We start from the raw sequence: 57,405 nt of genomic DNA on the forward strand, positions 1-57,405 counted from the left end.
AGCAGCGCTTGGCGTGTGCGCTCCTTCTTGGCTGCGCGATTTTCCGGCTCAGCCTTGGTCACGATGTACGAGTGTAGATATCGGCACGGTGGACTCTTTCTGTGGATCGCGTAACTCACGTCACATTCATCTTGACATATACCTGTGTGCACCTGTCACACTATTATCAGTGAACATTTGTACACTGAAATTATGCAACCTGGAAGGAGTGGCTGACAATGGCATCAACCTCCAAGACTCTGGCCAGACGCGGGCTGGCCCTGATCGAAGCCATGGCTGCTCCGCATCAGATCGATCGTTACCTCGAACTCGTCAATCCCATGGCGACGGTGCGCGACATTCGCGCGCAGGTCGTATCGGTCGACCATCCGACCGCTGATTCAGTGACATTGACCCTGCGTCCGACGCGCCAGTGGCGCGGATTCTCTGCCGGACAGTTCGTCCAGGTAGGCGTCGTGATCGACGGGGTGCGTCATACCCGCTGCTACTCGCCGGCTGGTTCTGCGTCCAGCCGTGATGGCCTTATCGAACTCACAGTGAAAGCCCATCCCGGTGGGCTGGTGTCGCAGTATTTGAACGCGCATGCCGAACCGGGACTTGTAGTCAGCCTGTCCCAGGCCGACGGTGTTTTTACGCTCCCCATCGAACGGCCCTCTCACATTCTCCTGATCAGCGGTGGCAGTGGAATCACCCCGGTGATGTCGATGCTGCGTACCCTCGTCGACGCAGAACATCGCGGCGAGATCGTGTTCCTGCATTACGTGAACACCAAGAAGGATGTGTCTTATCTCCACGCGTTGAAGGCCATCGCTGAGCAGCATCGGAATGTGAAACTGGTACTCGTGTACACCGAATCCGGTGGGGGAGACCTGGACGGTTTCTTCGACAACACGCACCTGAGCGCGGTCGCGCCCTGGATTGCCGATCCGGAAACGGCAGATGCGCAGGCATATCTCTGTGGACCACCCGGACTGATGCACGGAGTGCGCGAGGTCTTTCGTGAACTCGACATCGAGCACCTGCTCCATACCGAGGAGTTTGCGCCCGCCGCAGCTGAACCCGGCGACGCAGGCGGCGAAGTGGCGTTCACGAAAAGTGGAGTGGCGGCCGAAAACTCAGGCAAAACCCTCCTCGAACAGGCGGAAGCCGCGGGGCTGAGTCCGGAATACGGCTGCCGGATGGGCATCTGCTTCTCGTGTACCTCCGTCAAGAAGCTCGGCCGAACACGCAACATTCGCACCGGTGAGACCGACGACGAACCCGACAAGAAGATCCAACTCTGTGTCAGCGCACCCGTCGGCGATGTCGCCGTGGATATCTGAGCGAAGACACCTATACTTTTTGGAGACTGTCATGTTTGGACTTTCCCTTTCTGCACTCCCTTTCCTGGGCAACGGACCTGATAAGGACCCCGACGCTCCGGTAGTACTCACCTACGACCAGGTCGAGGAAATCGGCCGTGAGTTGGATGCGATCCGGGATCGCACGGTCGCATCGCTCGGCGCCGAGGACCGCGAATACATTTATCGGATCATCAAGGCGCAGCGTGGTTTCGAGGTTGCCGGCCGAGGTCTGATGTACCTTGGCTTCCTGCCGCCGGTGTGGCTCGCAGCGGTGGGCGCGCTGAGTATCTCGAAGATCCTGGACAACATGGAGATCGGGCACAACGTCATGCACGGTCAGTACGACTGGATGCGTGAACCAGGCCTCAATTCCGAAGTGTTCGAATGGGATACGGTGTGTCCGTCGGACCAGTGGCGTCACTCGCACAACTACATGCATCACACCTACACAAATATTCTGGGCAAAGACCGGGATATCGGATACGGCATTCTGCGTATCGACCCAGCCCAAAAATGGAACCCCTATTACCTCGGTAATCCGGTATGGGCGTTTGCCTTGATGATGCTCTTCGAGTGGGGCGTCATGATGCATGATCTGGAGATCGAGAATGTCCTCGCCGGCAAGCGGAAATGGTACGACGTCAAACCGCTGATCAAGGGTTGGTGGAAGAAGGCAGGCAAGCAGGTCCTCAAGGACTACGTTATCTTCCCGGCTCTTACCGGACCGCTGTTCGCCACCACTCTGGCAGGAAATGTCACCGCAAATCTGGTCCGGAACGTATGGACCTACTCGATCATCTTCTGCGGCCATTTCCCCACCGGCGTACAGAGTTTCACGGAGGACGAGACGGCCGAGGAGACTCGGGGGCAGTGGTATGTCCGTCAGATGCTCGGCAGTGCCAACATCCAAGGCAGTCCGTTGTTCCACATCATGTCCGGCAACTTGTCCCACCAGATCGAACATCATCTGTTCCCGGACCTGCCGGCACATCGGTACCCGCAGATTGCGCCTGAGGTCGAGGCACTGTGCGCGCAGTACGGTTTGCCGTACAACACGGGTGGCTTCTGGAAGCAGATCGGATCGGTATGGGGCAAGATCTTCAAGTTTGCCTTGCCGCCTGGAATGATCAAGTCACAGAGTCTTACCGGTGTTATTGTCGAACGCCAGAGAACCGTAGCCTGAGAGGCGCACACGTGATGGTCGGGAAATTTGAACGTCGCAAAGACACCGTCCAGGAATTGACGGAATCGGCGGCTACGCACGTCGGATCCATCGCGATGATCATCGCCGGTGCAGTCCGCGACGTGACCCGGGAAATCGGGGACTGGGTATCCGACGGTATCGAAATGCGTGAGGCGGCAAAGAAAGCCGCCGCCGACGACACAACCGAACCACCGACTTAACTGAGCCGGCAACGCTGTCGCGTCAACGCTGATCCAGCAACACTGTTTCATCAACGCAAAGGACGCCCCCACACAGTGGAGGCGTCCTTTGCCGGTTGGACGGTACTTCTTAGATAACGCCCAGCGAGATCATGGCGTCGGCGACCTTGACGAAGCCGGCGATGTTCGCGCCGTGCACGTAGTCGCCAGGCTTGCCGTACTCGGCAGCCGTGTTGATGGTGCGGCTGTGGATGCCACGCATGATGCGGGCGAGACGCTCGTCGGTGTACTCGAAGCTCCAGGAATCGCGTGACGCGTTCTGCTGCATTTCGAGAGCCGAGGTGGCGACGCCACCGGCGTTTGCTGCCTTACCTGGAGCAAACGCGACGTTGGAGTCGCGGAAGAGTGCGATGCCACCGGGGGTGGTGGGCATGTTCGCGCCTTCGGCAACAGCCTGAACGCCGTTGGCGATCAAGGTCTTTGCGGCGTCTTCATCGAGCTCGTTCTGGGTTGCGCAGGGGAGTGCAACGTCGCACGGCACGTCCCAGATGGAACCGCCGGCGATGAACTGCGCGTGCGGAACGGCGTCGGCGTACTCGCTGATGCGGCCGCGGCGAACTTCCTTGATCTCCTTGAGGAGGTCGAGGTCGATGCCCTTCTTGTCCACGATGTACCCCGAGGAGTCGGAGCAGGCGATCGCGACGCCGCCGAGCTTGTGGATCTTCTGGATCGCGTAGATGGCGACGTTGCCGGATCCGGAGATCACGACGTTCTTGCCCTCGAGGTCTTCGCCCTTGGCCTTGAGCATTTCGGCGACGAAGTACGCAACGCCGTAGCCGGTGGCCTCGGTGCGGACCTGAGACCCGCCCCAGGTGATGCCCTTGCCGGTGAGAACGCCGGACTCGTAGGTGTTGGTCAGTCGCTTGTACTGGCCGAACAGGTAACCGATCTCGCGGCCACCGACGCCGATGTCGCCGGCCGGAACGTCGGTGTATTCACCGATGTGGCGCTGCAGTTCCGTCATGAAGGACTGACAGAAACGCATGACCTCTGCGTCGGTGCGGCCCTTGGGATCGAAGTCCGATCCACCCTTGCCGCCGCCGATGGGCAGGCCGGTGAGGGAGTTCTTGAAGATCTGCTCGAAGCCGAGGAACTTCACGATGCCCAGGTTGACACTGGGGTGGAACCGCAGGCCGCCCTTGTACGGGCCGAGTGCGCTGTTGTACTGGACGCGGAAGCCACGGTTGACGTGAACATTGCCGTTGTCGTCGGTCCACGGCACGCGGAAGATGATCTGGCGTTCCGGCTCGCACAGGCGCTCGATCAGCCCGGCGTCGGCGTAGCGCGGGTGGCGCTCGAGTACGACGTGGAGAGATTCGAAAACTTCGGCTGCAGCCTGGTGGAACTCCGGCTCACCTGCATTGCGAACCAACACCTGATCATAAATCTGCGCTACGCGGTCACGTACGGACACCGCTCACCTACCTGACATTGTGAGTACTTTTTTACATTTCCGTTACATAGTAGGCGCCTTTGTTGCCCAATCCGGCATCCGTTGGGCGAAGGTGAAATCCGCCACACCGGGTTTTTCCGGGAAATCAAGTGACCGTTTTATAACGATTTGCTCTTCTTTCACTCTGTTAACACTGCGCTGGTGGTTTGCTGGCGGAGCGAACAAATAGACAGAGGGGATGCGTGTGCGCTCGAAACGGTCTGTGTCAGCGTTGTTGTCCATAGGTGTAGTCACGATTGCGGCAACCATCGCGTCAGCCCCAGCGGCATCGGCGATAGGTGGACCGTGTGGGGCAGGCGGTACCGGTTCGCTTGGCTCGCTGACGGGTTCGATGACGGGTTCCCTCTCGGGCTCTGCCGGCACGGGATCGCTGGTCAATTCTTTGCCCTGGATCACGGGCGCACCGAACGGCGCATTGCCCGTATTGACCGGCCGGACCAAGGCAATCGAAATGGTGACCGGCCCTGGCAGCCCGAACGACACGATCAACCGGTTCAACGTCTCGGGTACAGACCTCGGAATCATGTGGGACAACGGGCTTTCCGGAGCTGACCACAACGTATTGATGGCATTCGGCGACACTGTCGGCGACTGCGAGGTCGACGGCGACGACTGGCGCAGCAATGTGCTCTTCCGCAGTAGTAACACCGATTTCCAGGACCGGCTTCGGATCGACAGTTCACCCAAGGACCTTCCGAATCACTCCAAGGAGATCATCCCCGGATTCGGCATTCCGTTCGAGTTCACCACGATCCCGACGGCCGGCATCTCCTACGGCGGTGTGCAATACATCCGGTTCATGTCGGTTCGTACGTGGGACGAGCCGGGCGCCTGGACAACCAACTACTCGGCGCTGGCCTACTCGACGGATAACGGCGAGAACTGGGACATCGATCCCGTGACGGTACGCGCCAACACTCCTGGCCTCGACATTCCGGGAATTCCGGCTGTGTCCTCGATCAACGAGAACTTTCAGCAGAGCGCGTTCGTCGACGGTGGCGACGGCTATATCTACGAGTACGGCACACCGTCGGGACGCTTCGGGAAGGCAGTTTTGGCACGTGTCCTCGGTGCAGAACTGCGAAACCCCCTTGCCTACACGTATTGGGACGGTTCGGGTTGGAGTCCGAACTCCGACGACGCGGTGCAGGTCATCAAGGCCCCGGTCAGTGAACTCGCGGTGCAGTGGAACGACTATCTCGACAAGTACGTCGCGATGTACACCAGCGCGGACGGCAGCCTCGTGATTCGGCAGGCCGATCATCCGGAGGGTCCGTGGAGTGGCACGCAGACCCTTCTGAGCGGATATACCCTGCCGAGCCTGTACGGCGGGTTCATGCACCCGTGGACCTCCCGAACCGGCAACACTCTCGAGTTTGTCGCTACAACGTGGGATCGCTACAACGTGATCTATATGCAGACAGACCTGACGGGCATGAAGATGTCGTCGTCGGATTCGCGCGACCGGCCGGACCCCGCGACAACCGGTGAGGCTCAGCTCCTGGAGATGAGAATGCCCGCAGAATAGAAATATGGAATAGAAATATGGCATAGCAATATGGCCTGCAACCGGAATTCGGTTGCAGGCCATATTCTTTGTCGTCAGAGGATGTAGAGCATTTCCTGATAGGTGGGAAGCGGCCAGTGGTCGTCCGCAACCATGGTTTCCAGGAGATCCGCAGCGGTGCGAACATCCGCCATGGCCGGCATCAAAGCCTCCTGCGCATGCGTGGCTGCCTCGAGCGGCGAGTCGTGGGGAATTTCCTTGATCGCCGCGCGCAAAGCGGCAAGTGCTGCCCGAAGAGCGGTCACCGGTTCGGAAACCTCGGTCAGCGGCGCTGAATCCGGTTCGAGGCCGGCAGCCTTCAATGCGACGAAGTTCTGGGCGATCTCGGTCTGATGGCGGACCGCTGCGGGGAGAATAAGCGTCGTGCCGATCTCAACCGCCAGGCGTGCCTCGACGCCGATGCTCAGCGCGTACTGCTCGAGGCCGACCTCGTAGCGGCTGTGCATCTCTCGATGGTTGAAGACGTTGTACTTGTCGAAGAGCTCCAAAGCGGATTCGGAGATGAGTTCGGGCAAAGCGTCCAACGTGGTCCGGAGGTTGGGCAGTCCGCGTGCCTCCGCTTCGATCTGCCAGTTTTCCGAGTAGCCGTCACCGTTGAAGACGACGGCACCGTGGTTGGTGATGATGTCGGTCAGCAGGTTCTGAACCGCGGTGTCGAAATCGGCACCGTCGGCAACTGCCGTTTCGAGTTCGGTTGCCATGTAGTCGAGAGCTTCGGCCATGATCGTGTTGATGGTCACCATCGGACCGTTGACGGTCTGCATGGAACCCGGAGCGCGGAACTCGAACCTGTTGCCGGTGAAGGCAAATGGGCTGGTCCGGTTGCGGTCGCCGGGATCAGTGGGGAGAACGGGGAGCGTGTCGGCACCGATCATCATGGTGCCCTTGTCCTTCGACGACGTCGCAGCACCCTTGGCGATCTGCTCGAACACGTCGGCCAGTTGGTCGCCGAGGAAGATCGAGATGATCGCGGGCGGAGCCTCGTTGGCGCCGAGGCGGTGATCGTTGGTAGCCGACGCCACGGAGGCGCGCAGGAGTCCCGCGTACTTGTGGACGGCGCGGATCACAGCTGCACAGAACACCAGGAACTGAGCATTGTCGTGCGGATTATCGCCGGGGACAAGCAAACTGCCGAGTTCCGAGTTACCCAACGAGAAGTTGACGTGCTTGCCCGAGCCGTTGACACCGTCGAACGGCTTCTCGTGGAACAGGCACTCCATGCCGTGCTTCTTGGCGACGGTCTTGAACGTGGTCATCAACAGCTGCTGATGGTCGGCGGCGATGTTGCCGCGCTCGAACATCGGCGCGATCTCGAACTGGCCGGGAGCAACCTCGTTGTGACGGGTCTTCGCCGGAATGCCGAGTTTGAACAGTTCGCGTTCGGTATCCATCATGAAACCGAGGACTCGCTCGGGGATGGCGCCGAAGTAGTGGTCGTCGAACTCCTGGCCCTTGGGTGGCTTGGTGCCGAAGAGCGTGCGGCCCGCATTGAGCAGGTCGGGGCGGGCGAGGAAGAAGTGCCGATCGATCAGGAAGTACTCCTGCTCGGGACCGCAGAAGGACACAATCTGCTCGGGTTCGGTGTGGCCGAACAGCTTCAGGATGCGTTCGGCGTGCACGCCCATCACCTGCTGCGAACGGAGCAGCGGAGTCTTGTGGTCGAGCGCTTCGCCGGTCATCGATACGAAAACCGTAGGGATGCAGAGGGTATTGCCGTTGGGATTCTCGAGAACGTACGCCGGGCTGGTCACGTCCCAGCCGGTGTATCCGCGAGCCTCGAACGTGTTGCGCAGGCCGCCGTTGGGGAAGCTCGACGCATCCGGCTCACCCTGGATGAGTGTCTTGCCCGCGAATTCGGCGAGCGCTGACCCGTCGCCGACCGGCTCGAAGAAGCTGTCGTGCTTCTCAGCCGTCAGTCCGGTCAGTGGGTAGAAGACGTGCGCGTAGTGGGTGGCGCCCTTCTCGAGTGCCCAGTCCTTCATGGCCGATGCAACGGCGTCTGCAACCGCCGGGTCGAGGGGCTTGCCCTGTTCGATCGTGGCGATCACGGACTTGTAGATCTGCTTGGGCAGGCGCTTCTGCATCACCACTTTGTTGAACACGTTGGCGCCGAACACCTCGCCGGGAGCTTCGTCACCTGAGAAACTCACGACGGGAGGTGTGTAGGCCTCGACGTCCTTGATCGCTTGCAGACGAACTGCATTTCCACTCATCTACGTACCCCTCGCGCGGCCCAGGGCAGCTTGTTGCGACCCGATTGCCGATCACTTTACGAACCTTCTGTATCGGGAATGTTTCACAGACATTGCGCCTGCCCTCGACTTGTCGGTGGGTTCGGGCAGGATTGCCGAATGTCAGCGATCAGGGTGTTGGTGGGCAGTGCGGTCGAACCGGAAAATCTCGCGGAGGTCATAGGTATCTATCGCGAACTTGTTCGCGAGACCCGCAAGGAGAGCGGCTGCATCAGCTACGAATTGCTGCAGCAAAGCGACAATCCCGGTGAGCTGATGTTGGTGGAGGAATGGGAATCCCAGGCGCACCTGGACGCTCACACGCACACCGATCATTTTGTGCGGTTGGTTGCGGCCCTGGACAGGTTGGAGAAGGCTGCGCCGGCGCGGATTTATTCAAAAGTGTTGTGACGCAGCTATTCCCATAGGTATCGATTGCTGCTAGAATCGATTGTACGTTCGAACTGGGGGGGTGTTGATGAGCGGCATTGTGGATGCATTGGTCGAAGGACATGCGTCCATTGCGCGCGCCCAGTTCCTCGAGGTTGATGCCGTCACGTCGCTGTATTTCGAGCGGTGCTCCGAGGATGAGAATGCCGGTCGCAATGCCGCGGTTCAGGGTGAATTCGTACATGTCGAAGTTGCGTTCGTTCTGAGTATCACCGAGTATGCGGCGACGCGGATGATCTCGTTGGGGTGCGATCTGCGCTTGCGGTTGCATCGGGTGTCTGCGGCATTTGCGTCGGGAGAGATTGATCTCGGTAAGGCGACAGCGCTTTCGGATGCGCTGGCCAATGTGTCCGATGATGCACTTGACCTCATTGAACAGTTACTTCTGGACGGCGCCGACAAATGCAGCAGCAGCAGGCTCAAGGCCCGAGCGCGCAGCCTGATCGCACGCCATGATCCGGAAGGTGTGCGCGCTCGGCGGCGGCGCGCGCAGGAAGACCGCGATGTGCGGATCAGTGCGGGTGTCGACGGTATGTCGACGCTCGACGGTGTGCTGCCGGCGGTTGGTGCGCACATCGTGGCGGCAAAGCTGCAGACGATGTCGCGGCAGGTATGTGCGCGCGATCCTCGAACCTTGGCGCAACGTCGCGCCGACGCCTTGGTAGCGCTGTCGGAGGGGCGGGCGGTTCTCGCCTGTGCATGTGGCACTGATTGTGGGCGGGATGTGGAGCCGGTATCAGCCCCGTCGCAGGCGACAATTCTAGTGGGCGTCAGTGTTTCCACGTTGCTCGGTTTTGATGATCTGCCGGCTTTTCTGCATGGATACGGTGCTATCGATGCGGAGTTGGCGCGGGAAATTGCGGCCGACGGTGTGTGGCGGCAAGTGCTGACGCTCTCGGAGAAGGATCGTCATATTCTCTGCCAAAACCTCACGGGAACACATGGTTTCAGTGCTGGCGGACCTGAACTCGGAGTGGGTAGGCGGTCGAGCGCACCATTGGTGTCGCCTGCCGCAGTTGCAGCGCGGAAGCGGTACCGGGAGGACCGGACGTATCGACCTTCGGCTGCGCTTGCGCGGACGGTCCGGACCCGCGACGGTACGTGCCGGTTCCCGAATTGTGGTGTGCGGGCCGAGAATTGCGATCTCGATCATACTGTGGCGTTCAATCACGAGAATCCTGACCGCGGTGGGCTCACCACCGAGCAGAACCTGGCGTCCGTGTGCCGCAAGCATCATCGGCTCAAGACCTGGGGGTACTGGACCGTGCGGCAGATCGGAGGCGGGGCACTCGAATGGGTCGCACCGACTGGTTCTCTTGTCGTGACGAAGCCGCGGGGTGCGTTTTGTGATCCCGATGTGCAGTCCGATGAAGTCGAGCGGTTCCGGCTTACCGAAAGTCATGTGGTTGAGCGATTGTTCCGATGCCATGGTCGTGGCGTCGAGGCAGATCTCGAGTTCATGCTCGATTCCACGGTGGCGGGATGGCGGCGACGGCGACCACTTGCTCGCGCTGCGATTCCATCCCACGTGGTGAACGAGCCACCACCGTTCTGACCAGAAAGTATGGTGCCCCCGGCAGGATTCGAACCTGCGACCAAGAGATTAGAAGGCTCTTGCTCTATCCCCTGAGCTACGGAGGCGCGGAGACGATATTACCTTCCCCGTGACGGCGCTCGATCACCCCCGTCTGGAATACGCTCGATAGGAGAAGACACCGAATGGGAGCTGCAGATGCGGGATGTTCTGTCCGAACTGATGAAGGTGTGGCGAGCCGACGGTACGGCAGGTGTCGGAACAGTGGTGCGGACGTTCCGGTCAGCTCCCCGGATGCCGGGCGCGTCGATGCTGGTGGCCCCGGACGGTTCGGTGACGGGCTCGGTGTCGGGTGGGTGCGTCGAAGGTGCCGTGTATGAAACAGCCACGGAGGTAATCGAATCCGGTGTACCGACCCTCGAAAGGTACGGCGTTGCCGACGACGACGCCTTTGCAGTGGGGCTGACATGCGGCGGCACGATCGAGGTCTTTGTCGAAGCTGTGTCGAGGCAGACGTTCGACAGCCTCGAGAGTGTGGCCACCGATGTCGAGGAGCATCGCCCGGTAGCGGTGGCAACCGTCATAACTCACTCGGATCCGTCGTGGGTGGGCCGACGCATGGTGATACGACCGGACACCACGGACGGTTCGATCGGATCGGCGCGCGCGGATTCCGCGGTGACCGACGACGCTCGTGGCCTGTTGGCGGCAGGACGTACGGAAGTGCTGACGTACGGACCGGACGGTGAGCGTCGAGGTGAGGGGATGCGGGTTTTTGTCGCGAGCTACGCTCCCCGCGCCCGGATGCTGGTATTCGGGGCCATCGATTTTGCGGCCGCGGTTGCCAAGCAAGGTTCATTTCTCGGGTACCGGGTGACGGTGTGCGACGCCCGCGAGGTTTTTGCGACTCCGTCGCGGTTTCCGACAGCCGACGAAGTGGTGATCGACTGGCCACATCGATACCTGGCAGCACAGGCGGAGGCCGGCGCAATCGACTCACGCACAGTCATCTGCGTGTTGACTCACGATCCGAAATTCGACGTGCCTCTGCTCGAGGTTGCGCTCCGACTACCGGAAGTCGGGTTTGTCGGCGCGATGGGTTCGCGTCGCACACATCAAGACAGGCTCGAACGATTGCGCTCGGCAGGTGTCACCGACCTCGAGTTGGCGAGGCTGGCGAGTCCGATCGGTCTGGACCTCGGCGCGCGAACGCCGGAGGAAACCGCAGTGTCGATCGCGGCGGAGATCATCGCGCTTCGGTGGGGTGGTGAGGGCAAGCCGCTGAGCGGGTTGGAGGGCCCCATTCACCGCAGTTCAGGGGAATCCGAGAGCCGCTGACCTGGGGAAATGCACTACCGCCTGTGGCACCCTTGACTCGCTGTGACGCTCGGCAGAAGCTGAGATGACAGTCGAATGTGGGGTGCATCACATGCAGGTTCCTGGGCCGTTCGAGTACGAGCGGGCAACCGGTATCGACCACGCCATCGGATTGCTGGAGCGACTGGGCGATCAGGCGCGCGTTGTTGCGGGCGGACACAGCCTGCTTCCGATGATGAAGCTGCGACTGGCAAACCCCGAGTATCTGATCGACATCAACGACTTGGCCGAGGAACTTGGTTACATCACGTTCGGGGACGGACACGTTCGGATCGGCGCGATGGCGCGTCATCGTCAGTTACTCGAATCCGACGACCTTGCCGGCGCCTTCCCGATCTTTCGAGACGCGGAAAAAGTGATCGCCGATCCGGTGGTGCGAAACCGCGGAACCATCGGCGGTTCGTTGTGTCAGGCCGACCCCGCGGAAGACCTCAGCACCGTGTGCTCGGTGTTGGACGCGACGTGCGTCGTACGTGGTCCTTCGGGAACCCGCGACATTCCGATGGCGGAATTTCATGTCGGCCCCTATGAGACGGCCCTCAGCACAAACGAGATTCTGGTCGAGGTTCGGATTGCGAGCAGGGCCAACAGTTCGAGCGCGTACGCAAAGGTGGAACGGCGCGTGGGGGATTGGGCGATCACGGCTGCGGGTGCCGCGGTATGGATGGAAGGCGATGCAATGAAGGGAGCGCGCCTCGGCCTTACTGCGGTCAATTCCGATCCACAGGCGCTGGCCGCGATTTCCGGATATCTGGAGGGCAAGGCGCCGTCCGAGGAGGTCTACCGGCGCGCCGGGGAGATGGCCGAGCAGGCCTGCGAGCCCGTCACCGATCAGCGCGGAAGTGCCGACTACAAACGCCACCTCGCAGGCGTACTGACCGTCCGCACTCTGCGAACTGCTGTGGCCAGGATTGGGGAAGACTGATATGCGGGTATCGATGACGGTCAACGGTGAGCCGGTGTCGGAAGACGTGGAACCGCGCATGTTGTTGGTGCATTTCCTGCGAGACCAACTGCAGCTCACAGGAACTCACTGGGGATGCGACACCAGCAATTGTGGGACCTGCGTGGTGACGGTGGACGGGGAACCGGTGAAGTCGTGCACCATGCTCGCGGTTATGGCCGACGGTCACGAGATCGGAACCGTCGAAGGTCTTGAACGAGATGGTGTGCTCGACCCCATTCAAGAGGGATTCATGCACTGCCACGGATTGCAGTGCGGTTTTTGCACTCCCGGGATGATGATCACCGCGCGAGCGCTCCTTGATCACGATCCTGACCCTGACGAACTAACAATCAGGGAAGCGATTTCCGGTCAGATCTGCCGCTGCACGGGATACACGACGATCGTGCGCTCGGTGCAATGGGCAGCGGCGCATCCGGTAGGAGGTGCGTCATGACCAGCGTGGACTCGGCGCCTGAGTTGGAGGTCAACGACGGAAAGCCGTGCGGGCATGGGCGAATGCTCCGCAAGGAAGATCCCCGCTTCATTCGAGGTCAGGGTCACTACGTCGACGACGTGCAACTGCCTGGCATGCTGCATCTCGCAATTTTGCGTGCGCCGGTGGCACATGCTCGGCTGGTGAGCATCGATACCACTGCGGCGCAGGAACATCCGAAGGTGAAGGCGGTGGTGACAGGAGCGGATCTGGCCGCGCAAGGTCTTGCATGGATGCCGACGCTGTCCAGCGACGTGCAGGCGGTACTGGTTACCGACAAAGTACGCTTTCAAGGGCAGGAGGTCGCATTTGTGGTGGCCGAGGATCGGTACTCGGCGCGGGACGCCTTGGAGCTGATCGAAGTCGAATACGACATCCTCGATCCGGTGATCGACGCGCGTACTGCATTGTCGCCGGACGCACCGGTGATCCGCACCGATCTCGACGGCAAGACGGACAATCACTGCTTCGACTGGGAGACCGGTGACAAAGCTGCCACCGACGCGGTGTTCGCTGCAGCCGACGTTGTGACAAAACAGGAAATCGTCTACCCGCGTGTACACCCGGCTCCGATGGAAACCTGTGGGGCAGTTGCCGATTACGATCGTGTCTCCGGGAAGCTGACCCTGTGGTCCACCAGTCAGGCGCCGCACGCGCATCGCACTCTCTACGCTCTGGTGGCAGGTTTACCCGAGCACAAGATCCGGGTGATTTCCCCGGATATCGGGGGCGGGTTCGGAAACAAGGTGCCGATCTATCCGGGGTATGTGTGCGCGATAGTCGCTTCACTCGTGACCGGGAAACCAGTCAAGTGGATGGAAGATCGCAGCGAAAACCTCACCAGCACAGGATTTGCCCGCGACTACATCATGCTCGGGGAGATCGCGGCAACCAAGGAAGGCAAGATCCAGGCCATCCGTACTCATGTGCTGGCCGACCACGGGGCATTCAACGGAACGGCGGCGCCCACCAAATACCCGGCCGGTTTCTTCGGCGTCTTCACCGGCAGCTACGACCTCGAGGCTGCATACTGCGCAATGACGGCGGTGTACACGAACAAGGCTCCGGGCGGAGTTGCCTACGCGTGCTCCTTCCGGATCACCGAGGCGGTCTACTTGGTGGAACGGTTGGTCGACTGCCTGGCGTTCGACCTGGACATGGACCCCGCGGAACTGCGATTGAAGAACCTGTTGACGCCAGACCAGTTTCCGTACACGAGTAAGACCGGCTGGAAATATGATTCGGGCGACTATGCGACAACCATGCGCAAAGCGATGGACATGATCGGCTACGACGCATTACGACGTGAGCAAGCCGAGAAGCACTCGCGCGGCGAATTGATGGGCATCGGCATGTCCTTCTTCACCGAGGCTGTCGGCGCGGGTCCACGCAAGAACATGGACATCCTCGGGCTGGGAATGGCCGACGGTTGCGAATTGCGAATACACCCCACCGGTAAAGCGGTAGTGAGGATTTCGGTTCAGACACAAGGGCAAGGACACGAAACGACGTTTGCTCAGATCGTGGCTGAAGAGCTCGGGATTCCGCCGGACGATATCGACGTCGTGCACGGCGATACCGACAACACTCCATTCGGGCTGGGCACCTACGGCAGTCGATCAACGCCGGTTTCCGGTGCCGCCGCTGCGCTGGTTGCACGCAAAGTGCGCGACAAGGCCAAGATCATCGCGTCGGGGATGCTCGAGGTGTCCGTCGCGGACCTGGAATGGGAGAAGGGGTCCTTTCATGTGAAAGGCGATCCGTCGGCAGCGGTCACCATCGCGGACATTGCGATGCGGGCACACGGTGCCGCCGATCTGCCCGAGGGGATCGAAGGCGGTCTCGAAGCTCAAATCTGTTACAACCCCGAGAATCTCACCTATCCCTATGGTGCCTACTTCTGTGTGGTCGACATCGACCCGGGTACCGCGCAGGTGACTGTTCGCAGATTCCTCGCGGTGGACGACTGCGGAACCCGGATCAATCCGATGATCATCGAGGGCCAGGTGCACGGCGGTATCGTCGACGGTATCGGCATGGCGTTGATGGAGATCATCAGCTTCGACGAGGACGGCAACTGCCTCGGCGGCTCCCTCATGGACTACCTCATCCCGACAGCGATGGAAGTACCCAACCTCGAAACCGGGTTCACCGTGACCCCGTCGCCCCACCATCCCATCGGTGCCAAGGGAATTGGGGAAAGCGCAACCGTCGGCTCGCCGCCGGCCATCGTGAATGCGGTGGTCGACGCGTTGAAGCCCTTCGGGATTCGGCACGCGGACATGCCGTTGACACCGTCGCGGGTGTGGGAAGCGATGAATGGTCGAGGTAGGCCACCTATCTGAGAAAGGCTGGATCTGAGAAAGGGTTGGGCAATGAACGGCACCACTCACGACGTGCGATTGCGCGCCGAGCAATTGATCGGTGAGCGGCGCCCCTTTGTGACCGCAACCGTCGTCCGGGCCCAGCAACCCACGTCGGCGCATCCCGGAGATACGGCAATAGTGTTCTCGGACGGAACAATCGAAGGATTTGTCGGCGGGCAATGTGCTCAGAATTCGGTACGCGAAGCAGCCAGAGGTGCTTTGGACAGCGGTGAAAGTGTGCTGCTGCGAGTACTTCCCGATGGAGCGCCGCCATTTCCGAAAACCAGCGGTGCCGACGTGGTGGTCAACCCGTGTCTGTCCGGTGGCGCGATGGAAATATTCTTGGAACCCACGCTGCCGGCACATGTGCTGTCTCTGTACGGCGATACCCCGATCGCGGATGCGGTGGTCGAGTTTGCCCGTGTGCTTGACCTCGACGTTGTGCGGAGTTCTGCGGCGGAAGCCGTGACTGAGGATGCAACAGCCGTGATTATCGCAAGCCTCGGCGGCGAAGAGGCGCTGACGATCCGCGCTGCGCTCGATGCCGGAGTGCAGTACATCGGCCTGGTCGCAAGCCGAGTGCGGGGCGCCGCGGTGCTCGAACAACTGGAGTTGGCGGATTCGGAGCGAGCGCGAGTTCACACCCCGGTCGGGATGTACATCGGCGCCAAAACGCCAGCAGAGATCGCACTTTCCATCGTTGTCGACGTGGTCCGCGCTATCCGTCTCGATGGTGTGAGTGTCGCGCGGAATGACCCGGTGGCGAAGACGGCCCTCGATCCGATCTGTGGAATGACAGTCACCATCAATGCTGACACACCACATCTCGAGGATGACGGCGTCGACGTGTGGTTCTGTTCACCGGGTTGTCGGCATAAGTACGAGAAGACATGAGCGGCGAATTCTCCGATGTCGCGGAGTTGATCCGCCGCTTCGACGCATATGACTATCTCTTGGATGTGGGCACGGCAACGGCGTTGTATCTTGCTCTGGAACTGGGGCGGCCACTGCTGCTGGAAGGTGAGCCGGGTGTGGGGAAGACCACTGCGGCAAAGGCTTTGGCGCTCTCGCTCGATGCGCCGTTGATCAGGTTGCAGTGCTACGAAGGGCTCAGCGCCAACGAAGCTCTCTACGACTGGAACTACCAACGTCAGCTGCTGGCGATCAAACTGTCCGAAGCGCGTGGGGATGCGCTCGACGAAGCCGATCTGTTTACCGAGGAGTTCCTGCAGGAACGCCCGATTCTGCGATGTGTGCGGCACCGCGGGCCGGCAGCTCCTGTGCTGCTCGTCGACGAAATCGACCGTGCGGACGACGAATTCGAGGCGTTGCTCCTCGAGTTTCTGGGTGAATCGGCCGTCACGGTTCCCGAACTGGGCACGTTCACAGCCATGCGCCCTCCGGTGGTGGTCTTGACGTCGAACCGCAGCCGCGATCTCCATGACGCGCTCCGGCGGCGTTGCCTCTACCACTGGATCGACTATCCCGAGCCGGAGCGTGCGGTTGCGATCGTACGACGCATGGTGCCGTCGGCGAATCTGGCATTGATCGAGCACGCCACCGCGTTTGTCGGACAGATTCGAGGTGCCGATCTCGACAAGGCGCCGGGCGTCGCCGAAACCATCGACTGGGTATCGGCTCTTGTGACTTTGGGGGTGGCTGATCTGGTTCGGGAGGACGTCGTTGTCAGCTTGGGTGCATTGGCAAAAACTCCGGACGATCGCGCGGTACTGCGCGGCGAGTTGATGAAAGGGCCACCATGAAGATCGCACACGAATTCACCGTCACCGCACCCGTCGAGGAGGCGTGGACAACCCTCACCGACCTCGAAGGAATCGCGCCGCTCCTGCCAGGCGCTCAGATGACCGGACGCGAGGGAGACGATTTCCTGGGCACCGTGACAGTCAAAGTGGGTCCGGTGCTCAGCGAATTTGCCGGCCGCGCAACATTCGTGGAGAGGGACGAAGAAACACACAGGGCTGTGATCAATGCCCGCGGCCGTGACAAGCGCGGATCCGGAAATGCGAGCGCCACCATCACCGCGCAGCTACATCCCGAAGGAGCGCAGACACGAGTGAGTGTGGACACCGATGTGAAGATCGTCGGAAAACTGGCGCAGTTCGGCAGTTCCATGATCACGCAGGTATCGGAGAAGTTGATGGGGGAGTTCGCGGAATCGTTGGAAGAGAAACTAGCCGGACCGGCACAAGCTGTGGAAACACCGAATGCCGAACCTCTCGACTTAGTCGAACTTGCCGGCGGGTCCGTCGCGAAACGTGTTCTGCCACTTCTTGTTGCGGTGGCTGCGGCGATCGTCGTGTTTGTGTTGCTGCGTCGCCGAAGCAGATGATTCCTGACGCGGGCGCGACTTTATTGCGCGGTGTGGATGTTGCTGCCTTCGCGACCGCCTTGGTCGACCTGTTGCGTCGGCACGGAGTTGGAGTGTCGGCCGTCGGGGCCGCCAACTTCAGTGAAGCCGTGCATGTCCACTCGCCACGCACCCGGACACAGTTGTACTGGACCGCGCGGATAACTCTGATCAACCGTCAGGAAGATCTCGAGGTTTTCGACGCGCAGTTCGAGCGAGTTTTTGTCGGTGCGACTCTGGGCGTGGACCCGATTGCGAGGCGGGTGGGCAGTGACCGCACGGTCGGCGACGCGACTCTTCCTGTTGCTGGTGTTTCTAGTGGGGGCGCGGACATCATCGACGTGCCGTGGATCGGGCGTGCGACGTCGAGTGGGCGAGAAGCCGTGCCGGACCAGGTTCGGCCGGGTCTACTACTCCCGAGCGCCCTTGCCGGGAAATCCGAGGAGCCTTTTGCTCAGTTGAGCCCGAGCGATCTTGCACTCCTCGGGCAGTGGATCGAACAAGCGGCGTCGGACTGGCCACGGCGCCGCCGGAGAAGACGCAGACTCGGCCGGCGCGGAACCGTCGACCTGCGCGCAAGTATGAGTATCGCGAGGCGCACCGGATTCGAATTTGTCCGCCTCGCCCGTGCCCGCCCACAGCAGCGGCCCCGCACGATTGTGGTGCTGTGCGACGTCAGTCGCTCGATGCACGGATACGCGGACATGTATTTACATCTGATGCGAGTCGCCGCCCGGCGCGGCGACGCCGAAGTTTTTGCATTCTCGACCACGTTGACCCGGCTCACTCCGATCCTGGCGCATCGCAGCGCCGACGCGGCCATCGCCGAAGCCAATAATCGAGTTGTCGATCGGTACGGCGGCACCCACATCGGAACATCTCTTGCGTCACTGCTCGCCTCACATCACGGACACACATTGAGAGGGGCGGTAGTCGTCATCGCCTCCGACGGTTGGGATAGTGACGATCCCGACATTCTCGTGCGCGCTCTGGCCCGAGTCCAGCGCCGCGCCCACCGGGTCGTGTGGCTCAATCCGCGTGCAGGTGCGACCGGGTTCGAACCCCTGACCGGTTCCATGGCAGCGGCCTTGCCCTACTGCGACACCGTGCTCCCGGCTGATCGATTGTCCGCTCTGCGGGCCTTGTTCACGACCATCTCCGACGCACAGTAGTAGGTGGATTGTCGTCGACGATCCCATAGGTCCTACCCTGGTAGCTATGGCTACACCCGACCTTGCGCAGACGCAGTCCCCTCCACAAACGAGCGTCCGCGCTTCTTCGACCGCAATCTTTGTGGTCTGTGGACTGATTGCCGGGATGGTCGCAGCTCTCGTCGTCGGGTTTTCCGCATCTCAGGCGTTGACCCTGCTCGGCATTCCCGACCCCGGCGCGATCACGACATATGGGCTGCCCGCAGTTCGCGCTGTTGCCGAGGTTGCCGCTGTCATCGCGATCGGCTCACTGCTGTTGGCGGCGTTTTTCGTGCCACCACAAAAGTCCGGTGTGCTCGACGTCGACGGCTATCGAGCGGTCCGGACAGCATCGCACGCCGCGATCGTGTGGGCGGCATGTTCGCTGGTGCTGATCCCGCTGACGCTCTCCGATACGTCGGGTCAGCCGTTCTCCGAAGCGATCAAACCGGCAAATCTGTGGTCCGGACTCGATCAGGTGGAAATCGCCGGTGCCTGGCGCTGGACGGCCGTCATAGCTGTGGTCCTGGCAATTCTGGCTCGGCTGACACTGCGCTGGTGGTGGACGCCGTTGCTGCTGGTGGTCGGCTTGCTCGGCCTTATGCCCCTCGCTCTCACCGGGCACTCGTCGTCGGGGGGCTCGCACGACATTGCTACCAACAGCCTGATCTTGCACCTCGTTGCGGCGTCGCTGTGGGCTGGTGGATTGTTTGCGCTCCTGGCTCACGCTCGCCGCGGCGGTGACCACACGGATGTCGCTGCTCAGCGCTTTTCGACGGTCGCCACCATTTGTTTTGTCGTCATGGGTTTCAGTGGTGTCATCAACGCGATTGTGCGTCTCCCACTCGACGACCTGTTCACGACGACGTACGGTCGCCTGATCGTCGCGAAGATCGTTGCGTTGATCGTCCTCGGATTCTTCGGGTGGTTGCAGCGCAGTCGCGCGTTGCCTGCGCTCGCCGAGAACCCGAACTCCCGCTCGGCGCTGATCCGTTTCGCCGGCGGCGAAGGCATCATCTTTGCTGCCACCATCGGGCTGGCAATCGGCCTAGGCCGCACACCGCCGCCTCCGCCGACGAGCATCCCGACCATTCCCGAGGTCGAACTCGGCTACAACCTGCCGGACCCGCCGTCGTTCATGGCATTCGTAACCGAGTGGCGTTTCGATTTGATGTTCGGCACAGCCGCGATCGTCGCTGCGGTTCTGTATTTTCTCGGCCTGCGCAAGCTGTCGAAGCGTGGCGATTCCTGGCCTGTCGGCCGCACCATCTCCTGGATGATCGGATGCGCGGTCCTGCTGATCGCGACCTCGTCGGGCGTGGGCAAATACGCGACCGCGGTGTTCAGCGTTCACATGGCCGGACACATGGCGCTGTCGATGCTGGCGCCCGTTCTGTTGGTTTTGGGCGCGCCCATCACGTTGGCGTTGCGCGCTCTCGAACCCGCGGGCAAGGACGGTGTACCCGGCATTCGTGAGTGGATACTCGTTGCCCTGCACAGTCCGTTCTCGCGATTCATCACTCACCCGATTGTTGCTGCGGTTCTCTTTGTCGGCGGCTTCTACGTGCTCTACCTCGGCGGTATCTACGGAGCCACGGTCGATTCCCACAGTGCGCACCTGCTGATGAACCTGCACTTCATTCTCAGCGGCTATCTCTTCTACTGGGTGGCGATCGGAGTCGACCCGTCGCCGCGCCAACTCCAACCCGTGACCAAACTGGCCATGGTCTTCGGCTCGCTCCCGTTCCACGCGTTCTTCGGTATCGCCTTGATGAGCACCACCACGATCATGGGCGGCGAGTTCTTCCGTTCACTTGGCTTGGGCTGGAACGACGATCTTCTGGGTGATCAGAAGTTGGGCGGCAGTATCGCCTGGGCTACGGGTGAGATCCCGCTGATGGTGGTCATGCTCGCCCTGCTGGTGCAGTGGTCACGCTCCGACCGGAAAACGGCCGTGCGAACGGACCGCGCAGCCGAGCGCGATCACGACGCAGACCTGGCCGCGCACAATGCGATGTTTGCCGAACTTGCCAGGCGCGACCGTGAGGGCTGGGGCCCGCGCTGATCCCTCAGGATTGCGCGACCACGGCTGCGACGAGGCCGTGAACCGAAGCGGCGAGGCGCTCGGTTTGTCGCGTTCGGATGTGGTGAAGGACGACGTCGGGGTTGAGAACGCTCAGTAGCACTCTGGACATCACCACGGCGTCGACATCAGGTGTGGCCACTTTGAGCAACTCGGTGATGTGACGATGCCAGAAGGCATTGATTTCTTCGGCTTGTGAATCGGTGGTGGCGTTGTCGTACGCAATCATCAGTTCGACGTTGTCGACGATCAGCCGGAACATCGCGTCGAAAAAAGCAAGCAATCTGTCGGACGCGGGTGCACCTGGTCCCAGTGGCGGGTCGCCTTCGTTGACCGCGTCGCGCAGAGTCTGAGCGCGCTCGAGAACCAGCGCTCGCATCAATCCCGCACGACTTCCGAATCGATGGAAGATCGTGCCCTTGCCGACCCCTGCCGCTGTGGCTATCTGGTCGATGGAGACGTGTTCGGCCCCGAACTGCGCGAGAAGTGACTCTGTCACGTCGAGAATCGCTCGACGATTTCGAGCTGCATCGCTGCGCTCCCGTTTCAATTCCTGACCCATGAGCACGCCTTTGATTGACAAGTTGACCGGCGGTCCATATGTTACAGGAACCCGTATGTTGACCGTCGGTCATGTTGTTGGGATTGGAAAGGGACGCACAGATGCCGCATTTTCCGAAGCCGCCCGAGGGAAGTTGGACTGAGCATTTCGGCTTGGATACCGGGCCGATTACGTTCGAGGATTCGATCAGCCCCGAGTATTTCGAAGTCGAGCGCGAAGCCGTCTTCGGCCACACCTGGCTCAACGTAGGTCGAGTCGAGCAGGCGCCTGTTCCCGGAAGTTACTTCATCCGGGTGATCGACGCAGTCCGCGCCTCAGTAGTCGTTACTCGCGGCGCCGACGAGTCCGTGACTGCCTGGTCGAGTGCCGGGAACGGCTTGGTTCCGCTGCAGGTCGATGTGTGGGAAGGGTTCGTATTCGTCAATTTCGATGATACAAACACGATTTCGCTGGATGACTACCTCGGAAAGTTCGCTGCCGGCATGACGGGCTATCCGTTCGGCCGGATGACTCAGGTCTACAAGTATCAGGCGCACGTGCGCAGCAACTGGAAGCTCTATATCGACGCATTCGCCGAGTTCTATCACGCGCCGATCCTTCATTCGAAGCAGTACGTGTCCGACGAGTCCAACAAGCTCAAGAGCTACGGTTTCGAGGCGCTCGCGTACGACATCGACGGACCACACGGAATGGTGTCTTCGTGGGGAGGCATGGCTCCGCCGAAGGATCCGATGATGGTGAAACCGACGGAGCGACTGTTGCGTAGTGGCAACTTCGGTCCATGGGACAAACCCGATTTCCCCGAACTTGCCACGCTGCCAACCGGACTCAATCCGACGAAGCATAAATCCTGGGGTCTCGACTCCTACGTCCTGTTCCCGAATTTCATGATCGTGGTGTGGGAACCCGGGTGGTACCTCACCTACCACTACTGGCCAACCGCCTACAACGAGCACACCTTTGAAGGCACGCTGTACATGCCGCCACCGAAGAACGCCACCGAGCGTATGCGGCAGGAAATGGCTGCGGTCACCTTCAAGGAGTTCGGTCTCCAGGACTGCAACACGCTCGAAGCTACGCAGACAATGCTCGAGTCGAGAGCTGTATCGCATTTTCTACTGTGCGATCAGGAAGTGCTGGTCCGTCACCTGCACACCGCCTCGCAGCGGTTTGTCGACGAGATTTTGCTACGTACGTAACTCGCCACGGAGTAAAAGGAATCAGGAGAAAAACAGATGCCCAACACTTTGCCCGTTGCCTTCGCGGATCTCGAACCCTTCGCGGAGTGGGCACTGCCCACCGAAGCTGAGCGCTATGCAAAGCGCTTGTCCAGCAACATGACCGAACTGCAGACGTTCTACGACGCAGCCTTGCCTCGATTGTTGGACGCGGGGAATTATCTCGACGAGTTCCCGCTCGATGCTTTGCCTGACGACGCCTATCGGCTACTGCAACTGTGTTATTCGCTGATCAACGTGTCGTTTCCCATCGAGGCCTGGTCGCAACCGAGGGTGCCGGATACCGGCGCATCAACCATGGATGCGATCTTCGAGCCGGTGCCCTGATGACAAAGACTGCTGTCATTACCGGAGGGGCTTCGGGAATAGGTCAGGCCATCGCTCGGCGTCTGGACTCCGACGGCTATCAGGTTGCCACCATCGATTGGACGCCGAGTGACTCCGAGAATGCCCACACCGCAGACGTCACCAGTCGCGAGCAGGTCGATGCGGCAATGGCCGCGATTCGCGAACGGCTCGGTCCGATCACTGTTCTCGTCAATGCGGCAGGCATCGTCGGAAACGGCCGCTTTGTCGACATCGACTTCGACGAATGGCAGAAGGTCATCGGAGTCAGCTTGAACGGGACCTATCACTGCACCCAGGCGGCGCTGCCCGACATGATCGCGGGAAAGTGGGGCCGGATCGTCAATATCTCTTCTTCCAGTGCGCATTCGGGTCAGCCATACATGGCGCACTACGTTGCGGCGAAGTCCGCGGTCAACGGGCTGACAAAATCTTTGGCCCTCGAATTCGGTCCATTGGGTATCACGGTGAACGCAGTGCCACCCGGATTCGTCGACACTCCGTTGCTGCGACGCGACGAGGAACTCAATCGACTCGGTGGAAGCGTCGATGACCATATCTTGACGACGCCGGTCCGTCGGGTCGGCAAGCCCGAAGACATCGCGGCGGCCTGTGCCTTCCTGATCTCGGACGACGCCAGCTACATCACCGGGCAGATCCTCGGGGTCAATGGCGGCCGTAACACCTAGCACCACACACCGACACTGCCCGGACCAACTGGTCCGGGCAGTGCTGTTTTTCCACAGGCACTGTGTTCATCCCCAGGTTCATTTTGATTGTGACGGCAATTCTGTTTTCGATTCAGAATCTTTCAGGTGGGATTCAGTGGGCAAAGAGATTCAAGGGGGATGGAACATGTACGAGACATCTGCAACGGTTGTCGGCACCGTCATCACCAATCCGGTGAAGCGGCAAACCACCAATGGTGAAGAGGTGCTGAGCTTTCGGATGGCCAGCAACGCACGACGTAAGGATGCGGTGACCGGGGAATGGACCGACGGCGCGACGCTCTACCTCACGGTCACGTGTTGGCGACGGCTGGTCACCGGCGTCGGAGCATCCATCATGAAGGGTGATCCGGTGATGGCGACGGGGGAGTTGCGCACCAACGAATACACCACGAAGGAGGGGATTGCTCGTTCCGATCTGGAGATGAGAGCAACTGCGGTGGGGCCCGACCTTGCCCGGTGTATCGCAAAGATCGAACGGCACAGCAAACCTGTGTCAGGGGACGAACCGACAGAGACAGAGACTGCGGCGGCTTAGGTTTAGGCGCGAGTTTTCGGGCAGTCGCGGGGGCGGCCGTGGTCGTGCCCCGCGTCTACTCGCTCGAGCAATTCGGTCAGAACAGCTCGTTCGGATTTGTCGAGGTCGTCGAAGATATCTGCGGATTCTCGGCGTTGAGCCTGTGCGACCTCGGCCGCGAGGGCGGCACCGGCATCGGTGAGCTCGAGGAGCACTGCTCGTCGGTCATGGGGGTCGGGAGTGCGCTTGACCCATCCCGCCGCTTCGAGGGAATCCACGACATCCGTGGCGGAGCGGGGAACGATGCGCAGCTTTTCCGCGAGAAAGCCCAATCGGACCGGTTCGCCTACTCGGGTGAGCACTCTCAGAGCACGACTCTGTGACGGGGAGAGGCCAAATGGCTCGAGGGCCGCGACCTGGCGTCGTCGAATGGTTCGCGCCACGGACAACACGACATCGGTGAGTTCGCGCTCTCGGGAATGCATGGCGTCAGTCTAGCGTTGTTGGTGTCAGCCTCATAGTGAGGTAACCTCATCAATATGAAATTAAGGTGAGAAAGCCTCCAGGAGGTAAACGTGAAACCAGATCACATCAGAGATTTCGAAAACTCCGCTGTCGAGACCACTCCGGCGGACCCCGTATCACCACGACGTGTCCTCGAGCTGTTCACGCCGTATCGGACACAGATCGCCATCGTCACGGCGGTCATCACGCTCAGCGCCATTGTGGCCTTGGGTAGCCCACTGCTCCTGCGCGAAATGCTCGACAAGGCAATCCCGGACAAGGACCTCGGACTGGTCAGCATCCTGGCAATCGGCATGATCGCGATTGCCGTGATCACCAGTTGTCTCGGTGTTGTGCAGACGTGGATGTCCAACAGCATCGGCCAGAAACTGATGCACCAACTGCGTGTCCGGGTGTACACGCACCTGCAGAATCAGTCGCTGGGGTTCTTCGCGAGAACCAGGACCGGTGAGGTGCAGTCACGTATCGCCAACGATATCGGCGGAATGCAATCGGTTGTCACCAACACAGCCACGTCGATTGCGCAGAACGCGACCACCGTTGCAGCGACGATAGTTGCGCTCTTCCTGCTCGACTGGCGACTGGCGATCTTCTCGCTGGCGATCCTGCCGGTGTTCATCCGGATCGCCCGCAAGATCGGTAACGAGCGCCGCAAGATCTCAGGCAAGCGGCAGAAGTTGCTCAGCGATCTGTCCGTTCAAGTTGAGGAATCACTCTCGGTCAGCGGCATTCTGCTGGGAAAGACAACCGGTGCGAAGTCCGCGTTGACCGACCGCTTCGCCGAACGCTCGGCCGAGGTCGCCGACGTCGAACTCCGAGCGATGATGGCCGGTAAGTGGCGCATGGCGTCGATGTCGATCACGTTTGCGGCCATGCCGGCACTGGTCTACTGGTTTGCGGGATTCACGCTCGACCACGGCAACACCATCACCGTCGGCACGCTGGTCGCGTTCACGACCTTGCAGACTCAGTTGTTCCGGCCCACCATGATGCTGCTCAACACGGGCGTCGAGGTGCAGAGTTCCATGGCATTGTTCAGTCGCGTGTTCGAGTACCTGGACCTGCCGATCGACATCGCTGATCCGGAAGAGTCGAAGGAGTTCGACGTATCGGCACTGTCGGGCGAACTGCGATTCGATCATGTCGACTTCTCATATCCGGGAACAGAGCGCAAGATTCTCGACAACATCGACCTCACAGTCCCGGCCGGCGGAACACTGGCGCTTGTCGGCTCCACCGGTTCTGGCAAGACCACCCTTGGTTACCTGGCCGCGCGGCTGTACGACCCGACGGCGGGATCGGTCAGGATCGACGACGTCGATCTGCGGGACCTCGATCTGGCGACGGTCTCGGATCTGGTCGGCGTTGTATCGCAGGAGACATATCTGTTCCACACGACGATTCGCGAGAATCTGCGGTTCGCAAAACCGGATGCAACCGATGACGAGATCGAGCAAGCTGCGCGGATCGCCCAGATTCACGAGTTCATCTCCGGCCTGGATGACGGTTACGACACCATGGTGGGTGAGCGCGGTTACCGCTTCTCCGGAGGTGAGAAGCAACGCATCGCCATCGCACGGACAGTCCTGCGGAATCCGCCGATTCTCGTTCTCGACGAAGCGACGAGTGCGTTGGACAACCGCACTGAGCGCGCGCTGCAGGACGCACTCGACGAACTGATGGTCGGACGCACCACTTTGGTTGTGGCGCACAGGCTTTCCACGGTCCGTGACGCGGATCTGATCGCTGTTCTGGATCAGGGTGTTGTCGTCGAGAAGGGCACACACGACCAACTGGTGCAACAAGGCGGACGGTACGCGCAGCTTCTCGCAGCTTCTTCCAGCGAAGCCTTGGAACTGCCGACCGAACTGCAGAGCGTGTGAACCCGTCGACGCAATGTGGGTAATGCGACAAACACCGATAGGCTGGCGGTCATGGCTGAGTTCATTTACACGATGAAGAAGGTGCGCAAGGCGCACGGTGACAAGGTCATCCTCGATGACGTCACGATGAGCTTTTACCCCGGCGCGAAGATCGGTGTCGTCGGACCCAATGGCGCTGGTAAGTCCAGCATCCTCAAGATCATGGCCGGGCTGGATCAGCCGGGCAACGGCGAGGCCTTCCTTGCCCCCGGCGCATCCGTCGGCATCCTCATGCAGGAGCCGCAGCTCGACGAGACCAAGACCGTTCGCGAGAACGTCGAAGAAGGCCTCGGCGAGACCATGGTTCAGCTCAAGCGATACAACGAGATCGCCGAGCTCATGGCTACGGACTACTCCGACGAGCTCATGGAAGAGATGGGTGAGCTTCAGGAGAAGCTCGACCATGCTGACGCCTGGGAGATCGACTCCCAGCTCGAGCAGGCCATGGACGCGCTTCGTTGCCCGCCGCCGGAAGATATGGTCACCCACCTCTCCGGAGGTGAGAAGCGTCGCGTCGCGCTGTGCAAGCTGCTGCTGAGCAAGCCCGACCTCCTGCTCCTCGATGAGCCCACCAACCACCTCGACGCCGAGTCGGTTCTGTGGTTGGAGCAGCACCTCGCTGCATACCCCGGCGCTATCCTCGCCGTCACCCACGATCGCTACTTCCTCGATCACGTGGCGCAGTGGATCTGTGAGGTCGACCGCGGTCGCCTCTACCCGTACGAGGGCAACTACTCCACCTACCTGGAGCAGAAGGCCGCACGCCTCGAGGTTGCCGGCAAGAAGGACCAAAAGCTGCAGAAGCGCCTCAAGGACGAACTCGCGTGGGTTCGTTCCGGTGCCAAGGCCCGTCAGGCCAAGAACAAGGCTCGTCTCGATCGCTACGAGGAAATGGCGAACGAGGCCGAGAAGACCCGCAAGCTCGACTTCGACGAGATCCAGATCCCGGCACCGCCGCGTCTCGGTGACGTCGTCGTCGAGGTCAAGAACCTCGACAAGGGCTTCGACGGCCGTGTCCTGATCAAGGACCTCTCGTTCACACTGCCGCGCAACGGCATCGTCGGCGTCATCGGCCCCAACGGTGTCGGTAAGACGACGCTGTTCAAGACCATCGTCGGCCTCGAAGAGCCAGACGCCGGTGAGGTCAAGATCGGTCAGACGGTCAAGCTGAGCTACGTCGACCAGAACCGATCCGGCATCGACCCGAAGAAGACGGTCTGGGAGACCGTGTCCGACGGGCTCGATTTCATCGTTGTCGGTCAGACCGAATTCCCGTCGCGTGCGTACATCAGCTCGTTCGGATTCAAGGGCCACGATCAGCAGAAGCCGGCCGGAGTTCTCTCCGGTGGTGAGCGCAACCGCCTCAACCTGGCGATGACGCTCAAGCAGGGCGGCAACCTGATCCTGCTCGATGAGCCCACCAACGACCTCGACGTCGAAACCCTCGGTTCGCTGGAGAACGCTCTCGAAGAGTTCCCCGGCTGCGCCGTCGTGATCTCGCACGATCGCTGGTTCCTGGACCGCACGTGTACTCACATCCTCGCGTGGGAAGGCGGCTTCGGCGACAACGAAGCTGCGTGGTACTGGTACGAAGGCAACTTCGAAGGCTACGAGGCGAACAAGGTCGAGCGTCTCGGCCCCGACGCCGCGCGTCCGCACCGCGTCACGCACCGCAAGCTCACGAGGGACTGATCGGTGTCGGACGTATTCACGTGTGAGGTTCAGGTTCGGTGGGGTGATTCCGACCGGTTGGGTCACGTCAACAACACGAGGTATGCCGAGTACATGCAGGAAGCTCGCATTCAGTTCCTGACGTCGAAGCTTGCCGCCCATGGTGGCCGTCCGGGATACGTCGTTGTCCGGAAGATGTCCATCGAGTTCCTCAAGCCGGTGACGGATCGTTCGGGTCCTTTGAATGTCGAGATCTTCACGACTCATGTCGGGACTTCCTCGTTCACGGTCCGGCACGTCGTCCGCGACAACACCGGTGCGGAGTGCGCATCCGGTGACGCATTGATGGTCGGATTCGACACTGTGTCCGAAAAGTCCAGACCCCTCGCTGACAGCGAGCGTTTGGTGCTGGAAGCAGCGCTTGTTCCGGCGTAGTTCACCCTAGGTAGCGGTCACCGCGGCTAGTCTCGAGCATGAGATTGGCCGCGGTGATCAGAACCCACAGGATGTGAGCCAGGAATGACCGACCGAGCACCACACAATTCCGAAAGCCTCGACGAAGCGACGTTACTCACGCGCCTTCGCGAGGCTTTTTTCACACATATCGACGAGGGTGACAGCGGCGATGTGATCAACGGCCGATCCAATCGCGTACTGAAAGCGCATCTCGAACTCGGGCGCACTCGGGTGCCGGGCACGGCGGTGTGGCGGGTCTATCGTCCCTGGGATCCGGCGAAGTTGGGTGCGGCGATCCAGATCGTCAACGACGACATGTCGCTGTTGGTCGAATCCATCACCGCGCTGCTCAATCGCCTAGGTGTGGGTATCAGTCAGTACGCCCATCCGATCCTTCGAGCGGATCGGGACAATTCGGGCAATTTGAAGTCTTTGGGAGACACCGGTATCCAGGAATCCTGGATGCACGTGCAGTTGGACGCGGCAGCGCAGGATTTCGAACTCGACGCCATCGAAGAACACCTGGGCAAGGTGTTGGCCGATGTCCGCGTCGTCGCCGACGACACCCCGTCCATGACTGCCCTGCAATTGAGTATCGCCGACGAACTCGAGGCGTCGGCAGCCTCGGCTACCGGCCGCGTCTCGTCGGAAGAATTCTCCGACACGGCAGGCCTCCTGCGGTGGATGGCTGCCGGCAACTATGCCGTGCTCGGCTATCGACGGTTCGTCGGCACTGCAGACGGCTCCCGCACGGTGGACGGCAGTGGACTCGGTGTGCTCCGATCCGACGCCGTCACCGACGGTCCGATGAGCCTGCCGCCGGTTGCCGATCTCCCGGATCGGCCGCTGCTCGTCCTGACCCAGGGGTCGTTCCCCGCCACCGTTCACCGCGCCGTGTATCCGTACTTCGTCGGGGTGTCGATACTCGACGACGACGGAAACATCGTGGGGGAGCACAGGTTCCTCGGCGTCTTCACCGTGGTGGCCCTCCACGAAAACGTTCTTGCCATTCCGCTGATCGAGCGCCGGGTGCGCGAGGTGATCAGCCGCGCCGGTGTCGACCTCGATTCGTATTCCGGCCAGGCAATGCTCGAGGTCATTCAGTCCTTCCCCCGCACGGAGTTGTTCTCCAGCGACACCGACACCTTGTTCGAGACTGTTCACGCGGTGCACAGCATCGGCCTGCGTCGTCAGGTGCGGCTGTTCGTTCGCGAAGACACGTTCGGTCGGTTTGTCTCCTGCCTGGTGTACCTGCCACGCGACCGCTACACAACGCGTGTCCGGTTGGCGATGCAGCACACGCTCTGGAGTGAATTCGGTCCAGGCACAGTGGATTACACAGCCAGGGTGAGTGAGAACGACCTTGCTTTGCTGCATGTGACGATCAGGCGTGAGCCTGGCAGCGCACCGATTCGACTCGATGTGTCCGAAGAAAACCGTGAACGCGTTCAGGCGCTGCTGACCGAAGTCAGTCGTAGTTGGGACGACCGCATCACCGATCTCGTCCGTGAGCGCTCCGACCTCGATCTGGAATTGGTGCAGCGGTACATCCGGGTTCTTCCCGACGGATACAAGGAGGACTTCGAGCCCTCTCGCGCGTTGTCCGATATCTCTCGGCTCGAAGCGTTGGCTCCCGGTTCGATCGACGTGTTGCTCTATCGTGGTGAGGATTCCGAACCAGGTCAGTGGCGGTTCACGCTGTTTGTCGGCGGCGACGCCATTTCGTTGAGCCAGGTTCTCCCGGTACTGCAGTCGCTCGGTGTCGAGGTGCTCGACGAACGGCCACACGTGGTCCAGCGACTCGACGGGGTGAAGTGCTGGATCTACGATTTCGGGTTGTCTGTACCGGCGGAATTGCGGGCATCCGTGCAGTCGGACCTCGACACCCAAGTACCACTCGAAACCAGCACGGTAGCGCTGACCGAGGTGCAGAAGCGGTTCACCGCGGCGTTCGGTGCCGTGTGGTTCGGGCGCGCCGAGGCTGACCGGTTCAACGAACTTGTACTGCGGGCGGGATTGACGTGGCGGCAGGCAGTCATCTTGCGGGCTTACGCAAAATACCTGCGGCAGGCCACTTTTCCGTACAGTCAGTTTCATATCGAGGGGATCGCACTGTCGCACCCGCGGACTGCGGCGGCACTGGTGGAACTTTTCGAAGCGAAGTTCGATCCGAACGTGACTGGTGGGAATCGTATCGAGGAGTTGGAGACGCAACTGCGGGCCTCGATCGACGAAGTTCTCAGCCTCGATGCCGACCGCATCCTGCGGGGAATGTTTTCGCTGGTGAAGGCAACCCTGCGCACCAACTTCTATGTCCTGGATACGGATGGGCGCTCGCGCGGGTATCTGTCGATCAAGCTTGATCCTTCTCGGATCAGTGAATTGCCCAAGCCCAGGCCGGCTTTCGAGATCTTTGTGTACTCGCCGGAGGTCGAGGGAGTGCACCTGCGGTTCGGCGCGGTGGCCCGTGGTGGTCTGCGGTGGTCGGACCGTCGGGAAGATTTCCGGACCGAAGTGCTTGGCCTCGTGAAGGCGCAGGCGGTCAAGAACGCGGTCATCGTCCCCGTTGGTGCCAAGGGCGGATTTGTCGTGAAGAACCCGCCGGTCCCGACCGGAGATCCGGCAACCGATCGCAGTGCCACACTCGAATCCGGCAAAGCCTGCTACCGGACTTTCATCTCGGGTCTGCTCGACATCACGGACAACGTTCATCCTGAGACCGGGGAAGTGGTGACGCCGGATCGGGTCGTGCGACTCGACGACGAGGATCGATACCTTGTCGTCGCCGCGGACAAGGGGACGGCATCATTCTCGGACCTGGCGAATTCCGTTGCTGCGCAGTACAACTTCTGGCTCGGCGACGCATTTGCCTCGGGTGGTTCGGTGGGATACGACCACAAGGGAATGGGGATCACCGCTCGCGGCGCGTGGGAAAGCGTCAAGCGGCACTTCCGGGAAATCGGTGTCGACACGCAGTCCGAGGACTTCACCGTAGTCGGAGTCGGGGACATGAGCGGCGACGTATTCGGCAACGGTATGTTGCTGAGCCGTCACATCCGACTGGTCGGGGCATTCGATCACCGGCACATCTTCCTCGACCCCAACCCGGATGCCGCGCGATCATTTGTCGAGCGTGGCAGACTCTTCGAACTTCCGCGATCGTTGTGGGCGGATTACGAAGCCAGCCTGATCAGCGACGGCGGCGGTGTGTGGGACCGTACCGTCAAGTCCGTCCCCATCGCCGAAAGTGTGCGCGTTGCCCTGGGGTTGGATGAGGGAGTCACCAAACTCTCGCCGCCCGAATTGATGCGCGCGATCCTGTCCGCACCGGTGGATCTGCTGTGGAACGGCGGCATCGGTACCTATATCAAGGCGTCGGCCGAAACCAACGCGCAGGTCGGCGACAAGAGCAACGATGCGGTCCGTGTCGACGGCGCTGACCTACGGGTCAAGGTGGTCGGCGAGGGCGGCAATCTCGGTGTGACGGCGCTGGGGCGAATCGAGTTCAGTGCCAACGGTGGACACATCAATACCGACGCGATCGACAACTCGGCGGGGGTGGACTGCTCCGACCACGAGGTCAATATCAAGATCCTGCTCGACACGTTGGTTCGGTCGGGTGCGTTACCCGCAGATGAGCGGAACCCGTTGTTGGCCTTGATGACCGACGATGTTGCGCGCCTCGTTCTGGCGGACAACATCGCCCAGAATGCTCTGCTGGGCATTTCGCGGGTCACCGCCCCTCAAATGCTTGCCGTCCACCGGCGGCAGATCAGCGATCTGAGCTCCTCGCGCGGACTCGATCGCGCACTGGAGGCACTACCGTCCAACAAGGAAATCGATCGGCGCCTGTCTATCGGATCCGGTTTGACGTCACCGGAATTGGCGACTCTCACCGCGCATGTGAAGCTCGCGCTCAAGGACGATCTGCTCGCCACGGAGTTGCCGGACAACGAGTACTTCGCGCAACAGATTCCCGGATATTTCCCGAGTGCGGTGCGCGATCGGTTTGCCGCACAGATCAAGGACCACCCACTGCGCCGACAGATCGTGGCGACCATGCTGGTCAACGAGGTCATCGACAACGGCGGAATCACCTACGCGTACCGGCTTGCGGAGGAAACCGGCGCCAGCAGTACGGATTCGATTCGGGCGTACGCAGCCGTCCGTGAGGTGTTTGCGCTCGACGACGTGTGGGGGCGGATTCGTTCGGTCGGACTCGCAGCTGATCTCGAGAACGATCTGATCGTGGAAACGTGCAGACTCCTCGACCGAGCCTCGCGGTGGTTTCTCGCCAATCGGCCACAGCCCATCGCGGTGGGGGCAGAAGTGTCTCGCTACTCCGCGGCCTACCGGTCGACGGCACCCCTTGTTCCCGATTTGCTGGCCGGCCATCAATTGACGGATCTGCTTTCCCGGGCCCAATCAGTCATCGACCGTGGGGCCCCCGAAGCTCTGGCGCTCGAAGTCTTCCGGCTCCTGGACGTGTACTGCCTCCTCGACATCGCGGATATCGCCGACATCGCCGAGCACGACATCGCGGAAGTCGCGCAGCTCTACTACGCGCTTGACGCGCATCTCGGAATCGACTGGCTGCTCACGGCCGTGTCCGGACTCGAGCGTGGGGATCGCTGGCATTCACTGGCCCGGCTGGCGTTGCGTGACGATCTGTACAGCTCGTTGCGGCAGCTCACGATGGAAGCGCTCGTCGGCGGTGAGCCGGGAGAATCGCCGCAGGAAAAGATCGACGAATGGGAAGCGACCAACGCGTCGAGGCTGAGCCGGGCGAGGGCCGCTCTCGGTGAGATCTTCGAGTCTGGGACGCTTGACCTCGCGACGCTCTCGGTAGCGGCGCGGCAGGTTCGCAGCATGGTGCGCAGCATGGGCACCCGATCGGAGGTAGGGCGTTGAGCGAAGGATTTCATGCCGACGTGGCGGTTCGATGGTCCGACATGGACGTCTTCCAACACGTCAACCATGCGCGCATGGTGACACTGCTCGAAGAAGCTCGGATTCCGTGGCTGTTCCACGACGGATGTCCGACGGTGTCATTGCGTGACGGTGCGGTTGTCGCGGATCTGCATGTGCGGTATCGGGGGCAGCTGCGGCACGACGATTCACCGCTCGACGTGTTGATGTGGGTGGAAAAGATTCGAGCCGTGGACTTTACGATCGGATACGAGGTGCGCCCCAAGTCGGCGGGACTCTCGGTCGCGCCGTCCATAGTCGCGTCGACGCAGATCGCGGCGTTCGATATCGATACGCAACGACTGCGGCGGCTCAGTGGTCCCGAGCGTGGGTACCTGGAGCGTTGGCAGCGTGCATGAGCGAATGCTGACCGTGCCCGATGAAGCCGAGCGCAAGAACTTGGCCGGCTTCATCGGGCACGCGTTGCGGTTGGACGAATCGGCCGTCATCAGGATGCGTCGACGCGGCCCGGATCACGTGAGTGTGTGGGCAGCAACAGGGTTCGACGCCCTGGCGACGCGCACTATCGTCGGTACCGTCAATCCCGACGACACCTCGGCGGCCGGGGATACCTTGTTGGCTGCACTGTCCCACGCGTCCGGTGAACTGATCGATCCGGGATTCTCGATGGACTCGGCGTGGCGTGGAGCGCTGCCGCCGGCCGAAGGATTCGAGCACCTCGACGATGTCCCGGCGCACGTCTTGATCGAATTGGCCCAGCGCGGAAATGCTTTGGCGCAGGAGCACGGCAGCAGTTCGGGACCGCCCGTCTCGTTGCTCGATCAAGAGGTGCTCGAGGTCAGTGGGCCGAGCATCACGGCCGGGATCTCGATGCGGGCGATATTTGCGCTGACCGCAATGGGATTCGTCGATGTGAACCGAATCAATGAGACGGAGTTGGTGCGGGTTCGGGCCAGTAGATCGTGGATTCGTCTCGACGCGCGCTTCGGTTCGATCTATCGCCACCGCGGCGGGTCGATTCCGCTGATGGTGGCTCGCTAGCTAGCTGTTACGCAGTGTCCCTGCCGTCAACAAGCCGAGGGCCGCGAGGACGGTGGCCATGCCGAGCATGGCCACTGTGGTGATGGCCTCGCCGAGAACCGCTGCGCCGAGAATAGCTGCGACTACCGGCTCGAGCAGCGTCAGCGTTGCGACGGTTGCCGGGTTGAGGTGTCGCAGTGCCGCCGCGAAGAGCAGGTAGGCCAACACGGTCGGAACCACAACGAGGTACACCACCGCGGTTGCCCCGGCGCCGGTATCGAGCCCACCTGGCCACTGCCAGATCAGGATCGGTAGTAGGAGGATCCCACCGATGCCGAACATCTGACCCATCGCGCCCTGCGTGGACACTCCCGCCGTGATCATGTGTGCGCCGGCAACGGTGTAGATCGCGTAGCCCAGTCCGGCGATGAGTGCCGGCACCGCGCCACCAAGTACTGCAGTACGCCGGTGAACGCCGGACCTGATCCCAGTGCGATCATCGTGCCTGCCGCAACTCCCGCCGCCTGCACTCCGGTGAAGAACCCCAATTGATATGCGGCGACACCGAATCCGCCCGTGAGCGCGGATCGGCTGGTCGAGCGAGTGAACCCGAGGCCGCCGCGCGCGTACGCAAACACCGCGAGGATCAGGCCAGCGAGAACCACCCGCGCGGAACCGACGGCCAGGGGATCGAGGTCGTATCCGAGGCTTTCCGAGGCCAAGGCCTGTGCGGTTCCGGTGGTTCCGAACAGCACGGCCGCGGCTACAACGGCCAGGACCGATCCCCGGTGAGTTGAGGTCCGACTCAGATCAGCCACGCAGCGGTGTTGACGGGCAACAGACCGTCGACCAGGGGAGCGCTGCTGAGGATAACGTCGCCGGCGGGCAGGGAAATAGGCACATCCGACGTGTTGAGGGCACAGATCAGACCGCCCCGTCGACGAAACGCCAGGCACCCGGGAGGGCTCCCGTACCAGTCGATATCGGCACCCGAGATCTCCGGTCGGGACGAACGCAATTCGAGGGCGCTGCGGTACAGCGAGAGCATCGAATCGACGTCCTCGAGTTGAGCCTCGACCGTCAGCGTCGACCACTCGGGTGGCATCGGCAACCACGTGCTCGAGGCTGTGGTGAATCCGAAGGGCGGAGCGGCTCCTTCCCACGGCAACGGCACTCGGCATCCGTCGCGACCACGCTCGGCGTGACCGGAGCGTTCCCACACCGGATCCTGCAGGGCGTCGTCGGGAAGATCGACGTTTGGCAGTCCGAGTTCGGCGCCGTTGTAGATGAAGGCGGCACCGGGCAGTGCAAGCTCGACCAAGGCCATCGCCCGTGCGCGCAGAGTTCCGATCTGGCCTCCGCCGTAGCGGGTGACCTCACGTTCGACATCGTGATTGGAGAGCGTCCACGTGGGAACACCGCCGACCTCGGCTACGGCGGCGAGGGAGTTCTCCACCGCTGCCCGCACGGATTCCGCCGCGAACTCGGTTTCTGCCAACCGGAAGTTGAATCCGAGGTGAAGCTCGTCCGGACGGATGTACTCACCGAAGCGCTCGTTGTCGCGAACCCAGATCTCTCCCACGGTCATCGCCTCGGGGAATTCGTTCATGACCTTGCGGATTCCGCGGTGGATCTGGTGGACCTCCGGATTGTTGAATCGCGGGTCGTCGTCGTCGTTGCGCATGAGCTCGTTGAGGTCCCAGTCATGGTCCGGCAAACCCTCCGGCTTGGCCATTCCGTGGGCGACATCGATCCGAAATCCGTCGATACCCCGGCTGAGCCAGAAGCGCAGAGTCTTGGCCAGATCCTCGAAAACCTCCGGGTTGTCCCAGTTCAGATCGGGCTGTTCCTTCGCGAAGATGTGGAGGTACCACTGCCCAGGGTTTCCGTCGGCATCGGTGATGCGGGTCCAGGCCGGGCCGCCGAAGATGCTTGGCCAGTTGTTGGGTGGTTCGGTGCCGTTCTCACCCTTGCCGTCGCGGAAGATGTAGCGGGATCGTTCCGGGCTACCTGGTGCGGAGTCCAGCGCAGCTTGGAACCATTCGTGCTGGTCGCTGGTGTGGTTGGGGACCAAGTCCATCGTGATCTTGATATCGCGCTCATGTGCCGCGCTGATCAGTGAATCCATCGCGGCAATGTCGCCGAACAGGGGATCGATGTCACGCGGGTCTGAGACGTCGTACCCGTGATCGGCCATCGGCGAGCGCATGACCGGACTCAACCAGAGGGCGTCGACGCCCAGCAGTTCCAGGTACCCGAGTTTGTCCTCGATTCCGCCGAGGTCACCGATGCCGTCGCCGTTGGAATCGGCAAAAGATCGCGGATAGATCTGGTAGAAAACTGCCTCGTTCCACCAAGGCGGAGTGGACGGGTTGGTAACGGTCGAATCCGCGGGGCTACTCACAAGTTCTCATAGTGCCAAACCTCGAGCACTCGCACGACTTGGACACGGCTGTTTGGTGGTTCTTTACCTCACCTTGGTGTACTTTCCAGGAGCGAAGACTCTGCCGTCGGCAATCTTTGCGCTACCGATTTCTCGAGGGGGGAAAATCATGAGTTTGTCGGCAATCGAAGCAGTGAGTCTGGACCAACTTCCGTTGAACGACGATCCGATCAACGCGGACTGGATCATTTCCGGGGATCCGGTCGCCCGCGCCGCGCAATGGTCTGCCAGCAAGGACGGCACCACGACAACGCACGTGTGGGACTGCACCAAAGGGCGGTTCCGGTGGTACTTCAGCGCCGACGAGATCGTTCAGATCCTCGAAGGATCGGTGACGGTCGAGTCCGCGGGGGTCGAGAAGCGCACTCTGTCTGTCGGTGACGCCGCGCTCTTCCGCGCCGGCAGTTGGTCGGAATGGCACGTCGAGGATTACGTCCGCAAACACGCGATTCTGAGCGTGCCACTGCACCCGAGCGTGTCGTTCGGTGTTCGGGCTGTGCGCAAGCTCGGACGAATGGTCAGACGCTAGCGGTTCAGATGGCGGAATTGACCATGGACGCTGCAGCCATCTCCATGTAATCGATCAACTGTTGGCGATGTGCGGCGTCCAAGGTCTTCTCGTCGATGGACGCGATCGCAACGTGCATGCAACGTAGCCACGCGTCCCGCTCGATCGGGCCGATCACGAACGGATTGTGCCGCATCCGCAAGCGAGGGTGTCCGCGCTCGTCGGAGTAGGTGTGCGGGCCGCCCCAGTACTGCTCGAGAAACATCCGCATGCGGCGCTCGGCTGGACCGAGATCCTCTTCCGGATACAGCGGGCGAACAACCTCGTCCTTCGCGACTTCCTCGTAAAACCGCGCGGTGAGCTTGTGAAACGTCTCGGCTCCGCCGACGGCGTCGTAGAAGGTCTGCTGTACGTCATTCATGGCGTGTTCCATTGTGCCTGATGGCGGGCGTGGTCGGTTTCCGGGTCGACCGGAGGTCCGTTCACCCGAAATTCACCGGCAATCCGAGCAATTTTGTGCGAAATGGGAGTGCGTAACCGGAATATCCGTGGTCAACTTGGGGGCAGTCTCCCGGAGGTCGTATGAAGAACCGACACGCTGCACGAAATCACCGACAACTTCAGCCCGCTGGCGGCCGTGGTGCCATCGCTCGCGCAGACGCGCGGCATGAGCACGCGTCAGGGGCTGTTCTGGAAGTTGTTCCTGACGGATTCGGTCAGACCACCGAGTTCGCCACGGATCACGTGGTCCCCGAGTGGATCAAACGCCGAGTGCTACTACTCAATGTCACCTACGAACCGCTGACGGCCCTGCCGGCACGACGGGCCGTGGTCTTGATGGCCTGCGGTAAAGCCGACACGGTTCACGAAGACGAATTCGGACCCGTAGTCCACTCTGCGGACTGGTCGGTGCAGGTGCCATCGGTCATTCGCCTACGAACTTATGTGCGCGTCCCGTACCGCGCCCGTATTCCCATGACCCGCGCGGCACTGATGCATCGTGACCATTTCCGATGTGCGTACTGCGGCGCAAAGGCCGAGACCATCGATCACGTGGTACCGCGCAGTCGCGGCGGCGGGCATTCATGGGAGAACTGTGTAGCGTGCTGCGCGCCGTGCAACCACCGCAAAGCCGACAAGATGCTCAGCGAACTGGGGTGGACACTGCGCGCGGAATTGGTTCCGCCCTCCGGTCCGCACTGGCGATTGCTGGCCGCAACCAAGGAACTGCACCCGTCGTGGGTGCCGTATCTCGGTGTCGGTGCCGCCTGACTCGAACTGCCCGGAACAAATTGCTCGATAATTTGTGGCCCTGACGCTGTCCTTCCTGGCGTTCTGGGCTACGTTATCTGGTGTGAGCATTCTCGAGGTAGTACTGATATACGTTGGGATCCCGGCCCTGATCACCGCCTTCTTCGCGGGTGCGTCCTTCCTCGGGAAGAAGACGCCGGGTCCGGTTCCGCCGGCGTTCCATCTGGGTGAGTCGTGGGATCACGCCCCCATCCTGTGGAGTGCTGTCGACGAAGTGACCGTTCGCGGCGGTCACCACGGCAGCGCACACGCGATCGAAGCCGGCTCGGCTGATCTGATTGGAGGAACCGCAAGTGGCAAGTGGTGATCATTCGACAGCGGTCGCAGTAGCGCCCGAAAACCTGCCCGTTGGCAGCGTCATCACGACCAGTGGCCGTATCTCCGGCGTGCATCGTGTGGGAGAGCCGTTCGTTGACGACCTTCCGTTCACGACCAAGGACCTGGTAGCCCTCGACGTCGCGCTGACCGAGGCCACCCGTTCCACCAAGGTGCGTTTCAATGCGTACGTCGGCGACCTGGGCGCAGACCCGGCCGCCGGTGCCGACGCACTGTTCCCGACCACACCTGAGGCGGAGCGTTCGGTTCTCATCGCCGTATCGCCCAACCAGCGTGTCGTCGAGGTCCGCAGTGGCCGCGTCGTTGCCGATCGGGTCACCGACCGCGTTGCGCAGCTCGGCGCAACCGCAGCGGTGAGCTCCATCAGTGAAGGAAACCTGATCGACGGACTGATCAGCGGAATCCGTGTCATGGCAGCAGCAATCTCTGCGCCGTAGTTCCTCTGCGTCGTAGTTCGCAGTCCTTGCAGTAAGGCCGGTGCCCGCCTCGATTTCCTCGAGGCGGGCACCGGCCTTGTGTATCAGCTTGCGTCGAACTTTCGGGCGGTGAGCGATCGAACTACACCGGCCTGGCCCTCTACGACAAGGCGACGCAGCGCGGGAGGAATGTCGCCCTCGAGGAAACGATCAGCCGCTGCGACGGACTCTTCACTGACCGACCACGACGGGTACAGACCGACGACGACGGTCTGCGCCACCTCACTCGAGCGGCGTTCCCACACGCCGGCGATGTCGTCGAAATAGCGCGAGACAAACGGTTCGAGGAGATCGTCCTGTCCTTCGCGGGCGAAACCACCGATGATGGACCGCGCCGTGATGTTGGGCACCGAATCGTCGCCGACCACCTTTGCCCACACCTGCTCCTTCACCGCAGCTTGCGGTCGACCGGCAGCTGCGGCAGCGGCCTGCCTGGCACCTGCAGCAGTCGGGTCGCGCAAGGCCTCGGCGTCGATGAACGGGGTCTCCAGCCCCTCGGCATCCACCTCGCCTGCCGCGGCGAGAGCTCCGACAATGCGCCACCGCAGATCGGTGTCGACAACCAGACCGTCGAGGCCGACGGTCGCGGGGTCGGCGTCGAGCAATTCGTTCAGGACCTCGGTGTGCCACGGGGAGAGTGCAACTCCGGTGAGTGCGTTGACAAATGCGAGTTGGTGATCGGAACCGGCCTCGGCTTCGCGGGCAAGTTCGAGAAGCCGGTTGGCGAAGTCCGCCCAGCCTTCGGCCGAGGCCCAGACCGGATCGGCGTAGCTTCCGATGGCGGTCTGTGCTTGGAGCAGGAGGCGTTGAACCACACCGACCTCGGTTTCGGCGCTGATGCCGCGCTGAACCAGAGCGACAAAATCGCGGGCCTTGAGTTCGGCCTGACGAGTCATCTCCCACGCTGCGGACCAGACCAGAGTGCGGGGGAGTGATTCGGCGATGTCGCCGACGCGGTCGATTGCCGTCGAGAGGGACTGCGGATCGAGTCGCACCGAGCAGTACGTCAGGTCGTCGTCGTTGAGCAGAATCAATTGACCGCGATGAACTCCGAGAAGCTCAGGAACGTCGGTGGTTTCGGCGGCGTCGAGATCGAGTTCGACGCGGCGGCTCCGCACGAGCTTGCCGTCGACGTCGTCGTAGATGCCGACCGCGATGCGATGAACACGTCGCTCACCGGCACCGGGAGCTGCGCCGTCCTGCAACACGGCAAAACGGGTGAACTTTCCGTCTGCGTCGACGTCGAAGTCGGGGCGAAGGATGTTGAGGCCGGTGGTCTTGAGCCACTGGGTTCCCCAGTCGGAAAGGTCGCGGCCGGAGGACTTTTCGAGAGCGCCGAGGAGGTCGTCGAAGGTGGCGTTGCCGAATGCGTGCTCACGGAAGTACTCCCGCAGTCCCGCGAGGAAGGGATCGAGGCCGACGTAGGCCACCAATTGCTTGAGAACGCTGGCGCCCTTGGCATACGTGATTCCGTCGAAGTTGACCTCGACTGCTGCCAGGTCCGGGATGTCGGCGGCGATGGGGTGGGTGGACGGCAACTGGTCCTGACGGTAAGCCCACGACTTCTCGACGTTGGCAAAGGTTGTCCAGGCGTTCTTGTACTCGGTGGCCTCGGTCTGGCAGAGCACAGACGCGAAAGTCGCAAAGGATTCGTTGAGCCACAGGTCGTCCCACCACGTCATGGTGACGAGGTCGCCGAACCACATGTGGGCCATTTCGTGAAGCACGGTTTCGGAACGACGCTCGTACGAGTAGCGAGTGACCTTGGACCGGAAGACGTAGTCCTCCAGGAACGTCACCGCTCCCGCGTTCTCCATCGCGCCTGCGTTGAACTCCGGGACGAACAACTGGTCGTACTTCCCGAAGGCATACGGCACACCGAAGTTGCGGTGGTAGAAATCGAAGCCCTGCTTGGTTTCGGTGAACAGGCGCTCTTCGTCCATGAACTCGGCAAGTGAGGCGCGGCAGAAGATTCCGAGGGGGATGTTGCCGTGCTCGTCGGAGTAGTTGTCGGTCCACACGGCGTACGGGCCGGCGATGAGCGCAACGAGGTACGTGCTCATCTTCGGTGTTGTGCGGAAGACATGCTTGCCGGGATCGGCGGCCAGGGACTCTACGACGGCGGAGTTGGAGATGACCTTCCACGAGGTCGGCGCAGTGACACGGACATCGAACGTCGCCTTGAGATCCGGCTGATCGAAACACGCGAACATGCGCTTGGCGTCGGCGGTCTCGAACTGCGAGTACAGGTACACGGCGCTGTCCGTCGGGTCGACGAAGCGGTGCAGACCCTCTCCGGTGTGCGAGTACACACAGTCGGCCTCGACCACCAGTTCGTTGCTCGCGGCGAGGTCCGTCAAGGCTATTCCGGTGGCCTCGTCGTAGTCGGAAATATCGATCGGGGTGCCGTTGAGCACTGCGGAATGAACTCGGGCAGCGATGATGTCGATGAAACTGCTCGAGCCGGCGGTGGCCGAGAAGGTCACGGTGGTCTTGGAGAAGAACGTCTCCTCACCAGGGGCATCACTGCCGTCGGTGAGATCGAGTTCGATCAGGTAGTTGTCGACGGTCAGCAGCGCTGACCGTTCGGCTGCCGTCTCGCGTGTCAGGTTCGGTGCGGCCACGAAGATCTCCTCGTCGATGGTGTGGATCTTTATGAGTCCATCCCATCACGGCGGGGACTACTTCGTGATCGCGGACGCCTCCGTCAATGGAACCGAGGGATCTGCCAGGCGCTTCGGATCCACCGGTGCACTCGACGCCACCAACTCCTTGATTGCGTCACCGGCATCCCAGATGTTGACGTTCATTCCCGCCAGAACCTTGTTGTCGCCGTCGAGCCAGAAGGCCAGGAACTCGCGGTTGTCGACGTCACCGCGGGTGACCACGGAGACGTAGCTGCCATGCGGAGCGTGCCCGACGTACTCCATTCCGAGGTCGTACTGGTCGGTGAAGAAATACGGCATCCGCACGTACTCGGCCGGTTTGCCGAGCATGGTGTCCGCGGCTGTCGCCGGTTGGTTGAGAGCATTTGCCCAGTGCTTCACCCGGATTCGCGCGTTCAGGATCGGGTGCGTCGCCGCCGCGATATCGCCGATCGCCACGACGTCTGGGTCGCTGCTCTGCAGACCCGCGTCGACGAGGACTCCGCCATCGACCTCGATACCGGCGGCCGTGGCCAACTCGGTGTTGGGGAGAGCGCCCACAGCGATCAGGACGGCGTCGGCGGGAACTACGCTGCCGTCGGCCAGGGTGACGCCGGAAGCAACTCCGTCTGTCACCGCGATGGACTTCACGTCGGTGCTCGTTCGTAGGTCAACGCCGTTCGCGCGGTGCAGTGCCGCAAACACTTCGCCCATCTCCGGCCCCAGCGTTGCTTCGAGGGGAAGACTCGCATGCTCGAGGATCGTCACCTCGACACCGAATCCGCGCGCGGACGCGGCGATTTCCAGGCCGATCCAGCCGGCGCCCACCACAACCAGTTTCTTGTCCGCGGACAGAGCCTTCAGCAGCGACGACGCCTGGTCGATGGTGCGGATGTAGTGCACGCCGTCGGCGTCCGCCCCTGGAATGTCGAGTCGCCGAGAACGCGAACCGGTGGCGAGCGCCAGTTTGTCGTACGAGAGCGTGGAACCGTCGGGGAGAGTCACGGTGTGCGCAACGGGGTCGAAAGCGGTTGCGGTTGTTCCGGGCCGCAGGTCCACGTGCTGATCGCGGAACCATTCACCGTCGTGGACCGTGAATTCCGGGAGGGTCTTCTTGCCCGCAAAGAACTCCTTGGACAGCGGTGGACGCTCGTACGGCAGATGGTCCTCTTCGCTCAGAAGGACGATGTCTCCGTCGAAGTCCCGCTCTCGCAGGGCCTCCGCAGTTTTTGCTCCGGCCAAGCCGCCGCCGATGATGACGAATCTCCGATTTGCGCTCATGGTTGAACCACTCCTTCGCACTCGTGTTCTTTCGACATTACTGGTGAGAGAAGGTGGTTCGGGAGTATGTGGGAAGGATTGGTGGGGGATGATTGTTGCCATGGCGGGGTACGCAATTTTTCGTTCCCGCTAGGACCGTGACCGATAGGGAGTTGTTTACGTGAGTGCAGTCGAGAACAAGAGTGCCGACCGAGCTGATTTCTGGTTCGATCCTCTGTGCCCGTGGTGCTGGATCACCTCGCGATGGATCCTCGAAGCGCAGCAGGTGCGCAACATCGACGCGAAATTCCACGTCATGAGCCTGGCCGTCCTCAACGAAGGACGTGACCTGCCCGAGGAGTACCGCGAGATGATGACCAAGGCATGGGGACCGGTGCGCGTCGCAATCGCCGCTGCGAAGCTGAAGGGCGACGACATCCTGCTGCCGCTGTACACGGCCATGGGAACCAAGATCCACAACGAAGGCAACAAGGACTTTGCCGACGTCATCAAGCGTTCACTCGACGAGGTCGGCCTTCCGGCTGAACTTGCCGACGCAGCCGAGTCGACCGAGTACGACGAAGCCCTGCGTGAGAGCCATCATCACGGCATGGACGCGGTTGGCCCCGACGTCGGAACTCCCACCATCCACGTCAACGGCGTTGCCTTCTTCGGCCCGGTTCTCTCGCGCATCCCGCGCGGCGAGGACGCAGGACGAGTGTGGGACGGCGCAGTTGCGTTGGCGAGCTACCCGCACTTCTTCGAACTCAAGCGCACGCGCAACGAGGATCCGCAGTTCGACTGAGTTCGACCGCACCAGGGCCGGGTGCGCGCCGGGGGATGAGCCTGAGAGAATTGTCCCCATGCGCGTATACCTGGGTGCCGACCATGCCGGATTCGAACGTAAGAACGAGATCATCGAACATCTCACAGCCAATGGCCACGAGGCCATCGACTGTGGTGCTCACGAGTACGACGCCGTGGACGACTACCCGGCATTCTGCATCGAGGCAGCCAAGCGGGTAGTCGCCGACGAGGGAAGCCTGGGCATCGTCCTCGGCGGAAGCGGCAACGGCGAGCAGATCGCCGCGAACAAGGTTCCCGGCGCCAGGTGCGCTCTGGCGTGGAGCGTCGAAACCGCCAAGCTGGCCCGCGAGCACAACAAGGCACAGCTCATCGGCATCGGTGGACGCATGCATTCCCTCGAGGAATCGCTTGCCATCGTCGACGCCTTCCTTGCCACCGAGTGGTCAGGCGAAGAGCGTCACCAGCGCCGCATCGACATCCTCTCGGAGTACGAGAAGACCGGCGTCGCACCGGCATTGCCGCAGGCCTGATCGAGAAGTAGTCCCGTGCCAGAAGGTCATACCCTGCATCGACTGGCACGGTTGCATGCCAAGAAGTTTGTCGGTTCACCAGTGCGCGTACTCAGCCCGCAGGGGCGATTTGCCACGGACGCGGCTCTGGTGGACGGGCATGTACTCACGTCGTCGGATGCCTGGGGCAAACACCTGTGGCACACATACGACAACGGTCTGATCGTCCACGTACACCTCGGTTTGTACGGAAAGTTCACCGACAGCGCCCTCCCGATGGAAGAACCGGTTGGGCAGGTCCGGATGCGAATGGTCGGTGCCGGCTTCGGCACCGACCTTCGTGGTCCCACCGCCTGTGAAGTCTTGCTGCCGCCGCAAGTAGCCGCTATCGAAGCCAGGCTCGGCCCCGATCCACTGCGCCGCGACGCGGATCCGCAGCAGGCGTGGGCGCGAATCTCGAAGTCCAAGACGGCAATCGGCGCACTGCTCATGGACCAGGCAGTGCTGGCCGGGGTCGGCAACGTCTACCGCGCCGAATTGCTGTTCCGTCACGGCATCAACCCCGAACGCCCCGGCAACCTCGTCAGCTACGACGAATGGACTGCCATGTGGGCGGACCTCGTCGAACTCATGAAGGTCGGCGTGCGACGCGGAAAAATGCACGTCGTGCGGGCCGAGCACGACAACGGCGATCCGGCCTACGCCAAGGATCGTCCGCGCACCTACGTCTACCGGCGCGCGGGATCACCCTGCCGGGTCTGCGGGTCACCGGTCCTGCATTCCGTCATGAAGGCACGAAACCTGTTCTGGTGCCCGGTGTGTCAGGCTGTGTAGACGACCTTGCGGTCTAGAAGTCCATGCCGCCGAAGTCCATCCCGCCTCCGTCGCCGAATCCGCTGTCGCCGAATCCGCTGTCGCCGAATCCGCTGTCACCTGAGTCGTAGCCCTGGTCGCCTTGGTCGTAGCTCTGATCGCCGGCGTCGCCTTGGCTTTGATCACCTGCATCTGCGCCTTGATCTGCGTCGGTATCGCCGCCCGCTGCGAAAGCCTCTGCGCCGTAAGGAACTCCGGCCATCCCGGAGAACATGGTCGAGAACAGCATCATCGAACCCAGGCCCCAGGCGCCTGCGACGAGGGCGGGCTTCCACCACGGCTCGGAGTACCAACCGGCCGGAACGGGCCGGCCGGCGACGCGACCGCCGGGGTAGTAGTTGGGGGTACGCGACGACGGGGTAGGTGATGCCGCGACCTTGCGGCCCTCGAACTCGACTTCGCGGGACTCGGTCACCGCGCCGGCGGCTTTCTGGCCGTCGATGGTGGGAACGTCAGGACCCGGATCCATTCCCATGGCGACTCGTGCCGCGCGAATGTAGTAAAGCCCTTCCAGCGCAGTCTGTTTCGCGAGACGCGCTTGAACCGGGGTAGCGGCCTGATCGATCTGCGAGCCCGCCGCTGTGTAGCGCTCGGCTGCGTCGGCGAGTGCTTGCCGCGACGGTTCGTCGGAGCCGGTGAGGTTGTACACCTGGCCACCGAGACGCTCGATTGCCTGCCTGGCATCAGCTTTGGCGTCGTCGAGTTGTGTCGCGCTGTGGGTGGAACCGCGTTGCTGGCTCTTCATGACCAGGAACACGACAACAGCCAGAACGACGAGGATGAGAAGAATCGTGGTCACGGGTGGCCTCCGAGCAGTATCGATCCGGACAACTCCAGGATACGGATCGCTGCAACAAAAAATCCGCACCGGCGAGGCCGATGCGGATCTTTGTGGAAGTTTCCCTCCGATGGAGGGGATGACGGGAATCGAACCCGCGTGATCAGTTTGGAAGACTGAGGCTCTACCATTGAGCTACATCCCCGTGCACACGCGAACTCGGGATCGCCGTGTTCGTCGTCTGCGATTCGAAACTGTACCCAATGCGTGTGCGGATTTCATAATCGGGGGGTCGAAAGCGTTCTCACCAGGGGAATCTCCGGCGAGGGTGTGTGGTCGAGGCTCGGTGGCGCCGGTGCGGCCGGAGTTTCGAGCCGGATGCAGGCTGCACGTGCTTACGGCTATCCGTGTACAAATGGTGGGCGGGTTCGTGAGAGAGTAGTGAGCGCGATAAGGTTTGGCGCAGTCGCAAGTACGCGGCTGTTTTCGCGAGCGTGTTCGTAAGAAGCATGTTTGCGAGTAACGGGATGTAGCGCAGCTTGGTAGCGCATCCGCTTTGGGAGCGGAGGGTCGCAGGTTCAAATCCTGTCATCCCGACAAGTACGTATACGAGACTCCACTACTGCACACGCAGGAGTGGAGTGTCGTGCAAGACCACACGAGCAAGACCGAAAACCTGCAGTAAGCCAGTTATGAGCAAGACCAGACGAAGGAGCGAAGTTTCGTGAAGAGCACCGTCGAGCAGCTCAGCCCGACGCGAGTCCGTATCAACGTTGAGGTGCCCTTCGCGGAACTCAAGCCTGATTTCGACAAGGCCTACAAGGCCCTCGCGCAGCAGATTCGTCTCCCAGGCTTCCGTCCGGGCAAGGCCCCGGCCCGCCTCCTCGAGGCACGCGTCGGTCGCGCCGCTGTGCTCGAGCAGGTCATCAACGACGCTCTGCCGTCGCGTTACTCCGAGGCTGTCACCAGCGCCGGCGTCAAGGCACTCGGCCAGCCCGAGATCGAGGTCACGAAGCTCGAAGACGGCGACGTCCTCGAATTCGCTGCCGAGGTCGACGTGCGCCCCGAGATCGAACTCCCGGATTTCAGCTCCATCAACGTCACGGTCGATCCGATCGAGATCACCGATGAGGCCATCGAAGAGCAGCTGCTCTCGCTGCGTCAGCGTTTCGGCACCCTCACGGGCGTCGACCGCGCAGTCGAGGACGGCGACTTCGTCTCCATCGACCTGTCGGCCACCGTCGACGGCGAGAACGTTGCCGAGGCTACCGCCAGCGGACTGTCGCACGAGGTCGGTTCGGGCCAGCTCATCGAGGGCCTCGACGAAGCCATCATCGGCCTGAAGGCGGGGGAGTCCAAGGACTTCACGTCGACCCTGGTCGCCGGTGAATTCGCAGGCAAGGAAGCCGTTGTCACCGTGACCGTTCAGACGGTCAAGGAGCGCGAGCTTCCGGACGAGGACGACGAGTTCGCTCAGCTCGCCAGCGAGTTCGACACCCTCGACGAACTGAAGGCAGACCTCCGCGAGCGCGTCGGACGCGTCCGCAAGGTCGAGCAGGCCGGCCAGATCCGCGACAAGGTTCTCGAGCAGCTGCTCGAGACGGTCGAGGTTCCGTTGCCCGAGGCCATCGTCAAGGCTGAGGTCGACGCTGCGCTGCACGACGCCGTTCACGGTCTCGATCACGACGAAGAGGCTCTGAACAAGGCTCTCGAAGAGCAGGGCAGCAGCCGCGAAGAGTTCGACAAGGACACGTTGGAGGCCGCTGAGCGCTCCGTCAAGACGCAGCTCCTGCTCGACTCCATCGCGGACGCCAACGACGTCACCGTCGGTCAGGACGAGCTCACCGAGCGCATCCTGTTCCAGGCACAGCGTTACGGCATGGCTCCCGAGCAGTTCATCCAGCAGATCCAGCAGGCCAACCAGCTTGGTGCGATGTTCGCCGATGTCCGTCGCGGCAAGGCTCTCGCAGCCGTCGTCGAGGCTGCCGGCGTCACCGACAGCAGCGGCGCTGCTGTCGACACCGCTGAGCTTTTCGGTAACGGCAAGGCTGACGAGGACGCAGAGGCGTCTGATTCTGCCGAGAGCGAAGACAAGTAAAAAAGCAGGTTATCGGGTGTTTTCACCGCGATCGGCTGCAATGAGTTTTCCGCTTTGAGCGAAGTAGGGCGGCACCGGGACTCCGGTGCCGCCCTACTTGGTTAGTGTCTGTGTCAGCAATTCGTATTTGGCAAAGAAGATCCACATAGAAGGCAGGTACCGTGACTTCCAATCACCTGGAGACTTTGCAGAGTCCCGCCATGACTTCAGCCACCGCTGGGTTGAACCTCAGCGACTCGGTATACGAGCGCTTGCTCCGTGAGCGCATTATTTTCCTCGGTACCCAGGTCGACGACGACATCGCAAACAAGCTGTGCGCGCAGATCCTGCTTCTCTCGGCCGAGGACCCGACGCGAGACATCTCGCTCTACATCAACTCGCCTGGTGGATCCGTCACCGCCGGTATGGCGATTTTCGACACCATGCAGTTCGCGGAGTGCGACATCGCGACGTTCGGCATGGGTCTCGCCGCGTCGATGGGGCAGTTCCTGCTCTCGGCAGGCACCAAGGGCAAGCGTTACGCCCTGCCGCACGCCCGCATCATGATGCACCAGCCGTCCGCCGGTATCGGTGGTAGCGCCAGCGACATCGCCATCATGGCCGAGCAGTTCAAGCACACCAAGCGTGAAATGGCCGAGCTGATCGCTCAGCACACCGGTCAGACGGTCGAGCAGATCACCGCTGACTCGGACCGTGACCGTTGGTTCACGGCGAAGGAAGCCCTCGAGTACGGCTTCGTCGACCATGTCGTCTCTCGTGCGAATCAGGCCGGCGGCACCGGCAACTGAGTCGGTTGATCCGTCCTATTGCTGCCCAATTCATACTTTGGAGAACTGATGACAAACCTTTTCGGAGCTAACTCGCTGGGCGGCCAGGCGCCGTCGGGCCCGCAGTCGCGCTACATCCTGCCCCAGTTCACGGAGCAGACCAGCTACGGCGTCAAGACGTCCGACCCGTACAACAAGCTTTTCGAGGAGCGCATCATCTTCCTCGGCTCGCAGGTCGACGACGTGTCCGCGAACGACCTCATGGCACAGCTGTTGGTTCTGGAATCGCAGGATCCGGACCGCGACATCACGATGTACATCAATTCGCCCGGTGGTTCGTTCACCGCGCTGATGGCGATCTACGACACGATGCAGTACGTGCGTGCAGACATCTCCACCGTCTGCCTCGGCCAGGCCGCGTCGGCTGCTGCTGTTCTGCTCGCCGGCGGTACGCCGGGTAAGCGTTTTGCGCTCCCCAACTCGCGCATCCTGATTCACCAGCCGGCCACCGGCGGTATCCAGGGCCAGGTTTCCGATCTGGAGATCCAGGCAGCCGAGATCGAGCGTATGCGTCGTCTCATGGAGAACACGTTGGCTCTGCATACCGGTAAGGATCCGCAGACGATCCGCGTCGACACCGATCGTGACAAGATCCTCACGGCCGAGCAGGCCAAGGAATACGGCATCATCGACGACGTTCTGGCGTACCGGAAGCTCAGCGCACAGAAGTAGTCGTTTTCCGCCTCGTGTCGACCACCGAAATTCGGTGCGCGACGCGAGGCGGATCGGTCGGGAAGTGCCAGGTGGAAGACATGCCTGAACTATTTCCCCGACAATATTCTTGATAATCCGTCGACGAATCGCCGACAACAGGTCGACCGTGGTTCGGAACAACGGGTACCGTCACATCACGGGCTGGTTCTGGATCTGCGTTCTGGCGAGTGCACGTACACGAAGGAAGTAGGGACCTCACGAGATGGCACGCATCGGCGACGGCGGGGATCTGCTCAAGTGTTCTTTCTGCGGTAAGAGCCAGAAGCAGGTCAAGAAACTCATTGCAGGACCCGGGGTGTACATCTGCGACGAGTGCATCGACCTCTGCAACGAGATCATCGAGGAAGAACTGGCCGAGTCGAGTGAGGTCAAACTCGACGAGCTGCCGAAGCCCGCGGAGATCCGCGATTTCCTCGAGAACTACGTCATCGGTCAGGACTCCGCCAAGCGGACGCTCGCAGTGGCTGTGTACAACCACTACAAGCGTATTCAAGCCGGCGACAAGGGCCGCGATGCCCGCGGCGAAACCGTCGAACTCGCAAAATCCAACATCTTGATGCTCGGCCCCACCGGCTGCGGTAAGACGTATCTCGCGCAGACCTTGGCGAAGATGCTCAACGTTCCGTTCGCGATTGCGGACGCAACGGCCCTGACCGAGGCGGGTTACGTCGGTGAAGACGTCGAGAACATTCTGCTCAAGCTGATTCAGGCTGCGGATTACGACGTCAAGCGCGCCGAGACCGGCATCATCTACATCGACGAGGTCGACAAGATCGCTCGCAAGAGCGAGAACCCCTCGATCACCCGGGACGTCTCCGGTGAGGGTGTTCAGCAGGCTCTGCTCAAGATTCTCGAAGGCACGCAGGCCAGCGTTCCGCCGCAGGGCGGACGTAAGCATCCGCATCAGGAATTCATCCAGATCGACACCACGAACGTGCTGTTCATCGTCGCCGGTGCGTTTGCCGGCCTCGAGCGCATCGTGTCCGATCGGGTGGGCAAGCGCGGTATCGGCTTTGGTGCCGAGGTTCGCTCCAAGGCAGAACTCGACACAGTCGATCGTTTTGCCGAGGTCATGCCCGAGGATCTGATCAAGTTCGGTCTGATTCCCGAGTTCATCGGCCGTTTGCCGATGATCGCGTCGGTCACCAATCTCGACAAGGCGTCGCTCGTCCAGATTCTGTCCGAGCCCAAGAACGCTCTGGTGAAGCAGTACCGTCGACTGTTCGACATGGACGGCGTGGAACTCGAGTTCACCGAGGAAGCCCTCGACGCGATTGCCGATCAGGCCATCCTCCGTGGCACCGGTGCCCGTGGACTGCGCGCCATCATGGAAGAAGTTCTTCTCCCCGTGATGTACGACATCCCCAGTCGCGACGACGTCGAGAAGGTTGTGGTGACCGCCGAGACCGTCATCGACAACGTTCTGCCGACTATCGTCCCGCGTAAGCCGGAGCGCGGCGAACGCCGCGACAAGACGGCTTAACGTCAAAACAGGCTTAACGTCAAAACAACTGTGGCCCGGCATCTCTCGCGAGATGCCGGGCCACAGTTGTTTGTGGGGTGTTCGACTAGATCGGGTTGCCGAGTTCCTTGAGCGGGGTGCGGAAGGTTTCCTTGGCGGTGAAGGCTGAGATCGCACAGATGACGCAGGCGACCGAGGTCAGAATTGCGACGGGCATCCAGTGTGTCTTGTCGCCGCCCATCAGAGCGTTGCCGATGGCGGGTGCAAAGCCGGCGAGCGCAAATCCGACCTGGGTTCCGATTGCGATACCCGAGTAGCGGACCTTGGTGTTGAACATCTCGGAGTAGAACGACGGCCAGATGGCGTTGGGTGCCGCGTAGAAGACGGACATCAAGCCGATTGCCGCAAGGAAGATGAGCGGAACGTTTCCACTGGCGATCGCACCGAAGTAGACGTAGATGAAGACCGCGCTGCCCAGGGCGCCACCGACGAAGAGCGGTCGACGGCCGATTCGGTCGGACAATATCGCCCAGGCAGGCTGGCTGATCAGTGCGACAGCGTTTGCGGCAATGGCAACCCACAGCATCGTGGACTTGGGGATTCCCACTTCTTCAGTGGTAGCGAAGGCAAGACCGAACACGGAGAAGATGGTCGACACGACGGCGATGAAGGCGCAGCAGATGACGCGGACCAGATTTGCGCTGTGTGTGCGAAGCAGGTCGGCGACGGGGAGCTTCGCAACGGCCTTGGATTCCTGCTGCTCGATGAACTCTTCGGGCTCTTCGAGCTTGAGTCGCATGATGTAGGCGGCAATGAGAACGATCAGGCTGCCCCAGAACGGGATTCGCCAACCCCAGGTGTAGAGAATGTCGTCGGGCAGCGCCGCGATGGGGAGGAATACCAGGCTGGCGAGGATGAATCCGGCTTGAGTGCCGTTGAGCGTCCAGCTGCAGAAGAAGGCGCGTCGGCCTTCCGGTGCGTGTTCGAGAGTGAGTGAGCTCGCGCCACTCTGCTCGCCTGCCGCGGAGATGCCCTGGGCGATGCGCATCAGCACGAGCAGTATCGGCGCGAACACTCCGATCGAGTCGGCGCTCGGGATGCATCCGATGAAGAAGGTGGCTGCGCCCATCATGATGAGTGTCAGCAGCATGATCTTCTTGCGGCCGACGCGGTCGCCGAAGTGTCCGAGAACCACGGCGCCGACGGGACGCGCGATATAGGCAACTCCGAATGTCGCGAGGGAGAGCAGTGCCGCGTGCCCGCTGTCGGGGAAGAACACCGTCGGGAAGATGAGCGCGGCGGCTGATGCGTAGATGTAGAAGTCGTAGTACTCGAGCATGCTGCCGAGGAACGACGACGTAGCGGCGCGTTTGACCTTGGTGGTGTCTGTTGTGGGCAAGTGCCCTGCCTCAGGTCCCGACGGTGTGACCGTGCTAGCTGACATGCTCATCTCCTGGTGGAAGCGAAAGTGGAGGGCTCTACATCCGCGACGTGGTGTTCGGCGTACTTGTTCGTACTTTGAACGTTTGTGCGGAGAGCGATACACAGAATGTAACTGACGCCACACCGACTACACAAGATTATTAACCAAATAGTTCATAAAAATCTAGCTACGTTTCGGTTGGTTATCGAAACCCCAGTTCAGAGAGCTATGGCTGAGGCCGCTGTGTGGCCGCAACCAGTTCGGCTACCTGCTCCTGCGTGATGCCGAGGCCGAAGGCCGCGAGTTTGCCGAGCGGCATGGAACCGGCCATGGCCATCAGTTCGGGCGCTATCGGCGGGGAATCTTCGGTGGCGGCAGCGGCCATCGCGGCGCCGAGAACTGGGCATCCGACCGGATGTGCGAACCACTCGGCGATGGTCGACATGGCGTTCAGGGGGCGAGGTCCGATGTTTCCCGGCAGGGTGATCCTGTCCGTGGTTGCAATGTCGCGCGAGGAGAAGCCGACGCGAACGTCGTAGTCACCGGCTTCGACGGCCCAGTCCTGGTCCTTGGCGGACCAGTAGGAAAATGCGCGCGGGTCGAGTGTGATCGTCGTGGTTGTCGATTGCCCGGCTTCGAGGTGGACTTTGGCAAAGCCCTTCAGCTCTTGGGTAGGGCGGTCGACGGCAGAGCCCGCGTCGTGGACGTATGCCTGGACAACCGTGCTGCCGGCTCGATCACCGGTGTTGAGCACGGTCACCGTGATCTCGGCAGAATTTTCTCCAGTGGTGATTGCGGTGTCGGTGACGGCAAAGGTGGTGTAGCTTCGCCCGAAGCCGAAGGGGTAGGCAACGTCGTGGTCGACGGAGTCGTAGTAGCGGTATCCCACATACAAACCTTCCCCGTATCGGACGTGTTGCGCAGATCCCGGGAAATGAAGGTATGACGGGTTGTCTTGCAGCCGAAGGGGAATCGTCTCGGTGAGGTGGCCGGACGGGTTGACGAGACCGAACAGGATGTCGGCGATCGCCGACCCGCCTGCCTGGCCGAGAAGCCATCCTTCGAGGATGGCGGCGGCGTACATGCGCCACGGGTTGATCGAGACGACGCCACCGTTGGACAAGACCACGACGGTGTTCGGATTGGCGCTGTGCACGGCTTTCAGCAGGGCGATCTGGTCGGCGGGCAAGTCGATGTCCGAGCGGTCGAACCCCTCGGATTCGGTGGCTGACGGGAGGCCGAGGAAGAGGACGGCCACGTCGGACCTGCGGGCAGCGTCGACGGCTTCGGTGACTTTGTCGCTGTCCGGGGTGCCGTCGAAGGTGAATCCCGGAGCGAAGGTCACGCGGTCGGAACCCGCGATGGCCAGGATTGCGTCCAGCGCATTGTCGAGGGTGGTCGGTACTACCTGCGAACTGCCGGCCCCCTGGTACCGCGGACTGCAAGCGAACTCGCCGATGACCGCGACGGTCTGCCCTCCCGGGGTCAGGGGGAGGATCTCACCGTCGTTTTCGAGGAGGACCGCGGATTCGGCGGCAGCGGTCCGGGCGAGTTCATGGTGATTCGCAGCGTCGTAGGTGTGGCCCTCGATCCGAGCGCCTGCGGTACGGTCGACCAGCGTCGCCACCCGCTCGGCAGCTGTGGTCACGACGGATTCGTCGAGGTCGCCGCTGCGCACGGCGTCGACGATCTGTCCGTCGGTGCCCGAGGGCGGCATCTCCAAATCCAGGCCGGCGGCAATCGCCGCAACCCGGTCGTTCACGGCTCCCCAATCGGAGACGACAAGGCCGTCGAATCCCCACTGCTCGCGCAGAACTTCGGTGAGCAGCCAATGGTTCTGGCTCGCGTAGATGCCGTTGATCTTGTTGTACGAGCACATCACCGTGGTGGGCGCTGCCGTGGTGACCGCGTACTCGAATCCCGCGAGGTAGATCTCCCGCAGGGTTCGCTCGTCGATATCGGCGCTGACCCGCATGCGGTCGTATTCTTGGTTGTTGGCGGCAAAATGCTTGAGCGACGTACCGACGCCGCGGGACTGAATGCCGATGATCAGTGCGGCGGCCACGCGGCCGGATACGAAGGGATCCTCGGAGACGTACTCGAAGTTCCGCCCGCACAAGGGGGATCGTTTGATGTTGATACCGGGGCCGAGAAGGACCGAGACCTGCTCGGCTTTGGCTTCGTCGCCCAGCGCTTCGCCGACGCGGCGGATGAGGTCGAGATTCCAGGACGAACCGAGTCCGACGGCCGGCGGGAAACACGTGGCCGGGATGCTCTGACCGAGCCCGAGCGCGTCACCGCCCTCCGGTTGTTTGCGAACGCCGTGCGGGCCGTCGGTCAGCAGTATCGACGGAATTCCGGCGACAGCCTGGCTGTGCCAGAAATCCGATCCCGAGGTCAAGGAAGCCTTGTCCTCGTGTGAAAGTCCGTGCGCGCTGTTCTCGGTCACGTGTGTCCTCCCGGTTGCGAGTGCTCCAAAGTCAATTAGTTGGTAGTCGGTCAGGCGGGGGTAGGCGCCGTCAGGAAAGCGACGACCATGTCGCCGAGCATGGTTCGCAGGTGCTCGCGATGCGTCGGGGCGATGAGGTCGCGGTCGAAGAGTGCTTTGAATGTGTAGCGGTTGGCGATGCGGAAGACGCAGAAACTGCTGATCAGCATGTGCACGTCGAGAGCGTCGACGTCGTCTCGGAACGTGCCGGCCTTCTGGCCGTCGAGGAGGATCTGTGACACCAGGTCGGCGGCGGGAGCGCCGAGTCCGCTGAGCACTTCGGACTTCTCGATGTACTCGCCGCGCAGCATGTTCTCGTTGGCCACCAGGCGAATGAAGTTCGGGTGCTGCTCGTGGTGATCGAAGGTGAGTTCTGCAAGTGCGCGAACAGCTGCCGTCGGATCAAGGCCCTCGAGATCGAGTTCACGCTCCTGCGCCCGGATCACGCTGTACGCGTGTTCCAGAACCGACTTGTACAGCCCTTCCTTGTCGGTGAAGTAGTAGTAGATCATGCGTTTTGTGGTGTGAGTCTTGGTGGCGATCTCGTCCACGCGGGCTCCGGCGAAACCCTTGTCGGCAAACTCCTCGGTCGCGACGGCGATGATGTTCACTCGGGTGAGATCGCTGTTTCGACGTCGTTTCTCGGGCTTGGATGCCAGTGCATTCGCGGAGTGCTCGGAGACCATGGACCTCACTCTATCTGCGACGGAGTTGGGTGAGTTCCTTGTCGAGTGCGCGTCGGAGGAGTAGTGTCCGATAAATTAACTCACTAGTTCGTACATTAGCTTCGAGGTGACCCGATGGCAGTATCAAGACCGATCCTGGTTCTCAACGGACCCAATCTCAATCTGTTGGGGCAGCGCCAACCGGAGTTCTACGGCCGGGACACCCTTGATGACGTAGTTGCCCGCTGTGAGGTCGCGGCCGCAAACTTCGGTGCCGTCGTCGAGGCAAAGCAATCGAATCACGAGGGTCAGCTCATCGACTGGATTCACGAGGCGCGCGGAAGAGTTGCCGGCATCGTGATCAATCCCGGCGGCTATTCGCACACGTCGGTCGCCTTGCGGGATGCGCTGGTCACGCTGGAAGCTCCCGTTGTCGAGGTCCATATCAGTAACATTCACAGTCGTGAAGGCTTCCGTCAGCACTCGTACGTGTCCGGAATTGCAGACGCCGTCATCTGCGGACTGGGGATCGACGGATACAGCGCCGCAGTCGAGTTCGTGTGCGTCCGAGGAGAAGAGAACTGATGAGCGAGACAATTCTCTGTGGCCTTATCGGCACAGGAATCGGTGCGTCCCTGACGCCGATCATGCACGAGGAGGAGGGACGGGCGCAGTCTCTGCCGTACGTCTACCGCATCCTCGATCTCGACGTGATGGGGCTGGCGCCGTCGGATATCGGTGAACTGCTCACCTACGCCAAGCGTTTCGGCTTCCGCGGCCTCAACATCACCCACCCCTGCAAGCAGTTGGTGATCGAGCATCTCGACGAATTGTCCCCTGACGCAGCAAAACTCGGAGCCGTCAATACGGTTCTCTTCGAGGGTGGCAAAGCGATCGGTCATAACACCGACTGGTCCGGCTTCGGACGTAACTTCGACACGGGACTCCCCGGCGCGAAGCTGGACCGGGTGGTCCAGCTCGGTGCAGGCGGCGCGGGTGCTGCCGTTGCGTATGCGGCGCTGACG

At 61.6% G+C, this 57,405-nt stretch carries 53 protein-coding genes and 3 tRNA genes (2 of these 56 running past the window's edge); 39 read left to right on the top strand and 17 right to left on the bottom strand.

Translation table 11 applies throughout. The features are described 5' to 3' along the window. On the bottom strand, window positions 1-62 hold the beginning of the coding sequence (locus tag RG2_RS08885) for a TetR family transcriptional regulator (protein ID WP_033232777.1). It extends 571 nt beyond the left edge of the window; only the first 62 of its 633 coding nucleotides appear in the window; it begins with the start codon at window positions 60-62; the stop codon falls past the left edge of the window. Window positions 63-218: 156 nt separating this feature from the next. On the opposite strand from RG2_RS08885, the gene RG2_RS08890 reads away from it, so the two are divergent. The 3 genes from RG2_RS08890 to RG2_RS08900 are packed head-to-tail and all read left to right on the top strand — an operon-like array spanning window position 219 to window position 2,747. Further along, window positions 219-1,322: a ferredoxin reductase gene (locus RG2_RS08890; RefSeq protein WP_116538760.1), complete on the top strand. Its 1,104-nt coding sequence runs from the start codon at window positions 219-221 to the stop codon at window positions 1,320-1,322. Between the two features lie 31 nt (window positions 1,323-1,353). Beyond that, the gene (locus RG2_RS08895) at window positions 1,354-2,526 is read left to right on the top strand and encodes a fatty acid desaturase family protein (protein ID WP_033232781.1); all 1,173 of its coding nucleotides are present in this window, start codon (window positions 1,354-1,356) and stop codon (window positions 2,524-2,526) included. A gap of 14 nt (window positions 2,527-2,540) precedes the next feature. Continuing rightward, window positions 2,541-2,747, top strand: a complete 207-nt coding sequence (locus tag RG2_RS08900) for a hypothetical protein (protein ID WP_033232783.1) — start codon at window positions 2,541-2,543, stop codon at window positions 2,745-2,747. Window positions 2,748-2,856: 109 nt separating this feature from the next. Here the strand turns inward: RG2_RS08900 and gdhA are convergent, their stop codons facing one another. Continuing rightward, a complete protein-coding gene (gene gdhA, locus RG2_RS08905; RefSeq protein WP_033232785.1) occupies window positions 2,857-4,200 on the bottom strand; it encodes an NADP-specific glutamate dehydrogenase in 1,344 nt (447 codons plus the stop codon). A 217-nt stretch (window positions 4,201-4,417) separates the two neighbouring features. Between gdhA and RG2_RS08910 the strand changes: the two genes are divergently transcribed. Next, the gene (locus RG2_RS08910) at window positions 4,418-5,767 is read left to right on the top strand and encodes a glycoside hydrolase family 183 protein (RefSeq protein ID WP_174557348.1); all 1,350 of its coding nucleotides are present in this window, start codon (window positions 4,418-4,420) and stop codon (window positions 5,765-5,767) included. 74 nt (window positions 5,768-5,841) lie between these two features. Here the strand turns inward: RG2_RS08910 and RG2_RS08915 are convergent, their stop codons facing one another. After that, on the bottom strand, window positions 5,842-8,019 hold the full coding sequence (locus RG2_RS08915; RefSeq protein WP_033232790.1) for a glutamine synthetase III family protein: 2,178 nt from the start codon (window positions 8,017-8,019) through the stop codon (window positions 5,842-5,844). 138 nt (window positions 8,020-8,157) lie between these two features. Here RG2_RS08915 and RG2_RS08920 point away from each other — a divergent pair, with 138 nt between their 5' ends. Both RG2_RS08920 and RG2_RS08925 read left to right on the top strand, forming a co-directional pair. Beyond that, window positions 8,158-8,448: a putative quinol monooxygenase gene (locus tag RG2_RS08920; RefSeq protein ID WP_033232792.1), complete on the top strand. Its 291-nt coding sequence runs from the start codon at window positions 8,158-8,160 to the stop codon at window positions 8,446-8,448. A gap of 67 nt (window positions 8,449-8,515) precedes the next feature. Then, entirely contained in the window at window positions 8,516-10,042 is a 1,527-nt protein-coding gene (locus tag RG2_RS08925; protein ID WP_080711661.1) for an HNH endonuclease signature motif containing protein, read from the top strand. 10 nt (window positions 10,043-10,052) lie between these two features. On the opposite strand, the gene RG2_RS08930 is transcribed toward RG2_RS08925, so the two are convergent. After that, window positions 10,053-10,128: transfer RNA gene (locus tag RG2_RS08930), tRNA-Arg, on the bottom strand. A gap of 91 nt (window positions 10,129-10,219) precedes the next feature. Between RG2_RS08930 and RG2_RS08935 the strand changes: the two genes are divergently transcribed. From RG2_RS08935 to RG2_RS08975, 9 genes are all read left to right on the top strand, one after another. After that, entirely contained in the window at window positions 10,220-11,359 is a 1,140-nt protein-coding gene (locus RG2_RS08935) for an XdhC family protein (RefSeq protein ID WP_033232794.1), read from the top strand. A gap of 91 nt (window positions 11,360-11,450) precedes the next feature. Next, window positions 11,451-12,323 (top strand): FAD binding domain-containing protein, encoded by an 873-nt coding sequence (locus tag RG2_RS08940; protein WP_033232796.1) that lies wholly within the window; start codon window positions 11,451-11,453, stop codon window positions 12,321-12,323. 1 nt (window position 12,324) lies between these two features. Further along, the gene (locus RG2_RS08945; protein ID WP_033232798.1) at window positions 12,325-12,798 is read left to right on the top strand and encodes a (2Fe-2S)-binding protein; all 474 of its coding nucleotides are present in this window, start codon (window positions 12,325-12,327) and stop codon (window positions 12,796-12,798) included. After that, complete coding sequence (locus RG2_RS08950) at window positions 12,795-15,182, top strand: aerobic carbon-monoxide dehydrogenase large subunit (RefSeq protein WP_033232800.1); 2,388 nt, start codon at window positions 12,795-12,797, stop codon at window positions 15,180-15,182. The genes RG2_RS08945 and RG2_RS08950 overlap by 4 nt, the downstream gene beginning before the upstream one ends. Before the next feature lie 30 nt (window positions 15,183-15,212). Next, window positions 15,213-16,097, top strand: coding sequence for an XdhC family protein (locus RG2_RS08955; protein WP_033232802.1), 885 nt, complete (start codon window positions 15,213-15,215; stop codon window positions 16,095-16,097). After that, window positions 16,094-16,966, top strand: coding sequence for an AAA family ATPase (locus RG2_RS08960; protein ID WP_033232804.1), 873 nt, complete (start codon window positions 16,094-16,096; stop codon window positions 16,964-16,966). The genes RG2_RS08955 and RG2_RS08960 overlap by 4 nt, the downstream gene beginning before the upstream one ends. Continuing rightward, window positions 16,963-17,553 carry an SRPBCC family protein gene (locus RG2_RS08965; protein WP_033232806.1) on the top strand — a complete coding sequence of 197 codons (591 nt, stop codon included), beginning with the start codon at window positions 16,963-16,965 and terminating at the stop codon, window positions 17,551-17,553. The genes RG2_RS08960 and RG2_RS08965 overlap by 4 nt, the downstream gene beginning before the upstream one ends. Beyond that, entirely contained in the window at window positions 17,550-18,743 is a 1,194-nt protein-coding gene (locus tag RG2_RS08970) for a vWA domain-containing protein (RefSeq protein WP_033232808.1), read from the top strand. The genes RG2_RS08965 and RG2_RS08970 overlap by 4 nt, the downstream gene beginning before the upstream one ends. A 46-nt stretch (window positions 18,744-18,789) precedes the next feature. After that, the gene (locus RG2_RS08975) at window positions 18,790-20,826 is read left to right on the top strand and encodes a bifunctional copper resistance protein CopD/cytochrome c oxidase assembly protein (protein ID WP_033232810.1); all 2,037 of its coding nucleotides are present in this window, start codon (window positions 18,790-18,792) and stop codon (window positions 20,824-20,826) included. Between the two features lie 4 nt (window positions 20,827-20,830). On the opposite strand, the gene RG2_RS08980 is transcribed toward RG2_RS08975, so the two are convergent. Beyond that, window positions 20,831-21,406, bottom strand: coding sequence for a TetR/AcrR family transcriptional regulator (locus RG2_RS08980; RefSeq protein ID WP_033232812.1), 576 nt, complete (start codon window positions 21,404-21,406; stop codon window positions 20,831-20,833). Between the two features lie 101 nt (window positions 21,407-21,507). On the opposite strand from RG2_RS08980, the gene RG2_RS08985 reads away from it, so the two are divergent. The 4 genes from RG2_RS08985 to RG2_RS09000 all read left to right on the top strand — a co-directional run bounded on the left by RG2_RS08985 (window position 21,508) and on the right by RG2_RS09000 (window position 24,255). Then, the gene (locus RG2_RS08985) at window positions 21,508-22,605 is read left to right on the top strand and encodes an aromatic ring-hydroxylating dioxygenase subunit alpha (RefSeq protein WP_033232814.1); all 1,098 of its coding nucleotides are present in this window, start codon (window positions 21,508-21,510) and stop codon (window positions 22,603-22,605) included. A 36-nt stretch (window positions 22,606-22,641) separates the two neighbouring features. After that, entirely contained in the window at window positions 22,642-22,971 is a 330-nt protein-coding gene (locus RG2_RS08990) for a hypothetical protein (protein WP_033232816.1), read from the top strand. Beyond that, window positions 22,971-23,678: an SDR family NAD(P)-dependent oxidoreductase gene (locus tag RG2_RS08995; protein WP_033232818.1), complete on the top strand. Its 708-nt coding sequence runs from the start codon at window positions 22,971-22,973 to the stop codon at window positions 23,676-23,678. The genes RG2_RS08990 and RG2_RS08995 overlap by 1 nt, the downstream gene beginning before the upstream one ends. A gap of 166 nt (window positions 23,679-23,844) precedes the next feature. Then, window positions 23,845-24,255, top strand: a complete 411-nt coding sequence (locus tag RG2_RS09000; RefSeq protein WP_033232820.1) for a single-stranded DNA-binding protein — start codon at window positions 23,845-23,847, stop codon at window positions 24,253-24,255. A 2-nt stretch (window positions 24,256-24,257) separates the two neighbouring features. Here RG2_RS09000 and RG2_RS09005 read toward each other — a convergent pair whose 3' ends face one another. Next, window positions 24,258-24,719: a MarR family winged helix-turn-helix transcriptional regulator gene (locus tag RG2_RS09005; protein ID WP_033232822.1), complete on the bottom strand. Its 462-nt coding sequence runs from the start codon at window positions 24,717-24,719 to the stop codon at window positions 24,258-24,260. 90 nt (window positions 24,720-24,809) lie between these two features. Here RG2_RS09005 and RG2_RS09010 point away from each other — a divergent pair, with 90 nt between their 5' ends. From RG2_RS09010 to RG2_RS09035, 6 genes are all read left to right on the top strand, one after another. Continuing rightward, a complete protein-coding gene (locus RG2_RS09010) occupies window positions 24,810-26,642 on the top strand; it encodes an ABC transporter ATP-binding protein (RefSeq protein ID WP_033232824.1) in 1,833 nt (610 codons plus the stop codon). A 51-nt stretch (window positions 26,643-26,693) separates the two neighbouring features. Beyond that, the gene (ettA, locus tag RG2_RS09015; RefSeq protein ID WP_033232826.1) at window positions 26,694-28,373 is read left to right on the top strand and encodes an energy-dependent translational throttle protein EttA; all 1,680 of its coding nucleotides are present in this window, start codon (window positions 26,694-26,696) and stop codon (window positions 28,371-28,373) included. Between the two features lie 3 nt (window positions 28,374-28,376). Beyond that, a complete protein-coding gene (locus RG2_RS09020) occupies window positions 28,377-28,787 on the top strand; it encodes an acyl-CoA thioesterase (RefSeq protein ID WP_033232828.1) in 411 nt (136 codons plus the stop codon). Window positions 28,788-28,871: 84 nt separating this feature from the next. After that, entirely contained in the window at window positions 28,872-33,719 is a 4,848-nt protein-coding gene (locus RG2_RS09025) for an NAD-glutamate dehydrogenase (protein ID WP_033232830.1), read from the top strand. Then, window positions 33,716-34,135: an acyl-CoA thioesterase gene (locus RG2_RS09030; protein WP_033232832.1), complete on the top strand. Its 420-nt coding sequence runs from the start codon at window positions 33,716-33,718 to the stop codon at window positions 34,133-34,135. Before RG2_RS09025 ends, RG2_RS09030 begins: the two co-directional genes overlap by 4 nt. Further along, window positions 34,128-34,778: a DUF8010 domain-containing protein gene (locus RG2_RS09035; RefSeq protein WP_033232834.1), complete on the top strand. Its 651-nt coding sequence runs from the start codon at window positions 34,128-34,130 to the stop codon at window positions 34,776-34,778. Before RG2_RS09030 ends, RG2_RS09035 begins: the two co-directional genes overlap by 8 nt. Here RG2_RS09035 and RG2_RS32245 read toward each other — a convergent pair whose 3' ends face one another. The 3 genes from RG2_RS32245 to RG2_RS09045 are packed head-to-tail and all read right to left on the bottom strand — an operon-like array spanning window position 34,779 to window position 37,161. Next, the gene (locus RG2_RS32245) at window positions 34,779-35,198 is read right to left on the bottom strand and encodes an EamA family transporter (RefSeq protein WP_230590053.1); all 420 of its coding nucleotides are present in this window, start codon (window positions 35,196-35,198) and stop codon (window positions 34,779-34,781) included. Then, window positions 35,138-35,575, bottom strand: a complete 438-nt coding sequence (locus tag RG2_RS32250; RefSeq protein WP_230590054.1) for an EamA family transporter — start codon at window positions 35,573-35,575, stop codon at window positions 35,138-35,140. Before RG2_RS32250 ends, RG2_RS32245 begins: the two co-directional genes overlap by 61 nt. Continuing rightward, window positions 35,563-37,161 (bottom strand): glycoside hydrolase family 13 protein, encoded by a 1,599-nt coding sequence (locus RG2_RS09045; protein WP_033232836.1) that lies wholly within the window; start codon window positions 37,159-37,161, stop codon window positions 35,563-35,565. The genes RG2_RS32250 and RG2_RS09045 overlap by 13 nt, the downstream gene beginning before the upstream one ends. Before the next feature lie 148 nt (window positions 37,162-37,309). Between RG2_RS09045 and RG2_RS09050 the strand changes: the two genes are divergently transcribed. Then, window positions 37,310-37,729, top strand: a complete 420-nt coding sequence (locus tag RG2_RS09050; protein ID WP_033232838.1) for a cupin domain-containing protein — start codon at window positions 37,310-37,312, stop codon at window positions 37,727-37,729. 4 nt (window positions 37,730-37,733) lie between these two features. Here RG2_RS09050 and RG2_RS09055 read toward each other — a convergent pair whose 3' ends face one another. Continuing rightward, a complete protein-coding gene (locus tag RG2_RS09055) occupies window positions 37,734-38,129 on the bottom strand; it encodes a globin (protein ID WP_033233162.1) in 396 nt (131 codons plus the stop codon). Between the two features lie 161 nt (window positions 38,130-38,290). Here RG2_RS09055 and RG2_RS09060 point away from each other — a divergent pair, with 161 nt between their 5' ends. From RG2_RS09060 to RG2_RS09070, 3 genes are all read left to right on the top strand, one after another. After that, entirely contained in the window at window positions 38,291-38,980 is a 690-nt protein-coding gene (locus tag RG2_RS09060; protein ID WP_174557349.1) for an HNH endonuclease, read from the top strand. Window positions 38,981-39,062: 82 nt separating this feature from the next. Next, window positions 39,063-39,326, top strand: a complete 264-nt coding sequence (ctaJ, locus tag RG2_RS09065) for an aa3-type cytochrome oxidase subunit CtaJ (RefSeq protein ID WP_033233164.1) — start codon at window positions 39,063-39,065, stop codon at window positions 39,324-39,326. Continuing rightward, complete coding sequence (locus RG2_RS09070; protein ID WP_033232840.1) at window positions 39,313-39,792, top strand: DUF5130 family protein; 480 nt, start codon at window positions 39,313-39,315, stop codon at window positions 39,790-39,792. The genes ctaJ and RG2_RS09070 overlap by 14 nt, the downstream gene beginning before the upstream one ends. 83 nt (window positions 39,793-39,875) lie before the next feature. Here RG2_RS09070 and pepN read toward each other — a convergent pair whose 3' ends face one another. Together pepN and RG2_RS09080 are read right to left on the bottom strand one after the other, a co-directional pair. Continuing rightward, window positions 39,876-42,455, bottom strand: a complete 2,580-nt coding sequence (gene pepN / locus RG2_RS09075) for an aminopeptidase N (RefSeq protein WP_033232842.1) — start codon at window positions 42,453-42,455, stop codon at window positions 39,876-39,878. 57 nt (window positions 42,456-42,512) lie between these two features. Continuing rightward, on the bottom strand, window positions 42,513-43,757 hold the full coding sequence (locus RG2_RS09080) for an NAD(P)/FAD-dependent oxidoreductase (RefSeq protein ID WP_033232844.1): 1,245 nt from the start codon (window positions 43,755-43,757) through the stop codon (window positions 42,513-42,515). A 160-nt stretch (window positions 43,758-43,917) separates the two neighbouring features. On the opposite strand from RG2_RS09080, the gene RG2_RS09085 reads away from it, so the two are divergent. The 3 genes from RG2_RS09085 to RG2_RS09095 are packed head-to-tail and all read left to right on the top strand — an operon-like array spanning window position 43,918 to window position 45,886. Then, complete coding sequence (locus RG2_RS09085) at window positions 43,918-44,541, top strand: DsbA family oxidoreductase (RefSeq protein ID WP_033232846.1); 624 nt, start codon at window positions 43,918-43,920, stop codon at window positions 44,539-44,541. Between the two features lie 58 nt (window positions 44,542-44,599). Continuing rightward, window positions 44,600-45,073 carry a ribose-5-phosphate isomerase gene (locus RG2_RS09090; protein ID WP_033232848.1) on the top strand — a complete coding sequence of 158 codons (474 nt, stop codon included), beginning with the start codon at window positions 44,600-44,602 and terminating at the stop codon, window positions 45,071-45,073. A gap of 15 nt (window positions 45,074-45,088) precedes the next feature. Continuing rightward, window positions 45,089-45,886 carry an Fpg/Nei family DNA glycosylase gene (locus tag RG2_RS09095; RefSeq protein ID WP_033232850.1) on the top strand — a complete coding sequence of 266 codons (798 nt, stop codon included), beginning with the start codon at window positions 45,089-45,091 and terminating at the stop codon, window positions 45,884-45,886. Between the two features lie 13 nt (window positions 45,887-45,899). Here RG2_RS09095 and RG2_RS09100 read toward each other — a convergent pair whose 3' ends face one another. Then, a complete protein-coding gene (locus RG2_RS09100) occupies window positions 45,900-46,670 on the bottom strand; it encodes a hypothetical protein (RefSeq protein ID WP_051730389.1) in 771 nt (256 codons plus the stop codon). A gap of 164 nt (window positions 46,671-46,834) precedes the next feature. Continuing rightward, window positions 46,835-46,908, bottom strand: a tRNA-Gly gene (locus RG2_RS09105). 318 nt (window positions 46,909-47,226) lie between these two features. Between RG2_RS09105 and RG2_RS09110 the strand changes: the two genes are divergently transcribed. The 5 genes from RG2_RS09110 (at window position 47,227) to clpX (ending at window position 51,825) form a co-directional block, all read left to right on the top strand. Further along, window positions 47,227-47,300: transfer RNA gene (locus RG2_RS09110), tRNA-Pro, on the top strand. 127 nt (window positions 47,301-47,427) lie between these two features. Further along, the gene (tig, locus tag RG2_RS09115) at window positions 47,428-48,801 is read left to right on the top strand and encodes a trigger factor (protein ID WP_033232854.1); all 1,374 of its coding nucleotides are present in this window, start codon (window positions 47,428-47,430) and stop codon (window positions 48,799-48,801) included. Window positions 48,802-49,001: 200 nt separating this feature from the next. After that, complete coding sequence (locus RG2_RS09120; protein ID WP_007730960.1) at window positions 49,002-49,589, top strand: ATP-dependent Clp protease proteolytic subunit; 588 nt, start codon at window positions 49,002-49,004, stop codon at window positions 49,587-49,589. A gap of 48 nt (window positions 49,590-49,637) precedes the next feature. Then, entirely contained in the window at window positions 49,638-50,300 is a 663-nt protein-coding gene (locus RG2_RS09125; RefSeq protein WP_033232858.1) for an ATP-dependent Clp protease proteolytic subunit, read from the top strand. Between the two features lie 244 nt (window positions 50,301-50,544). Then, a complete protein-coding gene (clpX, locus tag RG2_RS09130; protein ID WP_033232860.1) occupies window positions 50,545-51,825 on the top strand; it encodes an ATP-dependent Clp protease ATP-binding subunit ClpX in 1,281 nt (426 codons plus the stop codon). 85 nt (window positions 51,826-51,910) lie between these two features. Here clpX and RG2_RS09135 read toward each other — a convergent pair whose 3' ends face one another. The 3 genes from RG2_RS09135 to RG2_RS09145 all read right to left on the bottom strand — a co-directional run bounded on the left by RG2_RS09135 (window position 51,911) and on the right by RG2_RS09145 (window position 56,401). Next, entirely contained in the window at window positions 51,911-53,248 is a 1,338-nt protein-coding gene (locus RG2_RS09135) for an MFS transporter (protein WP_033232862.1), read from the bottom strand. 205 nt (window positions 53,249-53,453) lie between these two features. After that, window positions 53,454-55,676: a glycoside hydrolase family 3 C-terminal domain-containing protein gene (locus tag RG2_RS09140; protein ID WP_033232864.1), complete on the bottom strand. Its 2,223-nt coding sequence runs from the start codon at window positions 55,674-55,676 to the stop codon at window positions 53,454-53,456. A gap of 50 nt (window positions 55,677-55,726) precedes the next feature. Then, on the bottom strand, window positions 55,727-56,401 hold the full coding sequence (locus tag RG2_RS09145; RefSeq protein WP_051730375.1) for a TetR/AcrR family transcriptional regulator: 675 nt from the start codon (window positions 56,399-56,401) through the stop codon (window positions 55,727-55,729). A gap of 114 nt (window positions 56,402-56,515) precedes the next feature. On the opposite strand from RG2_RS09145, the gene aroQ reads away from it, so the two are divergent. Next, a complete protein-coding gene (aroQ, locus tag RG2_RS09150) occupies window positions 56,516-56,965 on the top strand; it encodes a type II 3-dehydroquinate dehydratase (protein WP_033232866.1) in 450 nt (149 codons plus the stop codon). Continuing rightward, window positions 56,965-57,405, top strand: the 5' portion of a protein-coding gene (locus RG2_RS09155; RefSeq protein WP_033232868.1) for a shikimate dehydrogenase. 438 nt of this gene lie beyond the right edge of the window; only the first 441 of its 879 coding nucleotides appear in the window; the start codon lies at window positions 56,965-56,967; its stop codon lies beyond the right edge, outside the window. Before aroQ ends, RG2_RS09155 begins: the two co-directional genes overlap by 1 nt.

Origin of the sequence: Rhodococcus globerulus NBRC 14531, assembly GCF_001894805.1 — a bacterium.
Classification (GTDB): Bacteria; Actinomycetota; Actinomycetes; order Mycobacteriales; family Mycobacteriaceae; genus Rhodococcus_F; species Rhodococcus_F globerula.

What these genes read in the sequence shown, in the direction of transcription:
- RG2_RS08925 (WP_080711661.1), top strand. Translation starts at nt 8,516, where the DNA reads ATGAGCGGCATTGTGGATGCATTGGTCGAAGGACATGCGTCCATTGCG.
- RG2_RS09120 (WP_007730960.1), top strand. Translation starts at nt 49,002, where the DNA reads ATGACTTCAGCCACCGCTGGGTTGAACCTCAGCGACTCGGTATACGAG.
- ettA (WP_033232826.1), top strand. Translation starts at nt 26,694, where the DNA reads ATGGCTGAGTTCATTTACACGATGAAGAAGGTGCGCAAGGCGCACGGT.
- RG2_RS08965 (WP_033232806.1), top strand. Translation starts at nt 16,963, where the DNA reads ATGAAGATCGCACACGAATTCACCGTCACCGCACCCGTCGAGGAGGCG.
- RG2_RS08980 (WP_033232812.1), bottom strand. Translation starts at nt 21,406, where the DNA reads ATGGGTCAGGAATTGAAACGGGAGCGCAGCGATGCAGCTCGAAATCGT.
- RG2_RS09090 (WP_033232848.1), top strand. Translation starts at nt 44,600, where the DNA reads ATGCGCGTATACCTGGGTGCCGACCATGCCGGATTCGAACGTAAGAAC.
- RG2_RS08945 (WP_033232798.1), top strand. Translation starts at nt 12,325, where the DNA reads ATGCGGGTATCGATGACGGTCAACGGTGAGCCGGTGTCGGAAGACGTG.
- RG2_RS08935 (WP_033232794.1), top strand. Translation starts at nt 10,220, where the DNA reads ATGCGGGATGTTCTGTCCGAACTGATGAAGGTGTGGCGAGCCGACGGT.
- RG2_RS08890 (WP_116538760.1), top strand. Translation starts at nt 219, where the DNA reads ATGGCATCAACCTCCAAGACTCTGGCCAGACGCGGGCTGGCCCTGATC.
- RG2_RS08910 (WP_174557348.1), top strand. Translation starts at nt 4,418, where the DNA reads ATGCGTGTGCGCTCGAAACGGTCTGTGTCAGCGTTGTTGTCCATAGGT.
- RG2_RS09135 (WP_033232862.1), bottom strand. Translation starts at nt 53,248, where the DNA reads ATGTCAGCTAGCACGGTCACACCGTCGGGACCTGAGGCAGGGCACTTG.
- RG2_RS08995 (WP_033232818.1), top strand. Translation starts at nt 22,971, where the DNA reads ATGACAAAGACTGCTGTCATTACCGGAGGGGCTTCGGGAATAGGTCAG.
- RG2_RS08985 (WP_033232814.1), top strand. Translation starts at nt 21,508, where the DNA reads ATGCCGCATTTTCCGAAGCCGCCCGAGGGAAGTTGGACTGAGCATTTC.
- RG2_RS09055 (WP_033233162.1), bottom strand. Translation starts at nt 38,129, where the DNA reads ATGAATGACGTACAGCAGACCTTCTACGACGCCGTCGGCGGAGCCGAG.
- RG2_RS09060 (WP_174557349.1), top strand. Translation starts at nt 38,291, where the DNA reads ATGAAGAACCGACACGCTGCACGAAATCACCGACAACTTCAGCCCGCT.
- RG2_RS09080 (WP_033232844.1), bottom strand. Translation starts at nt 43,757, where the DNA reads ATGAGCGCAAATCGGAGATTCGTCATCATCGGCGGCGGCTTGGCCGGA.
- RG2_RS08970 (WP_033232808.1), top strand. Translation starts at nt 17,550, where the DNA reads ATGATTCCTGACGCGGGCGCGACTTTATTGCGCGGTGTGGATGTTGCT.
- RG2_RS09145 (WP_051730375.1), bottom strand. Translation starts at nt 56,401, where the DNA reads ATGGTCTCCGAGCACTCCGCGAATGCACTGGCATCCAAGCCCGAGAAA.
- aroQ (WP_033232866.1), top strand. Translation starts at nt 56,516, where the DNA reads ATGGCAGTATCAAGACCGATCCTGGTTCTCAACGGACCCAATCTCAAT.
- RG2_RS08990 (WP_033232816.1), top strand. Translation starts at nt 22,642, where the DNA reads ATGCCCAACACTTTGCCCGTTGCCTTCGCGGATCTCGAACCCTTCGCG.
- clpX (WP_033232860.1), top strand. Translation starts at nt 50,545, where the DNA reads ATGGCACGCATCGGCGACGGCGGGGATCTGCTCAAGTGTTCTTTCTGC.
- RG2_RS08895 (WP_033232781.1), top strand. Translation starts at nt 1,354, where the DNA reads ATGTTTGGACTTTCCCTTTCTGCACTCCCTTTCCTGGGCAACGGACCT.
- RG2_RS08940 (WP_033232796.1), top strand. Translation starts at nt 11,451, where the DNA reads ATGCAGGTTCCTGGGCCGTTCGAGTACGAGCGGGCAACCGGTATCGAC.
- RG2_RS08915 (WP_033232790.1), bottom strand. Translation starts at nt 8,019, where the DNA reads ATGAGTGGAAATGCAGTTCGTCTGCAAGCGATCAAGGACGTCGAGGCC.
- RG2_RS08920 (WP_033232792.1), top strand. Translation starts at nt 8,158, where the DNA reads ATGTCAGCGATCAGGGTGTTGGTGGGCAGTGCGGTCGAACCGGAAAAT.
- RG2_RS08950 (WP_033232800.1), top strand. Translation starts at nt 12,795, where the DNA reads ATGACCAGCGTGGACTCGGCGCCTGAGTTGGAGGTCAACGACGGAAAG.
- RG2_RS09005 (WP_033232822.1), bottom strand. Translation starts at nt 24,719, where the DNA reads ATGCATTCCCGAGAGCGCGAACTCACCGATGTCGTGTTGTCCGTGGCG.
- RG2_RS09000 (WP_033232820.1), top strand. Translation starts at nt 23,845, where the DNA reads ATGTACGAGACATCTGCAACGGTTGTCGGCACCGTCATCACCAATCCG.
- RG2_RS08900 (WP_033232783.1), top strand. Translation starts at nt 2,541, where the DNA reads ATGGTCGGGAAATTTGAACGTCGCAAAGACACCGTCCAGGAATTGACG.
- RG2_RS09125 (WP_033232858.1), top strand. Translation starts at nt 49,638, where the DNA reads ATGACAAACCTTTTCGGAGCTAACTCGCTGGGCGGCCAGGCGCCGTCG.
- RG2_RS08960 (WP_033232804.1), top strand. Translation starts at nt 16,094, where the DNA reads ATGAGCGGCGAATTCTCCGATGTCGCGGAGTTGATCCGCCGCTTCGAC.
- RG2_RS09025 (WP_033232830.1), top strand. Translation starts at nt 28,872, where the DNA reads ATGACCGACCGAGCACCACACAATTCCGAAAGCCTCGACGAAGCGACG.
- RG2_RS08975 (WP_033232810.1), top strand. Translation starts at nt 18,790, where the DNA reads ATGGCTACACCCGACCTTGCGCAGACGCAGTCCCCTCCACAAACGAGC.
- RG2_RS08955 (WP_033232802.1), top strand. Translation starts at nt 15,213, where the DNA reads ATGAACGGCACCACTCACGACGTGCGATTGCGCGCCGAGCAATTGATC.
- RG2_RS09050 (WP_033232838.1), top strand. Translation starts at nt 37,310, where the DNA reads ATGAGTTTGTCGGCAATCGAAGCAGTGAGTCTGGACCAACTTCCGTTG.
- RG2_RS09100 (WP_051730389.1), bottom strand. Translation starts at nt 46,670, where the DNA reads ATGAAGAGCCAGCAACGCGGTTCCACCCACAGCGCGACACAACTCGAC.